At 70.1% G+C, this 57362-nt stretch carries 54 protein-coding genes and 2 pseudogenes (2 of these 56 running past the window's edge); 39 read left to right on the top strand and 17 right to left on the bottom strand.

Annotation, left to right across the window (positions count from 1 at the left end; genetic code table 11):
* On the top strand, nt 1–694 hold the 3' portion of the coding sequence (locus tag OG714_RS47080) for a glycoside hydrolase family 75 protein (RefSeq protein WP_406130513.1). Its footprint begins 29 nt before the window's first position; the window shows 694 of its 723 coding nt (coding positions 30–723); its start codon lies off the left edge, out of view; its stop codon occupies nt 692–694.
* A gap of 42 nt (nt 695–736) precedes the next feature.
* Here the strand turns inward: OG714_RS47080 and OG714_RS47085 are convergent, their stop codons facing one another.
* Nucleotides 737–1498, bottom strand: a complete 762-nt coding sequence (locus tag OG714_RS47085) for an SDR family NAD(P)-dependent oxidoreductase (RefSeq protein WP_406130514.1) — start codon at nt 1496–1498, stop codon at nt 737–739.
* Nucleotides 1499–1631: 133 nt separating this feature from the next.
* Between OG714_RS47085 and OG714_RS47090 the strand changes: the two genes are divergently transcribed.
* On the top strand, nt 1632–2288 hold the full coding sequence (locus OG714_RS47090; RefSeq protein WP_406130516.1) for a TetR/AcrR family transcriptional regulator: 657 nt from the start codon (nt 1632–1634) through the stop codon (nt 2286–2288).
* A 368-nt stretch (nt 2289–2656) separates the two neighbouring features.
* On the opposite strand, the gene OG714_RS47095 is transcribed toward OG714_RS47090, so the two are convergent.
* From OG714_RS47095 to dhaK, 3 genes are read right to left on the bottom strand one after another with little or no spacing between them, the layout of a single operon-like run.
* Nucleotides 2657–3067, bottom strand: coding sequence for a PTS-dependent dihydroxyacetone kinase phosphotransferase subunit DhaM (locus OG714_RS47095; protein ID WP_406130518.1), 411 nt, complete (start codon nt 3065–3067; stop codon nt 2657–2659).
* Nucleotides 3060–3674, bottom strand: coding sequence for a dihydroxyacetone kinase subunit DhaL (gene dhaL / locus OG714_RS47100; protein ID WP_406130520.1), 615 nt, complete (start codon nt 3672–3674; stop codon nt 3060–3062). The genes OG714_RS47095 and dhaL overlap by 8 nt, the downstream gene beginning before the upstream one ends.
* A 46-nt stretch (nt 3675–3720) precedes the next feature.
* Entirely contained in the window at nt 3721–4713 is a 993-nt protein-coding gene (dhaK, locus tag OG714_RS47105; RefSeq protein WP_406130521.1) for a dihydroxyacetone kinase subunit DhaK, read from the bottom strand.
* An 845-nt stretch (nt 4714–5558) separates the two neighbouring features.
* Here dhaK and OG714_RS47110 point away from each other — a divergent pair.
* From OG714_RS47110 to OG714_RS47120, 3 genes are all read left to right on the top strand, one after another.
* Nucleotides 5559–6743, top strand: a complete 1185-nt coding sequence (locus OG714_RS47110; RefSeq protein ID WP_406130523.1) for an ice-binding family protein — start codon at nt 5559–5561, stop codon at nt 6741–6743.
* Nucleotides 6744–6871: 128 nt separating this feature from the next.
* The gene (locus OG714_RS47115) at nt 6872–7615 is read left to right on the top strand and encodes a DUF5819 family protein (protein WP_406130525.1); all 744 of its coding nucleotides are present in this window, start codon (nt 6872–6874) and stop codon (nt 7613–7615) included.
* Nucleotides 7605–8744, top strand: coding sequence for an HTTM domain-containing protein (locus OG714_RS47120; protein WP_406130526.1), 1140 nt, complete (start codon nt 7605–7607; stop codon nt 8742–8744). The genes OG714_RS47115 and OG714_RS47120 overlap by 11 nt, the downstream gene beginning before the upstream one ends.
* A 79-nt stretch (nt 8745–8823) precedes the next feature.
* Here the strand turns inward: OG714_RS47120 and OG714_RS47125 are convergent, their stop codons facing one another.
* The 3 genes from OG714_RS47125 to OG714_RS47135 all read right to left on the bottom strand — a co-directional run bounded on the left by OG714_RS47125 (nt 8824) and on the right by OG714_RS47135 (nt 9565).
* Nucleotides 8824–8997: a CsbD family protein gene (locus OG714_RS47125; RefSeq protein WP_406130528.1), complete on the bottom strand. Its 174-nt coding sequence runs from the start codon at nt 8995–8997 to the stop codon at nt 8824–8826.
* 61 nt (nt 8998–9058) lie between these two features.
* The gene (locus OG714_RS47130) at nt 9059–9241 is read right to left on the bottom strand and encodes a hydrophobic protein (protein ID WP_406130529.1); all 183 of its coding nucleotides are present in this window, start codon (nt 9239–9241) and stop codon (nt 9059–9061) included.
* 117 nt (nt 9242–9358) lie between these two features.
* Nucleotides 9359–9565, bottom strand: a complete 207-nt coding sequence (locus tag OG714_RS47135; protein ID WP_406130531.1) for a hypothetical protein — start codon at nt 9563–9565, stop codon at nt 9359–9361.
* A 380-nt stretch (nt 9566–9945) separates the two neighbouring features.
* Between OG714_RS47135 and OG714_RS47140 the strand changes: the two genes are divergently transcribed.
* The 3 genes from OG714_RS47140 (at nt 9946) to OG714_RS47150 (ending at nt 11189) form a co-directional block, all read left to right on the top strand.
* On the top strand, nt 9946–10221 hold the full coding sequence (locus OG714_RS47140; protein WP_406130533.1) for a hypothetical protein: 276 nt from the start codon (nt 9946–9948) through the stop codon (nt 10219–10221).
* Between the two features lie 81 nt (nt 10222–10302).
* On the top strand, nt 10303–10683 hold the full coding sequence (locus tag OG714_RS47145; protein WP_406130534.1) for an ANTAR domain-containing protein: 381 nt from the start codon (nt 10303–10305) through the stop codon (nt 10681–10683).
* A 146-nt stretch (nt 10684–10829) separates the two neighbouring features.
* Nucleotides 10830–11189, top strand: coding sequence for an ANTAR domain-containing protein (locus OG714_RS47150; protein ID WP_406130536.1), 360 nt, complete (start codon nt 10830–10832; stop codon nt 11187–11189).
* Nucleotides 11190–11332: 143 nt separating this feature from the next.
* Here OG714_RS47150 and OG714_RS47155 read toward each other — a convergent pair whose 3' ends face one another.
* Entirely contained in the window at nt 11333–12712 is a 1380-nt protein-coding gene (locus OG714_RS47155) for a diacylglycerol/lipid kinase family protein (RefSeq protein ID WP_406130538.1), read from the bottom strand.
* A gap of 314 nt (nt 12713–13026) precedes the next feature.
* Between OG714_RS47155 and OG714_RS47160 the strand changes: the two genes are divergently transcribed.
* Complete coding sequence (locus tag OG714_RS47160; protein WP_406130539.1) at nt 13027–13845, top strand: SigB/SigF/SigG family RNA polymerase sigma factor; 819 nt, start codon at nt 13027–13029, stop codon at nt 13843–13845.
* Nucleotides 13842–14108 (top strand): hypothetical protein, encoded by a 267-nt coding sequence (locus tag OG714_RS47165; RefSeq protein ID WP_406130541.1) that lies wholly within the window; start codon nt 13842–13844, stop codon nt 14106–14108. The genes OG714_RS47160 and OG714_RS47165 overlap by 4 nt, the downstream gene beginning before the upstream one ends.
* Before the next feature lie 65 nt (nt 14109–14173).
* Here OG714_RS47165 and OG714_RS47170 read toward each other — a convergent pair whose 3' ends face one another.
* Nucleotides 14174–14722, bottom strand: a complete 549-nt coding sequence (locus OG714_RS47170) for a hypothetical protein (RefSeq protein ID WP_406132183.1) — start codon at nt 14720–14722, stop codon at nt 14174–14176.
* 70 nt (nt 14723–14792) lie between these two features.
* Here OG714_RS47170 and OG714_RS47175 point away from each other — a divergent pair, with 70 nt between their 5' ends.
* From OG714_RS47175 to OG714_RS47185, 3 genes and pseudogenes are all read left to right on the top strand, one after another.
* Nucleotides 14793–15038, top strand: coding sequence for a hypothetical protein (locus tag OG714_RS47175; RefSeq protein WP_406130542.1), 246 nt, complete (start codon nt 14793–14795; stop codon nt 15036–15038).
* A 39-nt stretch (nt 15039–15077) separates the two neighbouring features.
* Nucleotides 15078–15539 (top strand): annotated as a pseudogene (locus OG714_RS47180) (transposase); the annotation flags it as partial.
* A pseudogene (locus tag OG714_RS47185) lies at nt 15476–16108 on the top strand (IS701 family transposase); the annotation flags it as partial. The pseudogenes OG714_RS47180 and OG714_RS47185, both read left to right, overlap by 64 nt.
* Nucleotides 16109–16371: 263 nt before the next feature.
* Here the strand turns inward: OG714_RS47185 and OG714_RS47190 are convergent.
* Nucleotides 16372–16863 (bottom strand): tyrosine-type recombinase/integrase, encoded by a 492-nt coding sequence (locus tag OG714_RS47190; RefSeq protein WP_406130544.1) that lies wholly within the window; start codon nt 16861–16863, stop codon nt 16372–16374.
* 56 nt (nt 16864–16919) lie between these two features.
* On the opposite strand from OG714_RS47190, the gene OG714_RS47195 reads away from it, so the two are divergent.
* The 14 genes from OG714_RS47195 (at nt 16920) to OG714_RS47260 (ending at nt 37854) form a co-directional block, all read left to right on the top strand.
* The gene (locus OG714_RS47195) at nt 16920–17231 is read left to right on the top strand and encodes a hypothetical protein (RefSeq protein ID WP_406130546.1); all 312 of its coding nucleotides are present in this window, start codon (nt 16920–16922) and stop codon (nt 17229–17231) included.
* A gap of 819 nt (nt 17232–18050) precedes the next feature.
* Entirely contained in the window at nt 18051–19682 is a 1632-nt protein-coding gene (locus tag OG714_RS47200) for an acyl-CoA carboxylase subunit beta (RefSeq protein ID WP_406130547.1), read from the top strand.
* A gap of 66 nt (nt 19683–19748) precedes the next feature.
* Entirely contained in the window at nt 19749–21551 is a 1803-nt protein-coding gene (locus OG714_RS47205) for a fatty acyl-AMP ligase (protein WP_406130549.1), read from the top strand.
* Nucleotides 21548–25624: a beta-ketoacyl synthase N-terminal-like domain-containing protein gene (locus OG714_RS47210; RefSeq protein ID WP_406130551.1), complete on the top strand. Its 4077-nt coding sequence runs from the start codon at nt 21548–21550 to the stop codon at nt 25622–25624. The genes OG714_RS47205 and OG714_RS47210 overlap by 4 nt, the downstream gene beginning before the upstream one ends.
* A 42-nt stretch (nt 25625–25666) precedes the next feature.
* On the top strand, nt 25667–26668 hold the full coding sequence (locus tag OG714_RS47215) for an alpha/beta hydrolase (protein WP_406130552.1): 1002 nt from the start codon (nt 25667–25669) through the stop codon (nt 26666–26668).
* Nucleotides 26669–26799: 131 nt separating this feature from the next.
* Nucleotides 26800–28038: a PucR family transcriptional regulator gene (locus OG714_RS47220; RefSeq protein WP_406130553.1), complete on the top strand. Its 1239-nt coding sequence runs from the start codon at nt 26800–26802 to the stop codon at nt 28036–28038.
* A gap of 508 nt (nt 28039–28546) precedes the next feature.
* Nucleotides 28547–30676, top strand: a complete 2130-nt coding sequence (locus tag OG714_RS47225) for a hypothetical protein (RefSeq protein ID WP_406130555.1) — start codon at nt 28547–28549, stop codon at nt 30674–30676.
* A gap of 89 nt (nt 30677–30765) precedes the next feature.
* Complete coding sequence (pelF, locus tag OG714_RS47230; RefSeq protein ID WP_406130557.1) at nt 30766–32268, top strand: GT4 family glycosyltransferase PelF; 1503 nt, start codon at nt 30766–30768, stop codon at nt 32266–32268.
* Nucleotides 32265–33683, top strand: a complete 1419-nt coding sequence (locus OG714_RS47235) for a hypothetical protein (protein ID WP_406130558.1) — start codon at nt 32265–32267, stop codon at nt 33681–33683. The genes pelF and OG714_RS47235 overlap by 4 nt, the downstream gene beginning before the upstream one ends.
* A 63-nt stretch (nt 33684–33746) precedes the next feature.
* Nucleotides 33747–34748 carry a GDP-mannose 4,6-dehydratase gene (locus tag OG714_RS47240; protein ID WP_406130560.1) on the top strand — a complete coding sequence of 334 codons (1002 nt, stop codon included), beginning with the start codon at nt 33747–33749 and terminating at the stop codon, nt 34746–34748.
* A 53-nt stretch (nt 34749–34801) separates the two neighbouring features.
* Entirely contained in the window at nt 34802–35515 is a 714-nt protein-coding gene (locus OG714_RS47245) for a sugar phosphate nucleotidyltransferase (protein WP_317888327.1), read from the top strand.
* A gap of 7 nt (nt 35516–35522) precedes the next feature.
* Nucleotides 35523–36422, top strand: coding sequence for an NAD-dependent epimerase/dehydratase family protein (locus tag OG714_RS47250; RefSeq protein ID WP_406130561.1), 900 nt, complete (start codon nt 35523–35525; stop codon nt 36420–36422).
* Nucleotides 36419–37081, top strand: coding sequence for a spherulation-specific family 4 protein (locus tag OG714_RS47255; protein WP_406130563.1), 663 nt, complete (start codon nt 36419–36421; stop codon nt 37079–37081). Before OG714_RS47250 ends, OG714_RS47255 begins: the two co-directional genes overlap by 4 nt.
* Nucleotides 37078–37854 carry an endo alpha-1,4 polygalactosaminidase gene (locus OG714_RS47260; protein WP_406130565.1) on the top strand — a complete coding sequence of 259 codons (777 nt, stop codon included), beginning with the start codon at nt 37078–37080 and terminating at the stop codon, nt 37852–37854. The genes OG714_RS47255 and OG714_RS47260 overlap by 4 nt, the downstream gene beginning before the upstream one ends.
* Before the next feature lie 31 nt (nt 37855–37885).
* Here the strand turns inward: OG714_RS47260 and OG714_RS47265 are convergent, their stop codons facing one another.
* A complete protein-coding gene (locus tag OG714_RS47265) occupies nt 37886–38587 on the bottom strand; it encodes a TetR/AcrR family transcriptional regulator (RefSeq protein WP_406130567.1) in 702 nt (233 codons plus the stop codon).
* A 302-nt stretch (nt 38588–38889) separates the two neighbouring features.
* Here OG714_RS47265 and OG714_RS47270 point away from each other — a divergent pair, with 302 nt between their 5' ends.
* From OG714_RS47270 to OG714_RS47310, 9 genes are all read left to right on the top strand, one after another.
* Nucleotides 38890–39552: a Tat pathway signal sequence domain protein gene (locus tag OG714_RS47270; RefSeq protein ID WP_406130569.1), complete on the top strand. Its 663-nt coding sequence runs from the start codon at nt 38890–38892 to the stop codon at nt 39550–39552.
* Nucleotides 39553–39599: 47 nt separating this feature from the next.
* Entirely contained in the window at nt 39600–40442 is an 843-nt protein-coding gene (locus tag OG714_RS47275) for a dienelactone hydrolase family protein (protein WP_406132184.1), read from the top strand.
* A 341-nt stretch (nt 40443–40783) separates the two neighbouring features.
* Nucleotides 40784–41812: a LacI family DNA-binding transcriptional regulator gene (locus OG714_RS47280; protein ID WP_406130571.1), complete on the top strand. Its 1029-nt coding sequence runs from the start codon at nt 40784–40786 to the stop codon at nt 41810–41812.
* A 160-nt stretch (nt 41813–41972) separates the two neighbouring features.
* Nucleotides 41973–43220, top strand: coding sequence for an extracellular solute-binding protein (locus tag OG714_RS47285; protein WP_406130573.1), 1248 nt, complete (start codon nt 41973–41975; stop codon nt 43218–43220).
* 20 nt (nt 43221–43240) lie between these two features.
* Nucleotides 43241–44212: a carbohydrate ABC transporter permease gene (locus tag OG714_RS47290; protein ID WP_406130574.1), complete on the top strand. Its 972-nt coding sequence runs from the start codon at nt 43241–43243 to the stop codon at nt 44210–44212.
* Nucleotides 44209–45048 carry a carbohydrate ABC transporter permease gene (locus tag OG714_RS47295; RefSeq protein ID WP_406130576.1) on the top strand — a complete coding sequence of 280 codons (840 nt, stop codon included), beginning with the start codon at nt 44209–44211 and terminating at the stop codon, nt 45046–45048. Before OG714_RS47290 ends, OG714_RS47295 begins: the two co-directional genes overlap by 4 nt.
* Before the next feature lie 85 nt (nt 45049–45133).
* Nucleotides 45134–46891 (top strand): amylo-alpha-1,6-glucosidase, encoded by a 1758-nt coding sequence (locus OG714_RS47300; protein WP_406130578.1) that lies wholly within the window; start codon nt 45134–45136, stop codon nt 46889–46891.
* A gap of 54 nt (nt 46892–46945) precedes the next feature.
* Nucleotides 46946–48802 carry an RICIN domain-containing protein gene (locus OG714_RS47305; protein ID WP_406130579.1) on the top strand — a complete coding sequence of 619 codons (1857 nt, stop codon included), beginning with the start codon at nt 46946–46948 and terminating at the stop codon, nt 48800–48802.
* A gap of 139 nt (nt 48803–48941) precedes the next feature.
* A complete protein-coding gene (locus OG714_RS47310; RefSeq protein ID WP_406130581.1) occupies nt 48942–49580 on the top strand; it encodes a DUF6518 family protein in 639 nt (212 codons plus the stop codon).
* A 42-nt stretch (nt 49581–49622) separates the two neighbouring features.
* On the opposite strand, the gene OG714_RS47315 is transcribed toward OG714_RS47310, so the two are convergent.
* From OG714_RS47315 to OG714_RS47330, 4 genes are all read right to left on the bottom strand, one after another.
* Nucleotides 49623–51059: a CocE/NonD family hydrolase gene (locus OG714_RS47315; protein WP_406132185.1), complete on the bottom strand. Its 1437-nt coding sequence runs from the start codon at nt 51057–51059 to the stop codon at nt 49623–49625.
* Between the two features lie 198 nt (nt 51060–51257).
* Entirely contained in the window at nt 51258–51941 is a 684-nt protein-coding gene (locus OG714_RS47320) for a PaaI family thioesterase (protein WP_406130583.1), read from the bottom strand.
* Nucleotides 51942–51984: 43 nt separating this feature from the next.
* Entirely contained in the window at nt 51985–52995 is a 1011-nt protein-coding gene (locus OG714_RS47325) for a zinc-binding dehydrogenase (protein WP_406130584.1), read from the bottom strand.
* Nucleotides 52988–53419, bottom strand: a complete 432-nt coding sequence (locus OG714_RS47330; protein ID WP_406130586.1) for a 4-oxalocrotonate tautomerase family protein — start codon at nt 53417–53419, stop codon at nt 52988–52990. Before OG714_RS47330 ends, OG714_RS47325 begins: the two co-directional genes overlap by 8 nt.
* Before the next feature lie 113 nt (nt 53420–53532).
* Between OG714_RS47330 and OG714_RS47335 the strand changes: the two genes are divergently transcribed.
* Entirely contained in the window at nt 53533–54117 is a 585-nt protein-coding gene (locus tag OG714_RS47335) for a TetR/AcrR family transcriptional regulator (protein ID WP_406130588.1), read from the top strand.
* Between the two features lie 62 nt (nt 54118–54179).
* Here the strand turns inward: OG714_RS47335 and OG714_RS47340 are convergent, their stop codons facing one another.
* Nucleotides 54180–54656 carry a 4-oxalocrotonate tautomerase family protein gene (locus OG714_RS47340; RefSeq protein WP_406130589.1) on the bottom strand — a complete coding sequence of 159 codons (477 nt, stop codon included), beginning with the start codon at nt 54654–54656 and terminating at the stop codon, nt 54180–54182.
* Nucleotides 54657–55006: 350 nt separating this feature from the next.
* Between OG714_RS47340 and OG714_RS47345 the strand changes: the two genes are divergently transcribed.
* Together OG714_RS47345 and OG714_RS47350 are read left to right on the top strand one after the other, a co-directional pair.
* Nucleotides 55007–56209 carry a DUF6973 domain-containing protein gene (locus OG714_RS47345; protein WP_406130591.1) on the top strand — a complete coding sequence of 401 codons (1203 nt, stop codon included), beginning with the start codon at nt 55007–55009 and terminating at the stop codon, nt 56207–56209.
* Nucleotides 56206–56640 (top strand): hypothetical protein, encoded by a 435-nt coding sequence (locus tag OG714_RS47350; RefSeq protein ID WP_406130593.1) that lies wholly within the window; start codon nt 56206–56208, stop codon nt 56638–56640. The genes OG714_RS47345 and OG714_RS47350 overlap by 4 nt, the downstream gene beginning before the upstream one ends.
* Before the next feature lie 176 nt (nt 56641–56816).
* Here the strand turns inward: OG714_RS47350 and OG714_RS47355 are convergent, their stop codons facing one another.
* On the bottom strand, nt 56817–57362 hold the 3' portion of the coding sequence (locus OG714_RS47355; protein WP_406130594.1) for a trypsin-like peptidase domain-containing protein. The gene runs 4425 nt beyond the window's last position; the window shows 546 of its 4971 coding nt (coding positions 4426–4971); its start codon lies beyond the right edge, outside the window — the gene reads right to left on this strand; the stop codon is at nt 56817–56819.

Genomic DNA, 57362 nt, shown 5'->3' on the forward strand with positions numbered 1-57362 from the left:
GGCCGGCGCCGCCCTGCTCGCCCCGACCACGCTGCCCGCCGCGCCCGTCGCCCTCGCCCGCCCCCTGGCGGGGCCGGCGGCGCTGCGTGAAGGTGACGTCCGCGCCGCCGACCTGCTGGCCAAGGTGCGTGACTGCGCACCCGTCTCGCGCGGCCGGTACCGCAGCGACGACGGGGAGCGCGCGACGATCCCGGTCTGTGGCACCAAGGAGGCCGTGTACTGGAAGGCCGACCTGGACATCGACTGCGACGGCCGGGCCGGCGCGCACTGCAACGCGCGCACCGACCCGCTCTTCTCCTCCATGACGGCGTATCAGCAGTCCGACGGCCGCTATCTGGACGCCGAACGGCTCCCGTACATCGTGGTCCCCGCCGCGAGCGCCCTCTGGAACCACCGCGACCACGGCATCGGCGGCGGCTCGGTCGCCGCCGTCGTCTACCGGGACCGGGTGCAGTACGCCGTCGTAGGAGACGTCGGACCGCACGACATCATCGGCGAGGCGTCGTATGCCACGGCCAAGGGGCTGGGCATCCGCACCGACCCGCGCGGCGGCGGGACGGACACCGGGGTCACCTACATCGTGTTCAAGGACTCGCAGGTGAAGCCCATCGAGGATCATGCGGCGGCCGTAGAGACGGGGCAGCGGCTGGCGCGGCTCTTCGTGCAGGGCGCTGCCGAGCGTCCAGGGTCGTAGGGCGCGGCCTGTCGACCTTGCCGAGCACTCCGGGGCGGGTCGTCAGACCGCCGACCAGCCGTCGTCGACCGGCAGGATCACGCCGTTGATGTTGCTCGCCGCGTCCGAGGCGAGGAACACGATGGCGGCGGCCTGCTCCTCGGGCTGCGCCAGGCGGCCGACATTGACGAAGTGCGGGCCGAGCGCCGCCGGGCCGAGGGCCTCCCGGTCGGCCTCCACGGAGATGTTGGTCGCCGTGCCGCCCGGGGCGATGGCGTTGGCCCGGATGCCCTGCTTGCGGTACATGACGGCGAGGCTCTTGGTCAGGCCCACCACCCCGTGCTTCGAGGCCGTGTAGGCGGCGCCGGCCGCACCGCCTCGCAGGCCCGCCTCGGAGGCGGTGTTCACGATCGCGCCCCGGCCCGCCGCCAGCATGTGCGGCAGCACGGCCCGGGTGAGCAGGAAGGGCGCGGTCAGGTTGACCCGCATGACCCGCTCCCACTCGGCGTCGGCCACGTCCGCCAGTGCCGACATGCGGTCCATGATCCCCGCGTTGTTCACCAGGACGTCGACCCCGCCGAACCGCTCCACGGCGGTCGCGACCACCTCGTCCACCACCGCCTGCTCGCTCAGGTCACCCGTGACCGCGACGGCGACACCGCCCGCCTGCTCGATCTCCTTGACGACCGCCCCGGCGCCGTCGACGTTCAGATCGGCCACCACGAGCTTGGCACCCTCCGCGGCGAAGGCCAGGGCGGCGGCACGTCCGATGCCCGAGCCCGCTCCGGTGACGATGACGCTGCGTCCGTCGAGTCCAGTGGCCATGAGGTGCTCCTGTCCTTGTGCGAGGGCTCTGCGCCGCCCGGGTTCCTCTCACCATACGACTTAATGTCTTCGAGTGACATAAAGTCATGGGGGAGAATTCCGGGAGGTCACGACCGCAGCCGGAGGGGAACTGATGACCGCACCCAGCGGACGCACGGGACGACCGCCTCTGACCGAGGCACGCAAGACCGAAATCCGCCTGGAGATCGCCCGGGCCGCGGTGGAACTGTTCGTCGCCCAGGGCGTCGCGGCGACCACCGGCGAACAGATCGGCCTGGCGGTCGGCGTCTCCGCGCGCACCGTGTGGCGTTACTTCCCGAGCAAGGAGAGCTGCGTACGACCACTCTTCTCGGCCGGCATCGACGTGATCGCCGCCCGCCTGCGGGAGTGGCGCCCCGGCCACCCCCTCGCGGAACTCTTCGACCCGGCCCTCGCGACCGGCCTCCTCGCAGCCACCGGCCCCGACGGCGCCACCGGCAGCGCCCTGGTACGCCTCACCCGCACGGAACCGGGCCTCCGCGCGATCTGGCTCCAGACGTACGACGAGGCGGAGCCCGCGTTCGCCCGAGCGCTGGCCGACCGGGCGGGGCTACCGGCCGACGACCTCCGCCCCATGATCCAGGCGGCGATGCTCAACGCCGCGTTGCGGGCGGCGGTGGAACGGTTCGCGTGGAGTGCGGGTGGGGGCGAGGCCGTGGCGGATACGGCGACGGATGCGGTGGTGGGGGAGGCCGAGGTGGCGGAGACGTTGCGCTCGGCGCTGACGATCGCGGCGGAAGGGGTCTCTTAGGTGGCGTAGGGGGGTGCGCCTTCGGGGCGGGGCGGAGGCGGGTGCGTCTGCGTCTGCGTCTTGGCCGGGGGGCATGGCGTGCTCGGGCGGCCGGAGTTGCCGGGTGGCGCGCGGCCGGGCGGCTTGGGCTGAGGACTGGGGGGTGAGGGGCTGGGTAGGGCGGCTCGGTCCGATGGCTCGGGCTGGCGGGTTTCGCCGGAGGCGACTGGCCCAAGGCTTCTGCCGACTGCCGACTGCCGACTGCCGACTGCCGACTGCCGACTGCCGACTGCCGACTGCCGCACCGCTCCATCGCCGCGCCGCACGCCCCGCGCTCCCCACCTTCCGCTACGGCCCCCGCCTCACGAACCCTTCGCTACGCCCCCGCCTCACACCTTCCGATAGGTGTACGCGTCCGCAGCCGCCGCCTCCACCGCGTCCAGGTCCGCTCCTGTCGACGCCGTGACGACCGCGGCCACCGCTCCCTCGACGAACGGGGCGTCCACCAGGCGGGTACCGGCCGGGAGTTCGTCGCCTTCGGCGAGCAGGGCCTTCACGGTGAGTACGGCGCTGCCCAGATCGGTGAGGACGGCGACCCCGGCGCCACGGTCGACGGACGCGGCCGCCGCGGCGATGAGTTCGGAACTGGTGCCGAGCCCGCCGCCCTCGGTGCCGCCGGCGGCGGCGAGCGGTACCGAGGTGCCCGAACCGGACAGCCCGCGTGCCAACTCGGCCACGGAGACGGCGACTTCGGCGCTGTGTGACACCAGCACGATGCCCACGAGCTTCTCGTCACTCACCGGTGGCCTCCGAGGTCGCGGCTTCCTGGAGTGCGGCGATCAACAGGGACGAGGACGTGGCGCCGGGGTCCTGATGCCCGATGCTCCGCTCGCCGAGGTAGCTCGCCCGGCCCTTGTGGGCCTGCAAGGGTGTGGTGGCCAGGGCGCCCTCCTCGGCGGCGGTGCGTGCCGCGGCGAAGCCGTTCGGGAGCGCGTCGACCGCCGGGACGAGGGCGTCGATCATGGTCTTGTCGCCGGGCGCGGCACCGCCGAGGGTCATGACCGCGTCGACTCCGGTGCGCAGCGCGACGGCGAACTCCTCCTCGCTCACCTCGGCGGCGTCCCCGAGCGCCTTGCCGGTGCGGCGCAGCAGCGTGCCGTAGAGCGGGCCCGACGCGCCGCCGACCGTCGAGATGAGCGTGCGTCCGGTGAGCATGAGGACGGCGCCCGGGGTGTCCGGCGCCTCCTTCTCCAGGGCGGCTGTCACGGCGGTGAACCCGCGTTGCAGGTTCGCGCCGTGGTCGGCGTCGCCGATGGGGGAGTCGAGGTCGGTGAGCCGCCCGGCCTCGCGGGCGACGGAGGCGGCGGTCGCCGTCATCCAACGGCGGAAGAAGTCGGCGTCGAGCACGGAATCTCCTTGCGTGGTAGGTGAGTTGACCGGGTGCGCCGCCGGGTCACATGCCCCAGCGCAGTCCCGGCGTCTTCACCGGCGCGTCCCACAGCCGCAGCAGTTCCTCGTCGATCTGGCACAGGGTGACCGAGGCACCGGCCATGTCGAGGGACGTGACGTAGTTGCCGACCAGTGTGCGGGCGACGGCGACGCCGCGCTCGGCGAGCACGCGGTGCACCTCGGCGTTGAAGCCGTAGAGCTCCAGGAGCGGGGTCGCGCCCATGCCGTTCACCAGGACCAGGACCGGGTTGCGCGGCGTGATGTCCTCGAGGATCGCGTGGACGGAGAAGTCGGCGATCTCGCCGGAGGTCATCATCGCCCGCCGTTCCCGGCCCGGCTCGCCGTGGATACCGACGCCCAACTCCAGCTCGCCCGGCGGCAGATCGAAGGTGGGGCTGCCCTTGGCCGGGGTGGTGCAGGCGCTGAGCGCGACACCGAAACTGCGCGAGTTCTCGTTGACCTGCCGGGCGATCGCCGCCACCCGGTCCAACGGCTGCCCCTCGGCCGCGGCGGCCCCGGCGATCTTCTCCACGAACAGCGTCGCACCGGTGCCGCGCCGCCCCGCGGTGTACAGGCTGTCGGTGACGGCCACATCGTCATTGACCAGCACCTTGGCTGTCTGGATGCCCTCGTCCTCGGCGAGCTCGGCCGCCATGTCGAAGTTGAGGACGTCCCCCGTGTAGTTCTTCACGATGAACAGCACCCCGGCCCCACTGTCCACAGCGGCCGCGGCCCGCACCATCTGATCGGGCACCGGCGACGTGAACACCTCACCAGGACAGGCCGCCGACAGCATCCCCGGTCCCACGAATCCGCCGTGCAACGGTTCGTGCCCCGATCCCCCACCGGAAATCAGCGCCACCTGCCCGGCCACGGGAGCGTCCCGCCGTACGATCACCCGGTTCTCGATGTCCACGGTCAACTCGGGGTGGGCGGCGGCCATGCCTCGCAGCGCATCCGTGACCACGGTTTCCGCGACGTTGATGAGCATCCTCATCGGTACCTCCTGGCAACGCTAGCAGATGTGCTCTGACCTGCACCTTTGCTGGTCAGAGAGGGGTTGCATCGGTCATCGATCTTGGCAGTTCATGGCGGTCGGACGCGGGTTCTGGCGGGGCTGATGCTGACTTAATGCTGACTTTGATGACGGGGTGTCAGGTCTCTGGAGTTGGTCGGACGGGAGTGGCTGCGGTGCCCCTGCGGCAAGTATCGACCTTGCGGCAGCGAAGGTCACGGGCTGGGACGGTCATGGGGTGCCTGGCTGCCTGGAGCCGCTTACCTCCCTTCGCCGCGCTCCGGGTCGCGCCGGCGTTGGGTCGTGTGGACTCGGTGTGGCAGGGGCGGAAGGGTCTCTGTCGTGGGCTCGACCTGTCGTGAGTCAGCAGTTGTGACTTCTTGCTGATCTGCGAGCTCTATTCGAGAGGAGGGTGCTGAAATCTCCCGCGCCCGTGAGAGTGAACCAGTCCGCAATAAATATTACTCCGGTCCGCGCCGCTCGTTCGTTGAATGTCCCGGGGCGCTCGGACATATCGTCAGATCATGCCTGCGTGATCTTCTCGCCGCACGGTCACGGTTTGCTGGCCGCGTCCGCCTGCATCCGTCAGGGAGAACTGCTATTTGGTGATTTTACGCCTCGCTCGCTCGGGTAATGGATGGGCGCCATTCGGTCTATTAAGTATTTCTGTGTATTTCGCGAATTGCTCGCCAATTCCGGTGAAGTTGCTTGAATTAATCGCAATCCGATCCATGCGTGCGTAATATGCCAGTGACAGATAGCAGGAGATTCCCCGCGACCGAGAACCACCAAACAGGCACCATCCCCTGATAGGAATTGGCCCCTCGATGACGCTGAATATCCCTGACGCTCCACTACGGCGCACCATGTCGGTCTGGCTCGCGGCGCTGACGGCCGTGGTGATCGCCGCCGTCGTGCTCGCGATGACACCGACACGCGCAAGTGCAGTTGCCACACCCGTACCTCTCGGTACGGCGACCAGCTTCGCCGTACTGGCCGGTTCGCAAGTCACCAACACCGGCCCCTCGTCGATCACCGGTGATCTCGGAGTGTCGCCGGGAACGGCCATCACCGGATTCCCGCCCGGCACCGTGATCGGGGCCCAGCACTCCGCGGACGCGGTGGCGCTCCAGGCCAAGAGCGATCTGGTCACGGGGTACAACAATGCCGCCGGACAGGCGCCGGACGTCACCTACCCCACCGCTCCCGACCCCGTGGAGCTCGGTGGCAGGATGCTGGATCCGGGCGTCTACAAGGCACCCATCTCCGCGGGTATCACCGGCACGCTCACGCTCGACGCACACGGTGACCCCAATGCCGTATGGGTCTTCCAGATCGGCTCGACCCTGACGACGGCGTCCGGCAGCAACGTGTCGCTCGTCAACGGCGCCTCGCCGTGCAACGTGTACTGGCAGATCGGCAGTTCGGCCACGCTCGGCACCAACTCCACGTTCGTGGGCACGATCATGGCCCAGGAGTCGATCACCGTCACGACGGGAACGACCATCGCGGGCCGAGCGCTGGCTCGTACCGGTGCCGTGACGCTGGACAACAGCACGATCAACCGCGGTACGTGTGCCTCCGGCGGAACCACCGGTGGTCTGATCACGGGTGGTGTGGTGGCCGGTGCCACGTCGGGCGGCGCCACGGCGGGCACGACGGGAAGCACCACGGTCGGCGTCATCGGCGGCGTGCCGACGGGTGGCGGAACCGGCGGCCTTCTCGGCGGTGTCCTGACATCGGGCGGAACCACCGGCGGCGTGCTGGGCGGTGTCATCGCGGGCGCCACCACCAGCGGTACCACGGGCGCTACTACGGCCGGTACGAACGGTGGTGCGACAGGCGGCTCGACCGGTGGAAACGGCCATCACGATCACGGCCACAAGCCCGGCGGCCACGACCACGGCGGCAAGCCCGAAGAGCACGGCGGCTACGGCCAGGATCACGGCAAGCCCGCCAAGCCCGAGGGCTACGGCAACGATCACGAAGGTCACCACAAGAAGTCTGCCTAGCTCCAGCCCCCCTTGAGCGGGCAGGACGAGCGGCGCGCGACGGATCGCTGTCGATTCCGTCGCGCGCCGTTGGCGCAATCTCAGGAGAGACAGTGAGAGAAGCCAGGACGGGAAGGCCGGATGGGGCCGTGCCGAGCGGCATCGAAAAGGTGGACGTCGACGAACCGGACGGGATCGGCGCCGAGTCGACAGGGCGGACAGGGCAGACAGGTCGGGGCGGGACCACCCTTCCCCGCCAAGGGAGTTCGAAGCCTCCGCCCCTCCCGCTGAGGGCGGGGACGAACGCCGCCGTGGCCCTGTGCCTGGCGACGGCCCTGGTCCATGTACTCCTCGTGTTTCTGCACGTGGCGCCCCCGAACCCCCTCTCCCGGCAGTACAGTCGGCAGGTCAACGCATGGGTCTTCCCCCTGTTCGAGCAGAACTGGCGGCTCTTCGCGCCGGATCCGGAGTCGGTCAACCGGCAGATCTCGGCACGGACCATGCACACCGCCCCGGACGGCAGGGTGCGCGTGAGCGGCTGGTTCGATCTGAGCGGCGTCGACAACTCGGCGGTGAGGCACGACGTCTTCCCGAGCCACACCGCGCAGAACATGCTGCGGCGGGCCTGGAGTTCGTACCTCGAAACACATGGTGGAGACGACCGGCCCCGCTCGGAGCGGGCGCTGATGATGCAGAAGTACCTGACCGACATCGCGGCGGACCGCATCACCGACCACCACGGCGGCGCCTTCGAGTCCGTCCAGTTGAGGGTGATCACCATCCCCATCGCCGCGCCGGCCGAGGGTCCAGGCCCCGGCTCGTCCGCTGCCGCGCCGAAGTCCGTCGAAACGCGCTATCTGCCCTGGTGGAAGGCGACCTCCCATGGAAACTGAGCAGGCACTCGCTCCGCATCGAGGTGTCCCCCGTATCCCCGACGGGGCGGACGCGGGCCCGCCGCGCCGCGGACCGGAGCGGGTCGGTGCGTTCCTCACCGTCCTGACCGAGCGGCCGGTCTCCCTCTACGCCGCGGCCGTTCTGCGCATCGGCTACGGCCTCCTCTACCTCGTCTTCCTGCTGCGCGAGTTTCCGCACCGCGACGAGATCTGGGGGCCCGGGTCACCGTGGACGCCCGAGCTGGCCAGGCAGCTGTTCGACCAGACCCGGTGGGCCAGCATCCTCACCCTGTCCGACAGCCGGCCCTACTTCGAGACGTGCTACGCGCTGGCCCTCGTCACGTCCGCGCTGTTCCTGCTGGGCTGGCGGACCCGGGTGGTGTCCGTGGTGTTCGCGGTCGTGGTGGCGTCGTTCCACGCCAGGGCGATCTTCATGACCGACGGAGGAGACAACCTCATCCTCCTCATGGCGATCTACCTCGTCTTCACGGCATGCGGCCGACGCTGGTCCCTGGATGCGCGCAGAACCCGTCGCCGAGCCTCCGCGAGGAAGGGAGAGAGCGGCTCGACGGACTCGGGAGCAGACGATCTCCGGCATCAACTGGCCATGTCCCGCCGGACCTTGACGGCAGTACTCCACAACTGCGGCATGTTCGTCATCGCGGCCCAGGTCTGCTTCCTCTACGGATCCGCGGGCCTCTACAAGGTGCAGGGCGGCTCCTGGGGCAACGGCACCGCCCTCCACTACGTCCTGAACCTCGACCTGTTCCGGCCCTGGCCCGAACTCTCCCTCCTGGCGGACGAGCACGACGTGCTGATCGCCGTCGCCTGCTACGTGACCGTGCTGGTGCAGGTCGCCTTCCCGTTCGTCCTGTTCGGACGGCTCAAGTACCCGGTCCTGACCATGCTGTTGGGCATGCACCTGGGTATCGCCGTCTTCATGGGCCTGCCGCTCTTCTCCGGTGCGATGATCATCGCGGACGCCGCGTTCCTGCCGGACCGCTTCTACCGCGCACTGGGACAACTGTTGCGTCCCGTCGACGGTAGGGCACATGTCGGGGAGGGGGAGGTTTCGGCCCGCGGAGGGGCGGCACTCGTGCCGCCGCAGCCGACACCGTCGCGCCGATGAAGGTCCTGCTGTCTGCGCGGTGACGGTCGGCCCACTGAGCTTTCGTGGCCGATGACGGCGCCGCCCGGGGCAGTGCCGGTCAGTGCTTGAAGGCGTTCTTGGCCTTGTCGCCGACCTGCTTCAGGTTTCCGGAGATCCGGACGGTCCTGCCGTGCCGCTGCAGTCGCCTGTTGCGGGTGGTGCGGCCGATGCGTTCGGTGACCCGGCCCTTGAACGCCTGGGTCCGGTGCTTGATGGTCTGTCCGATGCTCATGACTGTCCTCTGCTCATGTACTGGATGGGCTCCCGCGGGCGGAAGAGCGCGCCGGTGTGGACTACCCGCGGCTGCGGCTGTACCGGCGGCCACCGCGACGTCTGCCTCCGCCGCGCCCGCGCCTCGCGAAGCCGAAGATCCAGACGACCAGGAGTACGGCGGCGACCCACCACAGGGCCTGTGTGGTGAAGCCGAGCCCGAACACCACCAGGATCAGCAGAAAGAGAAGGATCCACAGGATCATTGCCGGGCCTCCGGGTCGCGGGGAAGTTCCTGAGTTCCGCGGGGGCCGGGCGAAGCGGGGGAGGTGGGATGCCGCCCGAACGATCCGGAGCGGCACGGTCCTGCACCGTACCGTCAGTCAACGCCCGGCGGCTTCCCGTGTCAACGCGGTCTCGATACGGGGGAGTTCAGGGAGCTGGGCAGGGGCCGCCGGGGCCAACAGATCCTCGATGAGGGCTTCGACCGGCTCTGGTGTCGGCAGGATGCGGTCCTCCCACCAGGACAGGCCCAGCACGGTGGCGAGGAGGACGAAGGGGGTCGATGCCGGAAGGATCAGGGCGTACATGTGTGCCGCCTGCGGTGGTGTGCGTGCGAGGCGGCGGACAACGGAGAGGTGCCCGCCCGGGGCGCATCGATGCCGCGCCGGGATCCGGTGGCGACGGCGGGTGCGGGAGCGGCCCGTGGGGGCGGGACGGGTCCCGGCACCGATGCGCGAGATACGCCCCCGAAGGGGCGCGAGACGTGAGCGACGCTGCCGGGGGCTCGGGCCGTAGCACGCACGGTAGCCCCTCGCCGCACTCCCGCGACAGGCGTCAAGTGGCCATTCGTTCCGGGTGGCAGACCGTTACACGGGTCGCTGTCCGCAACCTCTGGGCAGAGCTACGCTGTTGAGACAGGCCCCGGTCCCCGGCAGTGACGCGTTGTTCCACCCCGGGGAGGCCCGCCGTGTTCGTTCTGCTTCTCACCCTCATCGTGGTCGTGTTCGGCCTCGGCTTCCTCAATCCCCTTTGGTGGGTGGCCGCGGCCGTGTTGGTCTTCGCCGCCACCCGGCATGGCCGCGGTGGCGGCGGCTGGATCCGTCGTGACGGTTCCGATCTCGGGGAGTACCGGGATTACGAGAACCGCCGGGATCGGCAGGACCGCTGGGACCGCCGCTACAGCCGTCGGCACCGGGCCCGCTGGAGGCGCGAGGACCGCAGGGACCGTGAACGCCGTGGGTGAGCGATGAACGGCCCGACATCCAGAGGTTCCGGGACGGCTTTCGCCCACCGGACGCGCGGAAACCGTGGAGAGGCAGATGCCATGCACCGCACAGCCTTCCTTCCGAAGGACTGGTGGAGTCCGAGGGCCGAAACCTCAGTGGAGGAGGGCCCGGCGGGCCAGGATGTCGTGGCGCTGCGTGCCGAGAACGATCAGCTCCGTCGCGTGCTGGCCCGCCGGGCGGTCGTCGACCAGGCGTGCGGCATGGTGATGGTCCTGGCCCCCTGTCGCCGCGGGCCGGCCAGGAGCCTGCTGGTGGACGTCGCGCGGCAGTGCAATGCCCAACTTCCGGACGTGGCAGCCGCCGTGGTCGCTGCCTGGGAGGGGGAGCCGCTCTCGCGGCTGATGCGGCGCGCGCTGCGGCACGCGTTGCGGCGGCTCTACGCGGAAGACCGAGGGTGCGACGCACCAACCGTCGGATGAGCCGGCCGAGGCGACGGTACGGACCGGACTGCCCCGCCGGCCCGGTGCGGCCGGCGAACGGCAACTGGCCCGCCGCTGACCGTTCATGGGCACGACTCATGGGCACGACGACTGCGTTGTGAGGACTGCGTTGTGAGGTACGCGCCATGCGCCAAGTGACCACGCCCCGCGAAGAACAGCCTCTGCCGACGGCTGTGACGTCGACGGAGGGCGAGGCGCTGGCCATCGAGGTCCTCCAACTACGAGCCAGGAATGAGCAGTTGGAGCGGGCGCTGGTAAGCCGTGCGGTGATCGACCAGGCGCGCGGCATGGTGATGGCCCTGGCGCCGTGTTCTAGTCACAGGGCCTGGGGCCTGCTGGTGGAGGTGTCGCAGCACTGCAACGTCAAACTCCGGGACGTGGCCGCGGTGCTGGTCGCCACGACGAACGACGAGACGCTCCCGGCACCCATACAACAGGAACTGCGCCGGGCGCTGCGGCGCCTTCGTACGGAAGTCCGGCGGTGAAGGGTCTGTGTCCCCAGTAGGCGGGCGGCACCGGGAGCTGTGAGCTCAACTCACCGGTGCCTTCGTCCAGCACGGCCGTTGGACGCCTCTGTTGGGTAGCCCACCTCATGGAACTCAAACACCGGCCCGGCCCCTCCCCCGAGTCACCGCGGTGGTGGCAGGTAGACCGTGAGCGCATGCGTCACTTTGGAGAGGTGGAGGGTGTCGGAGGCCGGGCTCACCTCGCCGTCACGGGTGTAGTCCTCGTCGTCGCCCATTCCGTCGATGCGCAGCCGGGTGACCATGGTGGCCCGGTAGACGCGGGAGCGGGCGAGGGTGCCGGTGAGGAAGGCGGCGACGAGACGGGTGCGGGCGAAGGGGTGGCTGCCGTCCACGGTGCGGATGTCGAGGAGGCCGTCGTTGAGACTGCGGCGGTAGGAGGGCGCGAAGCCGGGCGGGTCGTAACGGCTGTTGCCGGCGAAGAGCAGCCACAGCTGCCGACGTCGCCCGTCGATGACGACTTTGCGGGGCGCGCCGTCGGCGAGCACCCGGAGCAGGCCGACGCACAGGGCGGGCCACTTGCCCAGGCGCCTCTCGCGGGCTTCCCGGGCGCGGACGAGCTCGGGGTAGACGCCGATGCTGAAGGTGTTGAGGAAGTACGTGGCGGTCCCGTCCGAGGAGGTGACCCGGCCGAGGTCGACGGCTCCGCCGCGACCCGCTTCCACGGCGTCGGCGGTGGACTGCAGAGTCGCGAGTCCCAGGTCGGCGGCGAAGTGGTTGAGGGTGCCGGTGGGGAACACGGCCAGAGGCAGTCCGCTCTCGGTGGCCCGGACGGCTGCCGCGTTGACCGTCCCGTCGCCACCGGCGACGCCGAGTGCGCCACCGTGGGCGAGTACGTCCTTGGCGGCCTGGTCGAGCACCAGGTGCAGGTCGACGCCACTCGCGCAGAGCCGTAGGTCCGCCATGGGCAGGAGGATCCGTAGCTCGGCCTCGGCCGGGGTGTCACCGCCGGCATCGCTGTTGACGACCGCGATCAGCCCCAGTCCCGCGGGAAGCGCGGGGACGGAGATGTTCGGCCGGGCGGTGTCCGCGGGCTCGTCCACATGGACCGGCCACCAACGGCAGGTCGCCGCCGCGACACCGACCCCGAGCGCGGCACCGGCGAGCATCTCACCGGGCGCGCGTATGCCGTGCCGGGCGCGAAGGACGGCGGCTGTCGCGGTGAGGGGGATGAGTGCCGCCCCCAGCCAGGGCGACTCCAGCGTGACGGCAGTGGCGAACGCGGCAACGGCGGCCGTATGCCCGGACGGCAACGTCGCGGCGGCGGGCCGAGGCAGAAACCGTTGGCCGGCGGCCGACTTGGCGGCGATGCCGACCGCGGCGGAGGCCAGAGCCAGCGAGCCGGTACCGCGCAGGGCGGCACGGCGCGCGCCGCGGTTGCCGGACAGGCCCATGACGGCCGCGCCGGCCAGCCAAGGAAGCAGGGGGTGGGCCGAGGCGACGCGCGCGAAGGGCCGTGCGTCGATACCGCGGAGGTGTTTCATTCCGACTGCGTACCCGCAGAGGTAACGACCACGCGATTGCCCGCCCACAGGAATCAACCAACGCCCCACTCCGTATTGCCCGTTGACGATGGGGGTCCCCGCGGTCCCCGGCAGCGCGGGGCTTTCGGCAGAAGCCACGCGGGCTCCACCGGGCGTCCGCCGCCGCCTGTTTGAGAGCGGGCTGTGCGGGAAGCCGTCCGGTGTGCTTCGGACCGGAGGCACGCCCGTGGGAGCAGTTCTCGCTGCTTCCCCGCGTGCTGAGGTCTGCCGACTCCCACGGTGAGCGACTCCACCGATCAGGGAGACACGCGCCCATGCCGTACCCCCGCACGCAGAGCCGCCGCAGCGCACGCACCTACGACGACGCCCCGGACACCGACGCCGCGTTCCGCCGTATCGCCACCCTCCCGGACGGTCCGGAGAGGTCCGCGCTGCGCCAGGAGGTGGTGTGCGCCTGGATGCCGATGGCCGTACGGCTGGCCCGGCGCTTCCGTCATCGCGGCGAGACCTTCGACGACCTCAAACAGGTCGCCCAACTGGGCCTGGTCAAAGCCGTGTTCCGGTTCGACCCGAGTCGCGGCACCGCCTTCCCGAGCTATGCCATACCGACGATCCTCGGCGAGGTGAGACGGCACTTCCGCGACAGCCTCTGGATCGTGCACGTGCCGCGACACGTACAGGACCTACGCATCCAGGTCCGCTTCGCCGCCCAGGAGTGCGGTGCGCCGGGAGGCCGCGAACCCTCCGTCCCGGAGATCGCCGCGCACACCGGCCTGACCGAGGCGGAGGTACGGCTGGGCCAGGGCGCGCCGGCGAGCTTCGCCGCCCTGGCCCTGGACACCGTGCCCGGCCGCACCGAGCACAGCCACCCGCTGACCGAGACCCTCGGCGACATGGAGCCCGGCTTCGACCGGATCGTCAACCGCGAGGCACTCCGCCCCCTGCTGCGGGCCCTGCCCGAACGCGAACGGCACATCCTCTACATGAGGTTCTTCTGCGAGATGACACAGAGCCGCATCGCCCTGCAACTCGGCATCTCCCAGATGTACGTCTCCCGACTGATCATCCGCACCTGCGCCCGCCTGCGCCACCAGATGATGGCCGACACCCACGAGCAGAGGACGGCACCGTGACAACGTCCAGAGTCCGCGGGCGAAGCCGGGCGGGCTTTGCCGCGCGAGGCGTGGTGTACGTGCTCATCGGCGCACTGGCCCAGGTCGCGGCGCGGCCCTTGGGGAAAACGGTGCTGTGGGCGCTGGTCGTCGGCTTCGGCCGTATGGCGCTGTGGCGGGGCTCCCGAGCGACCCTGGCCCGTTCACGGCCCACCCCCGCGCTCGAACTACTGCGTCTCGGAGTTGGACGTGTTGTGAGAGCGCTGGTCACAGCCAGTCGTTGATAGCTACGACCAGCACGGCAGCTTCCTAGTACTCCAGCTGTAGATCGCTCTTGAACTGCTGGTGCCTATGCTTTTCGTGGCTTACGCCGCTTGCCCCAGCTGCCTTGCGGCCGGTTCCGGTCGTGGGCCATCATCGCCGCGTCGAACTGGGCTTTGCTGGTCACTGCTCGTGGTTCAGGTACGAGCGTGGTCGCAGTCGATCGCCACGGGACGGCCGAGGCCCAGCCGACCAAGGGCATGGTCTCGTCGTAGTGCGGAGCGAACTGCGCGACGGCGATGGTGGGCATCCGGTAGTTCAGGCTGCGGACGTGTTCGATGAACGCGCCGGGCAGCGAAACATGGTGCGTTTCCACGTAGTGCGGGAAGTCCTGGCGCCACAACCAGGTGCCGTCGGTCACCAGTGACGAGCATCCCGGAGAGTGTCGGTGGGTGCTGCCGATGATGACGTCGTGGCCCGCTTCCATGACTTCGATCAGGACGTGGCCGGCGTCCAGGTAGGCCACCAGGTCCGCCTCGTCCGGCTCGCCGACGGACCGGACGGCGTCGCGGATCGATCCGTTCGGCTGGCCGGAGGGGGTGTCGAGTTCGTCGTAGAAGCCCAGCAATCCCAGCACTGTGTCTCCTTCGACGAGCCGTGCCTCCCTGCTGGCGCTGGCAGGTGCGGCCACCGTTGATCATCGGTGTGTGAAGACAAACGATCACGCGGTGGCCGCAGGTCACAGCGTAGACGCTGCCCCCTGGCAGGAAGCGTTCGAGGGTCTGATGGACCGCATCGCGGGCCGGTTCGCCCGGGTCGAACCCCGACGGCGAATACGGCACCTGGTCCTGGGACTGCTCGCGGACCTGCCTCGGAAGAATTGCTGGACCATCGCCGAATGGGCCGGCGAGGCGACTCCCGACGCCATGCAGCACCTGCTGAGCCGTGCCTAGTGGGACGCCGATGCCGTCCGTGACGACCTGCGTGACTACGTGGTTGAGCACCTGCACGATGACCGGGCGGTGCTCGTGGTCGACGAGACCGGCGACGTGAAGAAGGGCAGCCACACCGTCGGCGTCCAGCGCCAGTACACCGGCACCGCGGGCAGAATCGAAAACGCCCGAGTCGCCGTCTACCTCGCCTACGCAGGTCGGCGCGGACATGCCGCACTGGACCGCGAGCTGCACATCCCGCGCTCGTGGACCGACCAACCCGACTGCTGTCGGGCCACCGGACTCGACCCGGACACCGCGTTCGCCACCAAGCCCGAATTGGCCGCCCGCATGATCACGCGATTCCTGGACTCCGGCCACCAGAAACCCTGGGTGGCAGGGGACGAGGTCTACGGCGGCAACCCCACACTGCGTGCCGCCCTGGAGGACGCGCTACCGGATACGTGCTCGCGGTCGCCCGCACCCACGAGGTCACCACCGGGGCCGGGAAGTTCCGCGCGGACATCCTGGCCAAGGAGCTCCCCAAGAGGGCCTGGCAGAAGCTGTCCGCCGGAGCCGGAGCCAAAGGACACCGCTTCTACGACTGGGCCCACATCGACCTGCCCAGCACCACGCCAGGCCACCGCCACCTGCTGATCCGCCGCAACCGCACCACTAGCGAACTCGCCTGCTACCGCTGCTACTCACCCGGGCCGGTACCCCTGACCGTCCTGGTGCGGGTCGCGGGATCCAGGTGGAGGGTCGAGGAGACGTTCCAGTCGGGAAAGGGTCTGGCCGGACTGGACGAGCACCGGCTCCGCCGCTACACGTCCTGGTCCCGCTGGGTCACCCTCGCCATGCTCGCCCACGCCTTCCTGGCCGTCGTCCGCGCCGACGAGCACCGTCTCCGCCCCAGCCCCGTCGACCTGATCCCGTTGACCTGCAACGAAATCCAGAGACTCTTCATCACCCTGGTTGGCCGGCCTGTTCACGAGGCAGACCACTGGCTCCGCTGGTCCCACTGGCGACGGCGTCATCAAGCCCGTTCCCGGGCCAGCCACTACAGCCGTCAAGCCGCGAGCAGAAGATGATCGTTATCTACAGCTGGAGTCCTAGAAAACCCCATCATCGCAGGTCGCAAGGCACTTCTTCGTTTCTGGGTGAACCATCCACCGGCATCAAGCCGGTGGATCCGGGCTGACCGTTGGATGTATCGAAGAGCCCCAACGCAATGGCATTCCGCGGAACTACTTCGGCGGTAAGTTGAAGTTCAAGATCACGGATCTTGAGCTATGGGCGCGACAACAGAAGGTGGCGTGAAGGACCGGGCGATTCACGCGGCCCTTTTTTTGCCTTATGGACCCTCGTTGAGAAGTCGCGCAGTTCGACCGACCGACGCCGGCATGAGGTGGCGGTAGATCTTGAAGGTCATGTTGATATTCCTGTGTCCCATCCACTCCGCCACGTCCGTGATGGGTATCCCATTGGACAGGCAGTTGGACGCGAAGAAGTGACGCAAGGAGTAAGGAGTGAGCCGCTTCGTGATGCCCGCCCTCTTCTTCGCCACCTCCCACTGGTAGTTGAGCGTCGTGTGTGCCCAGTGATCCGCACGCTGCGTCCGGAGAAGTATCCGTTCGCGCCAACGCCGTGGCTCCTCTCGAATCGGAGGACCGACTCGCGGACGGTCCAGGGCATCGGGGATTCGCGGAATTCGCCGGGCTTGCGATGCTTCAGACGTGCTGGCTGCCGTGTCCGTCCGTCGATCTGCTCGGTGATCCGATAGACGTCGTCCGCGACCATCCGATCGGGATGGGTGACATAGGCCTCTCCGTTCCGGAGTCCGCAACCGGACATCTGGCCGATCAGGAGGACCAGTTCGTCACTTCCGGCAGCCTTGCGGGCGTGGGTCTCGTCCAGCGTCGGGATGGTGATCTTGCGAGGGATGTACTCGGGTGGGATGACCCCGCCCAGAGGGTTCTCGGTGATTCCGTCACGACGATAGGCATCGAGAAGGATCTTTTTGAGGGTGTCGAAGGCGTTCTGCTGTGTGGCCAGTCCGACGGAACGTTCCTCCATCGACATGATGAAGTCTTCGATCACGGTCGATGCGAACGTGTTCATCCGGCGGGATTCCAGGACCGGGAGGACCTGGCAGTGGAGGACCTGGTTGACCGAGCGGACGCTGCCCGGGACGTAGTGACGCTGCTGGGGTAGCCAAGTGGAGGCGTACTCGCCGAAGCGTTGTTTCCCGATCTCGCGCTTGAGGTCAGCCTTGTGGCGCGGGGTGTTGCGTTTTTCGTCGTAGACCTTGTTCAGCCGGTCGAGTGCGGCTGTCTGGTTCGCGTATCCCGTTTCCTCGCACTGACGGCCTGTTGCGTCGCGATAGCGAATGGCGTACGGGTGGGGGCATCGGCTCTGGCGGGAGCACTCGAAGTTCTTGAAGAAGCGTTTGCTGACCAACGGCCCCTTAGCGTGGCCCTGACCTGCGGCCGCACCAAACTACAAGACGTTGATGAGCATCTTCATGGGTACCTCCTGGCGAGACTGGCAGATACCTTTCCGACCGATGTCTTTGCTGGTCAGAGAGGAATATGTCGGATATCGATCTCGGTAGTCCGTGGCGGTCGCAAGCGGGTTCCGGCGGGGGCACCCCTGTGGAAAGTATCGACCTTGTGGGAGCGAAGGTCACGAGCTGGGACGCTCATGGGCGTGCCTGGCTGCCCGGGGGCTGCTCTGCGCCCCTGCGCCCCTGCGGTCTGCGGTCTGCGGTCCGGCGAGGCTGAGCACAGTAGAAGGCCGGGTCGGCCGCCACCTGACCAATTCACCGAAGACACGGTCCTGTCCACGGAACTCACCGCAGGGCCTTACCACGAGATCACCGAATTGTCGTCGGCGTACCACTCCCGCGGACGCGATCACCGCCGTCCGCTTGTAGTCCACCTATGAACGCGAGCCCCAGGCCACTCAACAACTTCACATTGCCAGCGGAAAGGCAGACCGCGCCCCGCTCAACTGCCATGCTCACAAGCCCCGATGGAGGTGGCTGTGACCTCGACTGCGGAAACCCTGGGAGTGCCTGCGTCTGAGCCTGCGCCCGCTGCACGAAGCACGGCGGCACGGCTCGCGGATCTCTCCGTCCGGCATCGGCAGGCCCTGGCGGGTGGCTCCGCGTCGGCCGTCGCACGGCAGACGGCCCGTGGCCGGCTCACGGCCCGTGAACGCGTCGCGCGGTTGCTGGACCAGGGTTCCTTCGTCGAGACCGGCGCGTTGGTACGCGCCCGCAGCGGTACCGACGACGCGGCGTACGGCGACGGCGTGGTCACCGGCTCCGGCACCGTCGGCGGGCGTCAGGTGTGTGTCTTCGCGCAGGACGCGACCGTGTACGGCGGCAGCATGGGCGAGGCGTGCGGGGAGAAGGTCGTCGCCACGATGGACCTCGCTCTGAAGATCGGCTGCCCGGTCATCGGCCTCAACGACTCCGGCGGCGCCCGCATCCAGGAGGGCGTCTCCTCGCTCGCCCGCTACGCCGAACTGGCCCACCGCAACGTCCAGGCCTCGGGTGTCATCCCGCAGATCTCCGTGATCATGGGCCCGTGCGCGGGCGGTGCCGCCTATTCGCCGGCCATGACCGACTTCACCGTGATGGTCGACGGCACCTCACACATGTTCGTCACCGGGCCGGACGTCATCGAGGCCGTTACGGGGGAGCGTACGACGGCCGAGGAACTGGGCGGCGCCCGCGCCAGCAACTCCGGGAACGGCAACGCCCATTTCCTCGCCGAGGACGAGGACGACGCCCTGGACCTCGTCCGGGTCCTGCTCGGCTACCTGCCGGCGAACAACCGCGACAGCCCGCCCGAGTACGCCTTCACACCCCGCACCCTCGACCCCACCCCCGACGACCTGCGCCTGGACGGTCTCATCCCCGACCGGCCCGAGACGGCGTACGACATGCGCGAGATCCTGCGCACGGTCGTCGACGACGGTGAACTGCTCCAGGTGCACGAGCTGTTCGCGCCCAACATCCTCTGCGCGCTGGCCCGGATCGAGGGCCGTTCCGTCGGTGTCGTCGCCAATCAGCCCATGCACAGCGCCGGTGCGCTCGACATCGACGCCTCCGAGAAGGCCGCGCGTTTCGTGCGGTTCTGCGACGCGTTCGGTATCCCGTTGCTGACCTTCGCCGACGTGCCCGGCTACCTCTCGGGCACCCAGCAGGAGCAGACCGGGATCATCCGGCGCGGCGCCAAACTGCTGTACGCCTACGCCGAGGCCACCGTGCCGAAGGTCACCGTCGTGGTCCGCAAGGCCTACGGCGGCGGATACGCCGTCATGGGCTCCAAACACCTGGGCGCCGACGTCAACCTCGCCTGGCCCACCGCCAGGATCGCCGTGATGGGGTCCGAGGGCGCGGTCACCGTCCTGCACCGGCGTGAACTCGCCGCGGCGGCCGCGGTCGGCGAGCGGACCGCGGCGGACCTGAGGGCGAAGCTCGTAGCGGAGTACGACACCGCCTGGGCCACCCCCTACGCGGCCGCCGCACGTGGCTACATCGACGCCGTCATCGCGCCGAGCGCCACCCGGGCGCACATCACCCGGGCCCTGCACACACTGCGCACCAAACGAGCCGCCGTCCCCGACCGGCGGCACGGCAACATCCCGCTGTGAGTGAAGCGAAGTCCTGACCGCATCACTCCGGACGCGGACCCCACCTGTGACGTGAGGAGTTCCCCCATGCCCGCGCGCGCCCTTCCGCACGCCCCCGGCACAACCTCGGCAGCACCGGACCGCCCGACCACGCTCCCCGCCTATCTCGCACACTGGGCCCAACACGCCCCCATCCGGCCCGCGTTCACCTTCGTCGACCACGCCTCCTCCGGGTTACGGGGCAGCCACCGCACCCTCACCTGGCAGCGCGTCGACGTACGGACCCGGGCGGTCGCCGCCCGGCTCGCGGACACCGTGGCTCCCGGGGAGCGCGTCGCCGTTCTCTGTCCCCAGGGCACCGAATACGTCATCGGCTTCCTCGCCGCGCTGACCGCCGGCGCCGTCGCAGTGCCCATGTTCACCCCCGACCTGCCCGGACACGGCGACCGTCTGGCCGGAGTCCTGGACGACGCGCAGCCCTCGGCCGTCCTCACCACCAGCGCCGCGGCCGAGACCGTAGGCACGTTCCTGGACGCGCACGGCCTGCGCCATCGTCTGATCGTCACCGACTTCGTGTCCGACGACCAGGCCGACGCATGGCAACCGCCCGCTCTGGACGAGCAGTCGACCGCCTATCTCCAGTACAGCTCCGGATCGACCCGGTTCCCCACCGGCGTTGAGATCTCGCACGCGAACGTCGTCGCCAACGCCTGCCAGGCGCTCACCGCGTACGGCGCCGACGACCGCCGCCTCACCATGGTCGGCTGGCTGCCGCTGTACCACGACATGGGACTGGTGCTCAGCGTCGCCGCTCCCGTCGTACGCGGACTGCTGTCCGTCCTGATGGATCCCCTCGCCTTCCTCCAACGGCCCGCCCGCTGGCTGCACTTGCTGTCCGAGCACCCCAACGTCCTCAGCGCCGCACCGAACTTCGCGTACGACTACTGCGCGGCCGTCGTCGCCGAGAAGGACAAGGCCGGGCTCCGGCTGGACCGGGTCGCCGCGCTCGTCAACGGCAGCGAACCGGTACGCCCCGAGACCGCCGACCGCTTCGGCGACGCCTTCGCCGGGCACGGACTTCCGGCCGACGTGCACTGCCCGTCCTACGGGCTCGCCGAAGCCACCGTCTTCGTCAGCGCCCATCGGCCCGGACAGCCGTTGCGCCGATACGCCCTGGACCGCGAGGCGCTGGCGGCCGGCAAGGCCCTGCCCGTCCCGCCCGGTGATCCCGCCGCCGTTCTGCTCGCCGCTTGCGGTGAACCCGTCGGGCAGGCGGTGCGCATCGTCGACCCCGCCACCGCCACCGTCCTGCCCGCGGGGGAGGTGGGCGAGATCTGGGTGCAGGGACCCAACATCGCGCGTGGCTACCTGGAGCACGGACCGCAGACCCGCAGGACCTTCCAAGCCCGACTCGCGCACACCCCCGGCCACTGGCTGCGCACCGGCGACCTCGGCACGGTGCTCGACGGTCAACTCCTGGTCACCGGGCGCCTGAAGGACCTGATCATCGTCGACGGACGCAACCACTACCCGCAGGACATCGAGAACACCGCACAGGCCGCCCACCTGGCGATACGCCCCGACCGCCTGGCCGCCTTCGCGGTGCCCGCCGGGCACGTCCCCGGCGCCGGGGCCACCATCGCGGCGGAGGGCGCCGTGATCGTCGCGGAGCATGTTCGCGGTCTGGACCCACCCGCCCGCGACCACAAGGAAGTCGCCGCCGCCGTGCGCGCCGCCGTCTCCGCCCGGCACGGCCTGCGACTGGCCGACGTGCTGCTCCTCCCACCCGGCACAGTGCCCCGCACGACCAGCGGCAAGATCTCCCGCACACTGACCCGCGCGCAGTACCTCGACGGCTCCTACGACCGCCCCGAGCGAGGCGCGGAATGAGCCCGGCCCCGGCCGACTCCGCCGACCTGCGACGCCTGGTCGTGGAACGGATCGCCCACTGGTCCGGGGTACCCGGCGCCGACATCGCCGCCGACCGGCCGCTGGCGGAGCTCGGGATGTCCTCCCGCGACGCGGTCGCGATCGCCGCGGAACTCTCCCGCGCGCTCGGCCGGGAACTGCCCGCGACCCTGCTGTGGGAGACGTCGACCGTCGACGGTCTGGTCGCTCTGCTCGGCGGGAGCCTGGAACCCGTTCCGGAGAGCGCGTTCGTCCCCCGGGAGATCGCCGTCGACGACGACGAACCGGTCGCCGTGGTCGGCGTCGGCTGCCGCCTCCCCGGCGGGGTGCGCGGACCCGGTGACTACTGGCGGCTCCTCGTCGAGGGCACCGACGCCATCGGCCGGGTGCCCGAGGGACGGTGGCGGGACTTCGTCACCGAGGCCCCGGCGGACGCCAACCCGTGGGGCGGATACCTCGACGATGCGACCCTCACCGGGTTCGACTCCACCTTCTTCCGCATCTCCCCGCGCGAGGCCGACGCGATGGACCCGCAGCAGCGCATGCTGCTGGAGGTCGCCCAGGAGGCCCTCGACCACGCGGCCATCCCCGCCGCCTCCCTGGCCGGGACCGCCACCGGCGTCTTCGTCGGCATCTCGGCCCACGACTACGGTCACCTCACCGCCGCCGACCCGGCGACCGTCGACCCCTGGGCGACCACCGGAGCAGCCACCTCGGTCGCGGCGGGCAGGCTCAGTTACGTGTACGACCTGCGCGGCCCGAGCGTCGCCGTCGACACCGCCTGCTCGTCCTCCCTCGTCGCCGTCCACCAGGCCTGCACCGCCTTGCGCGGCGGCGAGTGCGACACGGCGCTCGCCGCCGGTGCCAACATGCTGCTCTCGCCGGCCGTCACCGTCGCGTTCGGGCGTGCCGGGGCCCTGGCGCCCGACGGCCGGTGCAAACCGTTCTCCCAGTCCGCCGACGGCATCGGCCGCGCCGAGGGCTGCGCGGTGGTGGTGCTCAAGAGGTTCAGCGACGCGCTGCGCGACGGCGACCGGGTCCTCGCCGTCATCACGGCCACCACCGTCAACTCCGACGGCCGCTCCAACGGCCTCATGGCACCCAGCCCGGCAGCCCAACGCGCCCTCCTGGAAACGGCCTACGCGCGAGCGGGCCTCGATCCGGCAACCGTCGACTACGTCGAGGCGCACGGCACCGGCACGCCCCTCGGCGACCCCATCGAAGCGGGCGCGCTCGCCGACGTCCTGGGCCGCGAACGCCACCCGGACCAGCCGCTGCTACTCGGCTCGGTCAAGAGCAACCTCGGCCACCTGGAGGCAGCAGCCGGTGTCGCGGGCCTGGTCAAAGCCGTCCTCGCACTCCACCACGGCATCATCCCCGGCTCACTGCACTGCGCCCGGCCCGCCCTGGACGACGAGCGGCTGCGGGTGGTCACCGAACCCGAACCCTGGCCCCGCTACGGCGGAACCGCGACCGCCGGGGTATCCGCCTTCGGCTTCGGCGGCACCAACGCGCACGCCGTACTGGAGGAGTGGCAGCCCAGCCGTTCCGCCGAACGCGCCCTCAACACCTCTGTGTCCGCTGGCCTGTTGCAACTCGGCGACGCGGACCCGGCCCGCGTCCGGCACACCGCCGCCGAACTCGCCGACTGGCTCGACACCCCTGCCGGGAGCGCCGTCCGGATCCACGACATCGGCCGCACACTCGCCGGACGCACCGGCCGCGGCCCCGCCCGCGCGGCCGTCGTCGCCCACGACCGCGACGGCCTCACCACCGCACTCCGTGCCCTGGCCGCCGGCCACCCCCACCCCCGCGTCAGCACCGGCGACCGGAACCGCCTCGGCCCCGGCCCGGTCTGGGTCTTCTCCGGCTACGGCACCCAGTGGGCCGCGATGGGCCGCCAACTCCTGGGCTGCGAGCCCGCGTTCGCCGCCGCGGTGGAGAAACTGGAGCCGGTGCTCGCGGCAGGCTGCGGCATCTCCCTGTACGACCTGCTCGACGACTGCACGGACGACGACCTACGACATGTGGAGATCGCCCAACCCCTCCTCTACGGAACCCAGTTGGCGCTCGCCGAACTCTGGCGCTCCTACGGCGTGGAACCTGCCGCCGTCATCGGGCACTCCATGGGCGAGGTAGCGGCGGCCGTCGTCGCCGGGGCACTCGACCCGGCCGACGGCGCGCGCGTCATCGCCGTACGGTCCCGGCTGCTCGCCACGTTGCGCGGTGGGTCGATGGCCGTCGTGGACCTGACCGACGACGAACTCGGCGACCTGGAGCGGGACTTCCCGGGTGTGTACCTCGCCGTGGACTCCTCGCCCGGGCAGAAGACCGTCACCGGTGAGGCAGCCGCCGTCGCGCGGTTCGTCGAGTACCTCACCGCGCAGGGGCGAACGGCCCGTGCCATGCCCGTCCGGGGCGCCGGACACTCACCCCAGGTCGAACCGCTGCTGCCCGAACTGACCAGCGCCCTCGGCGGGATCGGGGGCCGGACCGGCGGCACCGTCCGCGCCTACTCCACCGTCCACGACGACCCCGGCCACCCCTGCACCTTCGACGCAGGGCACTGGGCGGAGAACCTGCGCCGCCCGGTCCGGCTCGCCCGTGCGCTGGCCGCCGCCGCGGCGGACGGGCACACCGCCTTCATCGAGATCTCCCCGCACCCCGTGCTCCTGCACGCCCTCACCGAGACCCTGCCCGACGCCCTCCACCTGCCGACCCTGCGCCGAGGCAACGACCCCGCCCTCACCTTCCGCCTCCAACTGGCCGCCCTGTACACCGCGGGCCACTCCCTCCCGGCCGACCTCCTCCATCCGCACGGCGAGGTGGTCGACGTTCCCTTCCCGGCCTGGCGGCACACCCGCCACTGGTGGACGACCGAGCAGACCGTCGTGGGCGGTGGCGGGCGCAGACGTCCCGAACCGCCCGCCATGACACTCTCGTTGGCCGGCGATGGGACTGTCACCGAGCGGCTCATCCGTCATATCGCCGCCGTAGCGGGCCACTTGCCGGAGCGGATCACCCCCGACACCCCGCTCACCGACCTCGGCCTCGACTCGCTCATGGCCGTCCGCCTGCGCGCGGCCGTGGAGCGCGAGTTCGGCGCCGCGCCCTCGACAGGGGACCTGATGCGGGCGGACACCGTCCAGGCCGCCGCCGACGCGATCACCCGCGTCGCCCAACACGACTGGCAGCACGGCCTGTTGGAGTCCCCGGTCACTCCGATCGTCGCCAGCCCGGCCGACCGGCGCATGCCGTACCCCCTGCGTGCCCTGCGCCCGGGCGGCGACCGCCCGCCACTGATCCTGGCCCACGCGGCCGGCGGCACCCCGGACGTCTACCGGCCGCTCGCCGGGCTGCTGGCCCCAGGGGTGCCGGTGTACGGACTGGACCGGGTGGAGGAGGCGGACACCGTCGCCGCGAAAGCGCGGCTGTGCGCGGAGGCGATCCGCAAGGCGTGGCCCGACGGCGGTTACTGCATCGGCGGTTGGTCGTTCGGCGGTTTCGTGGCTCAGGAGACCGCCCGACTGCTGGCCGCCGAGTTCGGGCCCCCGGACGCGGTGGTGCTCATCGACGCCGTACGCCCGCTGCCCCGCCCGCCCGGACGGACCGCGTGGGACGTGGCGCGGGAGCACTTCGAGGGATTCGCCGCGTACGCCTCCCGCACCTACGGCGCACAACTGGACCTGCCCTACTCGGAGTTGGCCGGGCTCGACGACCGGGCCCGCATCAACCTGGTACTGGAGACCCTGAACGCGGTCGCCGACGTCCCGCCCGCCGCCCTGCGCCACCAGCGCGACTCGTACCTCGACCTGCGGACCGGCGAGGCGCACACCCCGCGTCCCTACGACGGCCGGGTGATCCTCTACCGCGCCACCGAACCCGCACCGCACACCGTGCGCGATCCGGCGTACGAGCGCACGGACGAGGCCCTCGGCTGGGACGAGTTGTGCCCGGACCTGGAGATCGTGCGCATCCCCGGACACCACCTGTCGCTCCTCGACCCGCCGCACGCCCAGGCCATCGCCGACCACCTGAACGGGGTCCTCGGCTGAACACCCCACTCCCCGCCGCCACTTCACAAGGAGCCGCCCGCCATGTCCGACCACCCGTCCGTTCCCCGCCGCGGTCCGTCCCGTCGCACCGTCGCCAAGGCCGCCGTCCTCGGTGTCGCGGGCCTGCTCGCCGGCGCCGGGAGAGCCTCGGCCGCCGACGTCACCGTCACCCAACTGGGGCCCCGCACCTACGACTTGGGCATCCCCTCGGCCGCACTGGGCCGCACCGCACCCGTACGGATCATCCTGCCGACCTCCTACGCCGCGTTCCCCGGCCGCACTTGGCCGGTGCTCCACCTCCTGCACGGCGCGCACGACGACTACAACTCGTGGACCCGCGAGACCGACATCGAGGCGTTCACCGCGAACCGGGACCTGATCGTCGCCATGCCGGACGGCGGGCCCACCGGCATCCCCACCCGCTGGCAGACCGGCCTCGACTACGAGACCTTCCAGCTCCAGGAGGTCCCGGCGGTCCTGCGCGCCGGATACCGGGCCTCCACCGTCCAGGCCGTCGCAGGCGTCTCGACCGGCGGATACGGAGCCATGGCGCACGCCGCCCGGCACCCGGGAACGTTCGTGGCGGCGGCGTCGTACAGCGGAATCCCCGACACCACCGTGACGAACATGCCGACGATCATCCAGGGGATCGTAAGACGGGAGAACCTCGATCCCCTGACGCTGTGGGGCGATCCGACGACGAACGCCGCCACCTGGCAGGACTTCAACCCCCGGGCCCGCGCCGCCGCCTTGAGGGGTACCGCGCTCTACGTCTCCGTCGGCAGCGGCAGCCTCGACGGCGGAGTCGGCAGCATCCTCGCGCTGCTGCAGATCATCGTCAGTGGCACCGCGAATGTGCTGCCCGGAGTTCTGGAGAGCCTGGTCGCACCCTCCACACAGGCCTTCGTCACCGCACTCGGACAACTGGGCGTCCCGGCCACCCAGCACCTGTATCAGGGCGGCGGGCACCAATGGAGCGACTGGAAGCGGGAGTTCGCCAACTCGTGGCCGGTTCTCGCCGGTGCGCTCGGTCTGTCGACCTGACCCGTACGGATTTGTCGCGCACGGACAAAATCAAAGCTCCGCCTTATAGTCCACGGACAGTCCGACGGGGTCCTGAGGGAGATATCGTCAGCGTCCGGACCGCCTTGACCGAGCGGTTAGGAGCAAGCCGTATGGACCCGTTCGCCGTCGTCCCTCACCGACTGGCAGACTTTTTACGCCCCCATCTCGACGACATAGCCGCGGAGGTGGCGCGCGAGGTACAGCTTCAGGTACCCGAGTACGCGAGACCGGCCGACGACGCCTACGTGCGGACGATAAGAGCCGGCGTCAGGCAGGCCCTGACCCTGTTCGTGGACCGCATCGCCGACACCGGCCGGGAGGGGGGACACGTCGTCCACACCTACCAGGCGATCGGGCGGGGCGAAGTCGGTGAAGGGCGCGGCCTCGAAGTGCTCCAGGCCGCGCTCCGGCTCGGCGGGCGGGCCGCCTGGCGGCGCATGATGAAGGCCGCCGAAGAACTGGAGCTGGACTCCAGCGAGGTGGCCGCGCTGGCGGACGCGGGCTTCACGCACATGCACGAGATCATGCAGGCGGCCACCGAAGGCCACACCGAGGCGCAGCTGCGCAGCACGGGCGAGTTGCAACGGCGCCGTATGCGGCTGCTGGACCTGCTGTTCGCCGATCCGCCGGCCTCCCCGGAGACGGTCGCCGAACTCGCCCGCGCCGCGGCCTGGCCCCTGCCACAGCGGGTCGCCGTCATCGTGGTGGGCGGCACCGAGCAGCAGCAGGGTGACGAACTCCTGTTGCCCACCGCGGTGTTGGCCGACATGACCGCCCGCCCGGCACGTCTGGTCATCCCGGACCCGGACCTGCCCGGATCCTCGCGCGCCCACGCGCTCGCGTCGGCGCTGCGGGGCAGGCCGGCGGCGGTCGGGCCGACGGTCCCGTTATCGCAGACCGCGGACTCGTTACGCCTGGCCGCCCGAGCCCTCTCGCTCATGCGGCGCGGTGTCCTGCCCGGCGAGGGCGTGCTCCGGTGCGCCGACCACCTCACGACGCTGATCCTCCACGCGGACGAGCCGCTGGTCCGGGCGCTGTCGCACCGGGCCCTCGCACCACTGGCCGGAATCCCGGCGCCACAGCGTGACCGGCTGGCGGAGACGCTGCTGGCGTGGTTGCAATGCGAGAGCAGTGTCAACAGCACCGCTCTGCGTCTGCATATCCATCCGCAGACGGTGCGTTACCGCATGCGGCAGTTGGAGAAACTGTTCGGCGAGAGTCTTCAGGATTCAGAGACCCGTTTCGAACTGGAACTGGCCCTGCGGGCGAACTCCGCCTTCGCATCGGAATCAGCTCGCCCGTTACTTACAGGAGAACAAAAACCGGGCTCGACTTTGTCACGCCACTGACTAACGCACATGTTGCTTGCCGGTCTAGTTATTTGGCAACTCGCTCCTCACTCCTGCGTTCCCTCGTGACGGCCCTTCGGTTCATCCGACGGGCCGTTTCTGCTGTTCAGGGGCCATGCAGTGAAAGCACGAGGCCAATATGAAGCCGGTTCTGGACACTCTTTTGCGGTATGGACCTTTGGTATTCGGTGCGCGTGGCTGGCGGGCTTACCGACCCATGTAACAGCGCGCTGACCAGCATTCGAACCACTCGCGCCCGCCCCGCCCAAGCGGCGCCCCTGACGCGAAAACATCCGAATTGTTTTCTGGCCAATCCGTCGAGCACCGGCGATTTTTCGCCATGGTTCACAGAATGGACACAAGGGCCGCACAAGCTCTCCACTACATTGACGCACCAGAAAGCGGTTGCGACTGGCCCCCGAGCGGGATGTCGGCGTTCCGCGAGGGAGTACGTCCGCTCCCCGAGAGCCGTACTCACCCCCCATGCCCGGAGAGGGAACTTCACCGCATGAAGCGGACCACACGCACTGCCGTACTGACGGCGGGTGCGCTCATCGCCGCGCTCGGCCTCCCCGCCGGTACGGCGAACGCCGCCCCCACGCCCCGAGTGGACCTGCGGGTCCTCGTGGTGAGTGACGGAGGGCCGGCGATCGACGCCATCACGGCGGAACTCGACACCGCCGGCACGCCCTACACCGAGATAGACCTCGGCGCGGCCGGCCGGCCGGCCATCAACGCGGCCTTCCTCGCGGACACCGTGCTCGGCGTACCGCGCGCCAAGTTCCAGGCCGTCGTCCTGCCCAACGACAACCCGTTCGCGGCCGGTTCGGCCGAGATGGCGGCGCTCGCCGCCTACGAGCAGACGTACGCGATCCCCCAGGTCGACGCGTACACCTACGCGCGCCCGGCGGCCGGGCTGCAGGACGCCGCCCAGGGCGGCTACTCCGGCACCGTCGACGGCGTACAGGCCGCGGTGACCACCGCGGGCAAGGCGAGCCCCTTCAGCTACCTCGACGGCCCGGTCCCCTTCGAGAACAACGACCCGGCGGTGAACGAGAGTTACGCCTACCTGTCGACCCCCGCGGCGGGCGCCGACTTCACGCCGTACGTGGACGCCCCGATCCCAGGGAAGTCGACGCGTGGCTCGCTGGTGGGGGAGTACCGGCACGACGGACGGCGCGAACTGGTCGTCACCTTCGTCTACAACCAGTACCAGCAGCAGTTCCGGCTGCTGGCCCGCGGCATCGTGGAGTGGATGACCGGAGGGGTCCATCTCGGCGCCACCCGCAACTACTTCGCCGTGCACGTGGACGACGTGTTCGCGTCCGACGACCGCTGGAACAGCACCCTCAACTGCACGCCCGGCGACGTCGACTGCACCGACCCGAACGCCACCCCCGACCCGATCCGCATGGCCCCCGCGGACGTCACCTACGCCACCGACTGGGAGACCAGGCAGGGCTTCACCCTGGACCTGGCCTACAACGCGGTCGGCACCGTCGACCAGCGCGCCGACAACAACGGCGCGGACCCGCTGGCCGACGCCCTCCTCGCCAGGAAGACCCAGTTCCGCTGGATCAACCACACCTACACCCACGCCTTCCTGGGCTGTGTGCAGAACATCACCGTGGTGCCGTGGAAGTGCGACACCAACGCCAACGGCACCACCAAGTGGGTCAGTACGGCCGACATCTCCACCGAGATCGCCAACAACCGCGCCTGGGGCCAGACCAACGGACTGCCGCTGAACACCAAGGAGTTGGTCACCGGCGAGCACTCCGGCATGAAGGTGCTGCCGCAGCAGCCCGTCGACAACCCCAACCTGGCCCTCGCCCTCAGCCTGAACGGCATCACCTCGCTCGGCTCGGACAACTCCCGTGAGCCCGCCCAGCGTCAGCTCGGCCCCGCCATCACCGTCCCGCGCTACCCGGTCAACGTCTTCTACAACGCGGGCCGCGCCGCCGAGCAGGTCGACGAGTACAACTGGATCTACACCAAGCGCGCCCAGGGCGGCAGCGGCATCTGCGAGGACAACCCCGCCACCACCACCTGCCTGCCGGCCCCGCTGAACACGGCCACCGGCTACGCCGACCGCATCGTGCCGCTGGAGACCCGCGCCGCGCTCGGGCACGTGCTCTCGGGCGACCCCAAGCCTCACTTCATCCACCAGTCGAACCTCACCGAGGACCGCCTCGCCTACCCGGTCCTCGACGGAGTCCTCAACGGCTACCGCGCCCTGTTCGCGGACAACACCCCCGTGGTGAACCTGCGGATGGAGGACATCGGCATCGAACTCCAGCGCAGGGCCGCCTGGCAGAAAGCCCTCCAGGCCGGCCAGGTGACCGCCTACCGCATCGGCAACCAGGTCACCGTCCAGGCGCCGTTCGGGCTGGCGGTCACCGGCTCCGTGCCGATCGGGACCACCATGGGCGGCGTCGCCTTCGGAACGCCGTACGCGGGCAGGCTTTCCGGCTGGAACATCTCCAACGGCCTCCCGGTCACGCTCACTCTCCCGGCCTCCGCCACGGCCACGGCCGCCGCCTCCTCCTCCGGAAGTCTCGCGGCGACGAAGCCCGCCCCGGCCGCCCGCGTCCCCGCGGCCGTGACCGAGCAGGCTGCGGACACCGCGGCCAACTGAACGGCGCACAGGACCGACCGGTGCGCCGCCTCCACCTGGGGGCGCACCGGTCGGGAAACACCCCCACACCTCGGCCGTGGAGCCCATCGATGTACGTTCCCTACGACGCGCGACGCCCCAGCAGCGGGGTACGCGTCACCCTGCTCACCGAAGGCACCTACCCGCACAGCCATGGCGGTGTGAGCGTCTGGTGCGACCAACTCGTCCAGGGCATGCCCGAGATCGACTTCGACGTCATCGCCGTCACCGGCACCGGACGCGAACCGCTCGTCTGGGAGCTGCCCACGCATGTCTCGCAGGTCCTGTCCGTCCCCATGTGGGGCGACCCGCCCGCGGGCCGTGAGCCCCGGTGGAGTGCCCGCGCCCAACTGGGCGACGCCTACGAGGAGTTCCTCACCGCGCTGCTCGACCCGCGCGCCGAGGCCCGCTTCCCGCGCGCCCTCTATGCGCTGGCGCGGGCGGCGGCGGGCCGGACACTCAGTTCCTTCCTGCGCGGAGACAAGGCGATCGCGATCCTCACCTCGGTGTGGAACCGGCCGGGCCTGGCCGTCCGCGAGGCCGCCCCGAGCCTGCACGACGCGCTCACCGCGACCTCCCTGCTGGAACACGCCCTGCGCCCGCTGGCCGTACCGCTCCCACGCACCGGTATCACGCACGCGGTCAGCGGAGGCATCGCCACCCTGCCGGGCCTCGCGGCACTCGATCAGCACGGCGTGCCCCTGCTGCTGACCGAGCACGGCGTCTATCTGCGCGAGCGCTACCTCGGTTACCGCATCGCGCCGTACCGCTGGCCAGTGAAGGCGGTCCTGCTCGGTTTCTTCCGGCTGCTGGCGCAGGAGAGCTACCGGCGGGCCGCCCTGATCACTCCCGGCAACCGGTACAACCGGGTGTGGGAGGAACAGGGCGGCGCGGCACCGGAGTCGATCCGCACGGTCTACAACGGCGTCGACCCCACGGCCTTTCCCCCCGCCGGCCCCGAGCCGCAGGGGTTCACCCTCAGCTGGGCCGGCCGGGTCGACCCGATCAAGGACCTGGAGACCCTCATCCGTGCCTTCGCGCTGGTGCGAGCCCAACTCCCGTACGCCCGGCTGCGGTTGTTCGGTGGCACACCGCGCGGCGGCGAGGCGTACCGGGAGCGCTGCGAGGCGCTGGCCGCCACGCTCGGGCACGCCGACGCCGTCACCTTCGAGGGCCGCGTCGACGACATCCGGGACGCCTACGCGGCCGGCAACGTGGTGATGCTGTCCAGCATCAGCGAGGGCTTCCCGTTCACCCTGATCGAGGCCATGTCCTGCGGGCGGGCGACCGTCTCCACCGACGTGGGCGGAGTGCGGGAGGCCGTCGGCGACACCGGATTCGTGGTGCCGCCGCGTGACCCCGCGTCGATGGCCGCGGCGGCGCTGGAACTGCTGGGCGACCCGGAGCGGCGCCGGGCGATGGGCGAGGCGGCGCGGCTACGGGTGATCGACCGGTTCACGCTGCGGCACACCATCGACACCTTTCGGGCCATCTATCGCGAACTGCCCACACTGCAAAGGGAGTCCGAGCGCATATCGGTCCCGGCGGAGCACTTCGCCGCGGTCGCCGGATGAGCGGGCCGATGTCCCTGGAACCGAGCGGTTCCCAGCAGGACACGCTGATGCTGCGGCTCTCGGACATCCATCCGCCACGCCGCCGGCCGCGCTGGGCCGTCGACGACTCCACGCTCACCATCCGACTGCCCTGGCACGGCCCCGACCAGGAGGCGGTCAGCTGGCTCGCCGCCGAACTCGCCGACCGGATCGGACCCGCCGTCCACCCGTACGAGGTGGCCGCTCTCCTGGAGGCGGAGGGCCTGACGGCGCCGATGGTCAGGGAACGGTACGGCCATCCCAGCCTGTTCTCGCTCGCCGCCGCACTGTACGAGCAGGTACCGCGGACCTTCCCGGAACCGGCCCCGGCGGCCGACCCGTGGCGTCCGGACACCGTGCGCTGTCTGCTGCGGGGAGTGCTGTTCGCCCTGCCGGGCCTCGCGTACCTGCTCACCGCGCCGCTGTGGAACCCGAAGGAGCACGCCTCCGCGCTGATCGTGGCCGGGCTGATCTCCTGGGCCTGGGGCCAGGCGCTCGGGCACCGCGCCCACCTGCGGATGGCGACCGGACGGCGGGAGGGAGCCCGTACCCTCTCGGCCGGTGCGCCCCTCGGAGCACTGGTCGCCACCGCGGCGGCCGCACCGCTCGCCCACAGCGGGGCGCTGCTCCTCGCGACGGCAGCGCAGTCGCTGTATCTGGCGGCGGCCGGGGTGCTGCTGGTACTGGCCCGCGAGCGGCTGCTGCTGGCCGCGCTCTCCCCGCTGATCGCCGGGGCCGCCGTCCTGCCCTGGTGGGAGCCGGGCGACCTCGCGAGGGCCGAGCTGCCGATGCTGGCCGTGGTGGCCACGTTCTTCGCGGCCGTCTGGGCGCTCAGGGAACCCCTCGCGGCGCCCGCCGTGCCCGGTGCGGCCCGGCCGCGCCTGCTGTCCTCCCTGCCGTACGGCCTGTTCGGGCTGGCGGCCGGGGTGCTGGTACTGCTGGAGGCACGCCAGGAGCCGTACGCGGTGATCGTGCTGACCGTCAGCATGGGGCCCGCGGAGTGGCTGCTGTACCGCTACCGGGGTCTGTCGGTGGCCGCGCTGCGTGCCAGTGCGACACCGGCGGGGTTCCTGCTCCGCACGGCCGACAACCTCTCGCTCTGTCTGTTCGCCTACCTGCTCCCGCTGTGGCCGGCGGCCCTGCTCATCGGCGTGGCACCGGTCGCGCTGCTCGCGCTCGCGGCGACTCTCTGGGCCGCCCTGCTCCTCCAGGCGTTCGGGGCGGCCTGGCCCTCGGCGGTCGTCTGTGTCACCGCGGCGGGAGGCGCCGGGGCGGTGACATTCCTCCACCTGCCGCCGGGCCCGGTCGCGGCGCTCACCCTGTGCGGCGGCGCCGCCGCGCTGTGTCTGTCGGTGTCCGTGCTGTGGCTGCTCGGCCGTCCCGCGCCCCACGCGTAGACGGCCCGCCCACCCGCGTCCACCCTTCACCCCCCATCTCAACTCCTCGGAAGGACAACAGAGTTGACCTCCGCACCACTCGCCGCCGTCACCGGAGCCGAGGGGTTCATCGGCTCCCATCTCACCGAGGCACTGGTCGCCTCCGGGCACCGGGTACGAGCCATGGCCCAGTACAACTCCTTCTCCTCCTACGGCTGGCTGGAGACCCTGCACCCGGACGTCCTCGACCAGGTGGATATCGTCCTCGGCGACGTCCGCGACCCGGGCTCGGTCCGCGGCCTGTTCGAAGGGGCCGACACCGCCTACCACTTGGCCGCGCTGATCGCGATCCCGTACTCCTACCAGGCGCCGCACAGTTACGTGGACACCAACGTCACCGGCACCCTCAACGTGCTGGAGGCGGTACGCGCGTTGGGCACGCCACGGCTGGTGCACACCTCCACCAGTGAGACGTACGGCACCGCCCAGACGGTGCCGATCACCGAGGACCACCCCATCAACACCCAGTCCCCGTACGCCGCTTCGAAGGCGGGCGGCGACCGGCTGGCCGACAGCTACCACGCGAGCTTCGCGACGCCCGTGGTGACACTGCGCCCCTTCAACACCTTCGGGCCGCGCCAGTCGATGCGGGCCGTCATCCCGACCGTCATCGGCCAAGTGGCCGCCGGGGAACGGACGATCACCCTCGGCGACCTGCGCCCCACCCGGGACTTCACCTACGTCAAGGACACCGCGCAGGCGTTCCAGGCCGTCGGTACCGCGCCCGCAGAGCAGGTGGTGGGCCGCACCTTCAACGCCGGTACCGGCGGGGAGATCCCGGTCGGCGACCTGGTCGCGCTGATCGGCAAGGTGATGGACACCGCGCTCGACATGCGCGAGGACACCGCGCGCATCCGGCCCGCCAGTTCCGAGGTGATGCGGCTGGTCGCGGACGCGAGCCGGCTCACCGCCGCGACCGGCTGGCAGCCCGCGCACACCCTGGAGGAAGGGCTCGCGCACACCGTGGAGTTCTTCCGCGACCCGGCCAACCTCGCCCGGTACAAGACCGGCATCTACAACATCTGAACCGTCGGGCACCGCCCTCACGAACCCCACCAATCTCACGAAGGAGGAGTCCCATGCATGCGGTGATCCTGGCGGGAGGCAAGGGTGTCCGGCTGCGGCCCTACACCACGGCGCTGCCCAAGCCGCTCGTCCCCATCGGCGACCAGCACGCCATCCTGGAGATCGTGCTGCGTCAGTTGGCCACGGCCGGCTTCACTCACGTCACCATCGCCATCGGCCACCTCGGCGAGATCATCCGCGCCTACGTCGGCGACGGCACCCAGTGGGGCATGGAGATCGACTACGCCACCGAGGAGAGCCCGTTGGGCACCCTGGGCCCGCTGCTCACCCTGCGCGAGAAGCTGCCCGAGACCTTCCTGGTGATGAACGGCGACGTCCTGACGGACCTCGACTACGCGGACATGCTGCACACGCACGAGGAATCGGGGGCGCCGCTGACCATCGCCACGTACGCCCGCAAGGTGCACATCGACTTCGGGGTGCTGACCACCGACCTGTCGAAGGTGGTCGCCTTCACCGAGAAGCCGAGCATCGACTACCGCGTCTCCATGGGCGTCTACGGCGTCTCCCGCGACACCCTGGACGGCTACACGCCCGGGCTGCCGCTGGGCTTCGACGAGCTGGTCCTGGATCTGATACGGGATCAGAACCAGCCGCACGCCTACGACTTCGGGGGCTACTGGCTCGACATCGGACGCCCCGACGACTACGACCGGGCCAACGCCGAGTTCACCTCCCGCAAGTCCCATCTCCTCAAGGGGGCCTGAGCACCCCATGCGCATCCTCGTCCTGGGTTCCACCGGCTATCTCGGAACCCATGTCGCCGAACGCCTGCGCACCCTGCGCGGTGCGCGGGTCCTCCGGGCCGGCCGCTCACCCGACGCGGACCACCAGGTCGACCTCGCCTCCGTCCGTCCGGAGGAGCTGGCCAAGACCCTGGCCTCGGTCGCGCCCGACGCGGTGGTCAACTGCGCGGGCGCGACCGGCGGCGACGCGGTGACCCTCGCCGAGCTCAACACCCGCGGTCCGGCGGTACTGTGCGCCGCGCTGCGGGACGCGGCCCCGGCGGCCCGGCTGGTGCACCTCGGCTCGGCCGCCGAGTACGGGCCGGGCGAGCCGGACAACCCGGTGACGGAGTCCGCCGCGACCCGCCCGGTCGGCCCGTACGGGGCGACCAAACTGGCGGGCACGGCCGTGGTCACCTCGTCCGGCCTCGACTCGGTGGTGCTGCGGGTCGGCAACCCCGTCGGCCCCGGAGCACCGCCCGCCGGGCTGCCGGGCCGGATGACCGCGCTGCTCCGGCAGGCCGACCGCGGCCCCGACGCGGTACTGCGGCTCGGTGACCTCTCCACCCACCGCGACTTCGTGGACGTACGCGATGTGGCGTGGGCGGTCGAGTTCGCGGTCACCGCGCCCAAACCGCTGTTACCGCTACTGAACATCGGCTCCGGCCGGGCCGTCCCGGTGCGCGAACTCGTGCACGGCCTGGCGGAGTTGGCCGGTTTCCGGGGCCGTATCGAAGAGAACGCGGGGAGCGGAGGCTCGGCCCGCTCGGGCGAGGTGTCGTGGCAGTGCTCGGCGATCGGCGCCGCGGAGGAGGCGCTGGGCTGGCGCCCTCTCCACACCCTCGACGAGGCGCTCGCCGCCCTGTGGGAAGCCGACGGCTCACCGTGAGCCTGCTCGTCCCGCTGTATGTGCACCCCGCCGAAGACCCGGGCGCCTGGCACCAGTTGATCCAGGCGGCCGGGCGCACGTACGGCGTGATCCTCAACCCCGCGAACGGGCCCGGCGAGCGGCCCGACCCCGCGTTCACCGCGGCGGCCGCGGCGCTCAGGGGGGCAGGCGCGCGGCTGCTCGGCTACGTCGACACCGACTACGGGCTGCGCGCACAGGCCGAGGTCGCCGTGGACCTGCGCCGGCACCAGGAGTGGTACGAGGTCGACGGCTGCTTCCTCGACCGGGTGACGGCGACGCGGCACGCGCTGCCCCGCTGCAGGCGACTGGTGCGGACGCTGCGCAAACTGGGCGCGGGGACGGTGGTCCTCAACCCCGGGATGTATCCGGCGCGCGGCTACGCCCGCCTGGCCGACCTGACCGTCACCTTCGAGGGCCACTGGTCGACGTACGTCTCGGTGTTCACCCGCCCGTCATGGTCCATGCGCCTGCCGCCCGAGCGGCTGTGCCATCTCGTCTACGGCGTCCCCGAGGTGCTGGTGCCGCTCGCGGTGCGCACCGCGCGTGAGCGGGGCGCCGGGGTCAGCGGCCCCGTGACCGGCGAACTACCCAACCCCTGGGCCGAGTTGACGCCCGCACTGACCGGAACGGAACAATGAGGAACACGGCACGAGTGATCCTGCCGGCGCTGACCCTGGCACTGGCGGGCTGTTCCGGCACCGAGCCGGAGGAGAGCCGCTGGCAGCCCCACCCCGGGCTGGCCTGGCAGTGGCAACTCGACACCAGGGTGGACCCGTCGGTGGACGTGCCCGTCTACGACATCGACGGGTTCGAGAACACGGTGGCGGACGTGGCCCGGCTGCACCGCGACGGCCGCAAGGTCATCTGCTACATCAACGTCGGCGCGTGGGAGAACTTCCGCCCCGACAAGGCCGACTTCCCCCGCCCGCTGCTCGGCGAGCAGAACGGCTGGGCGGGCGAACGCTGGCTGGACATCCGCGAGTTGACCGTACTGCGGCCGATCATGGAGCGGCGCTTCGACATGTGCCGCGACAAGGGCTTCGACGCGGTGGAGCCGGACCTGGTGGAGGGCTACGGCAACGACACCGGCTTCCCGCTCACCCCGCGCGACCAGCTCCGTTACAACCGCATGATCGCCTCGATCGCGCACGAACGCGGGCTGTCCGTGGGCCTGAAGAACGACCTCCCGCAGATCCCCCAACTCCTGCCCGACTTCGACTTCGCGGTCAACGAGGAGTGCGCCCAGTACGACGAGTGCGCGCGCCTGTCGCCCTTCATCGCGTCCGGCAAGGCGGTCTTCCACGTGGAGTACGCGGAACCGACGAGCCGCTTCTGCGCCGAGTCCCGGAAGCTGAAGCTGTCGTCGATGCAGAAGAGACTGGAGCTGGGGGTGTGGCGCAAGCCGTGCTGAAGCGGGTGCGAACGCGAACAGGTTCCTCGGATCAGGCGTCCGGGGTCAGGCAGGCGGCGGCGCGTTCCGGGCCGAGGAACGGGGCCAGCACGGAGTAGGTCAGACCGGGCAGCAGGCCCGGCAACTCCGCGGTCCGGTCCGCGGCGATCCGGCGGTAGATCGCGGAGTACACCCCGCCGACCACCGTGTCGATCAACTCCTCTGTGGGGATGGGCATTTCCGTCTTCGGCAGGTCGGTGAAGAAGTCCCGGAAGCGGGCCAGCAGTGCCTCGCGCGCCTCCCACCCGGCCGGTCCGACCGCGTCGATCTCCACGATCGCCATCACCGCGAACGCGGGCGCGTCGGCGAGTATGCCGAGCAGTGCGCCGAGCCCGGCGCGGACCGCGCTCGGCCAGTCCGGTGCCTTGGCGTGGGCCTCCTCCATGGCACCGATGACCATGGTCGTGCCGTACCGGTGCGCGGCGAGGAAGGCGTCCTCCTTGCCCTTGAAGAGGTCGTAGAAGACGGGCCTGGTCACGCCCGCCGCCTGGCAGATGTCGCTGACGCGGGTGTGGGCGTAGCCGACCTGGGCGACCGTGCGGACGAAGCCGTCGAGGAGCCGGTCGCGCTGGTTGGCGGCGACCAGCTCGGGGGAGGTGCGGCGGGGCCCTCGGCGCAGTGAGCGCTCCGGGTCGCGGGCCATGCGGGTACCGGGCAGCACGAGCGCAGGCGGCACCGACGGGCCAGTTGCCATTCCGCGTCCTTCCTCGGGAACTTGCGCGCACTGTATTGACTTGAATACCCGTCAGGTTTACAACTCTCACAGGTTTTCTTCTTGCGCGGACCTGCGGCGGGACGCCGTCGGCGCCGTCAGTGTCACGCACCCGCAAGGCCGCCAACAAGTGTCCTCGCGTCCCTGACCCAGGGTCGGAGACGTGCACCGGTCCGGCAGTTCCCGCTGTCCCGGGAGCCGCCCTGCGCGGATCGCAGCGTTCACCCCCGAGCCGGGGGCAGCGACCCGTCCTCGTCACCAACTCCCTTGTCAGAGGACCCCGCATGCGCAGATACACCGTCCCCGCCCTCGCCGTCACGGCCGCCCTGACGGCCCTGACCCTCCTCCCCGCCACCGCCGCCTCGGCGGACAGCGCGGTGCTCACCCACGGCAGCGCCGCCGGTAGCGCGGTCTCCGTCGGCGACGTACTCACCGCCTCGCTGGCGAGCGGTACCAAGGCCGCCCTCGCCACCAGCAGCGGTGGCAGCTCCGGCATCACCTGCACCGGTTCGACGCTCTCCGCCACGGTGACCGCGAACCCCGCCGCCCCGGGCACCGCCACCGAGTCCGCGACCTCCCAGACCTTCAGCGGCTGCACCAGCAACGTCTTCGGCGTCACCGGGGTGCAGAGCATCACCGTCAACGGCCTGCCCTACAGCACCGCCGCCGCCTCCGACGGCACCGTCACGGTGACCCCCGCCTCGGGCGGCACGATCCAGACCACGGTGGTGCTCTCCACCCTGCTGGGCTCCGTCACCTGCGTCTACCGGGCGCCCAGCCTCGCCGCGATGAGCTCCAACAGCACCACCAGCCTGACCTTCACCAACCAGGCGTTCACCAAGTTCTCCGGCTCGGTGCTGTGCGCGGGCAACGGCTACTTCTCGGCCACCTACGCCCCCGTGACCGACAGCAGTGTCAGCGGTGCCCCCGCCGTCTACACCAACTGACAGCGTCCGAGAGGAATCCCGTGAAACTGCTCCGCCCCCGAGCGCTCATGGCGATCCTCGCGATCGTCACCTCGATCGCCCTCGCCCTCATCGCCCCCGCCCAGGCCGCCGCCGGCAACCCCTACCAGCGCGGCCCGGCCCCGACCGAGGCGAGCGTCACCGCCGAGACCGGTCCGTTCACCGTCGCCCAGGTCAACGTGCCGTCCGGCAGCGGCCAGGGCTTCAACAACGGCACCATCTATTTCCCCACCGACACCAGCCAGGGCACCTTCGGCGCCGTCGTCATCATGCCGGGCTTCGTCGCCCCGCAGGCGGAGATCGCCTGGTACGGACCCCGGCTGGCCTCCCAGGGCTTCGTGGTGATGACCCTCGACAGCAACGCGCTGTGGGACTTCCCGACCGACCGCAGCAACCAACAACTCGCCGCGCTCAGCTACTTGACGACCAAGAGCGCGGTGAAGAACGAGATCGACCCCACCCGGACGGCCGTGATGGGCTGGTCGATGGGCGGCGGCGGCACGCTGGAGAGCGCGGCGAGCACCCCGTCGCTCAAGGCGGCCATCGCGCTGGCGCCCTGGGACATCGTCAACGTCGGTGACCAGATCACGGTGCCCACCATGATCTACGGCGCAGACGGTGACACCGTCGCCCCCGTCTCCACCTTCACCCTGCCCGCCTACAACGCCCTGACGAACGACCGCGACAAGGCGTTCATCGAACTCAGGAACGCCGACCACTTCACCTTCGCCAGCGCCAACACCACGGTCGCGAAATACAGCATCAGCTGGCTCAAGCGCTTCGTGGACAACGACACCCGCTACGACCAGTTCCTGTGCCCGACCCCGAACGACCCCGACACCGTCGCCTTCCAGAACACCTGCCCGATGTAGCCCCCTCCAGGAAGCGCGGCAGGCACGGGCCCTGACGGCCGCCCGTGCCTGCCGCGTTCTGTATGCGGGCCACGCGCGACCCCGGTCCGGTCGAACCGGTTCGACGGAACCTAGCAGCGCGGAAATCCACCGGCAATACCTCCGGCGGAGGCGGTTGCGGCACCTTCCTTTGCAGCTCCCTCCACAGTTCCCCTGAGATTCCGGGGATGTTACGAGAAGTGTCGCGCGAGGTGTTGACAGCGGCTGGGGTTGTTCCTACCTTCACTTCACGCGAACCGGTTCGACGACTGGTTCCGAGTCTCGGAGTCATCGAACCGGTTCGACCCAGCCAAGGAGTGCCCGTGAACATCGGTGAGATCGCCCGGCGGGCCGGTGTCTCGCGGAGCACTGTGTCCGTCGCGCTGAGCGGTAAGCGCCCGGTGTCGGAGGACACCCGCCGGAAGATCCAGCGCGTCATCGACGAGCTGGGCTACCGGCCCAACGCCAGCGCCCGTGCCCTGGCCAACGGCCGGACCAACACGATCGGCCTGGTCTTCCCGCCGGCAGGCAACCACTACACCGGTATGCAACTCGACTTCATCGGCAGCGTGGTGGAGGCGGCCGCCGCCCAGGACTACGACGTACTGCTGTCTCCCAGCGGTGTCGACAGCGACCGTTCCTTCCAGCGGATGCTGGGGGAGCGGCGGGTCGACGGCGCGATCCTGATGGAGATCAGGCTGGAGGACGACCGGGTCGATCACCTGGCCGCCCTCGACTTCCCGTCCGTGGCCATCGGCCGGACCGCCCATCCCGAGGGCACCTGGTGGGTCGGCCTGGACCACACCGCGCTGGCGGCGGCGTGCGTCCATCACCTCGCGGACCTCGGCCACCGCCGGGTCGCCTTCGTCAACCGTCCCGAACAACTGCTGCGGGCCGGATACGAGTCAGCCCACCACGGGCTCGACGGCTTCACCAAGGCCGCGGCCGAACGCGGGCTCACCGTCCGGACGTACTGCTGCGGGGACGACGCCGCCTCCGGCCAGGCCTGCCTGGAACAGATCCTGCACGACGACCCGGCCACCACTGCCCTGGTCACCCTCAACGAGGCCGCGCTCGGCGGCCTGTACCGCGGGCTGTCCCAGGCCGGCCGTCACGTACCGCGCGACTTCTCCGTCACCGGCGTCGTGGCGGGCCGGTGGGCGGAGACGGTGACCCCGCAGCTCACCGCGGCGGACGTACCGGCGGAGGAGATGGGCCGACACGCCGTCGACCTCCTCGTCGAGCGGCTCGACCACCCCGACGCACCGCCCCGCCACCACCTGCTTGCCCCGCCCATCTCACTGCGCGCGAGCACAGGGCCCGGCACGCCGTCGCCCACCGAGGCCCGCTGACCCAGCCCCGCTGACCCAGGCCCACCCCGCACCACCTCCTCACCACGGATCACGGGCACCGCCGTCCCCTCATCGCCGCCGTGGCTGTCCGGCATGCCCGCTTCCCCCCGTTCGTCACCCTCCCTCGGCACACCCGTGCCCGAAATCGAAGGAACGCGCCATGCACAGCTCCCTCAGACGGCTCCGCCTCACCGCCGCGACCGTGACCGTCCTCGCCGTCGCCGGCACCGCCACCGCCTGTTCCTCCGGTTCGGGCAGCACCGGCACCAAGGCCGCGGACAACGGCACTTACACCATCTGGGACCCGTACCCGCAGTTCGACAAGAACTCCGCGTGGGCCAAGCTGCTCGACGCCTGCGGCACCAAGGCCGGGGTGAAGATCAAGCGGACCGCGTTCGACACCAGCGACCTGGCGAACAAGGCGCTGCTCGCCGCCCAGCAGGACAACTCCGCCGACGTCCTCATCGTCGACAACCCGGTGGTGTCGACCCTCGCCGAGGCCGGCGTCCTCACCACGACCGCGGACAACAAGCTGGACACCTCGAAGACGGACGCCAACCTCCTCGCCGCCGGACAGTCGGGCGGCAAGACGTACGGCACCCCGATCGGCGCCAACACCCTCGCCCTCTACTACAACAAGAAGGTCCTGAAGCAGGCCGGGGTGGACATCGCCACCGTCAAGGACTGGACGTCGCTGACCGCCGCGCTCGCGAAGGTCAAGAAGGCCGGAAAGAAGGGCATCACGTTCTCCGCGATCGGCACGGAGGAGGGCACCTTCCAGTTCCTGCCCTGGTACTGGGGATCGGGCGCCCAACTGACCGCGCTCGACTCGGACAAGGCCGTCTCCGCGCTGACGCTGTGGAAGGACTGGCTGAAGGACGGCTACGCCCCCAACTCGGTCCTCAACAACACCCAGACGACCAGCTGGCAGGAGTTCGCGACCGGCGACTACGCGTTCAGCGAGAACGGCACCTGGCAGCTCGCCAACGCCAAGAAGGCCGGCTTCGACTACGGGGTGGTCCCCGTCCCCGCCGCCGACGGCGGCAACGCGTCCGCCCCGACCGGCGGCGAGTTCGTCACCATTCCGGTCCAGGGCAAGACCGACCGCTACGCCACATCCCAGAAGATCGTGACCTGCCTGACCAGCACCGACAACCTCCTCAACACCGACACCACGCTGTCCTACGTGGCACCCACCACCGAGGTCCAGGACAAACAGGTCGCCGCGAACGCCGAGTTGAAGCCCTGGGTCGCCGCGGTCAAGGCCGCCAAGGGACGCACCAGCGACGACCTTGGCACCAAGTACCCCAAGATCTCCGAGCAGTTGTGGAAGGCGGTCCAGTCCGCCCTCAGCGGTGCGCAGTCGCCGAAGGACGCGCTGGCCGCAGCGCAGTCCGCCGTCAAGTAGCCGGGAACCAGAGCCTGTTGATGAGCCATATGACGAAAGTGCCGCACCGGCGGCCCGTGCGCCGGGCCAGTGGTGCGGCCCCCACCGCACCGCCCCGGGCCCGGCGCCGCCCCACCTCCCAGCAGTGGGCCGCCTGGGGATTCCTCACCCCGGTGACCCTCTACCTCGTCCTCTTCTACGCCTATCCCCTCTACCGCAACATCGACCTGAGCCTGCGCAACTACACGGTCCGGTCCTTCGTCCAGGGCGACGCACCCTTCACGGGTCTGGCCAACTACCGCACCGTCCTTGACGATCCGACCTTCGCCCCGGCCCTGCTGCACACCGTGGTCTTCACCTTCGTGTGCCTGTTCTTCCAGTACGCCATCGGCCTGGCCCTCGCGGTCTTCTTCAACCAGCGCTTCCGGCTCTCCGCGACCCTGCGGGCGCTCTTCCTCGTCCCCTGGCTGCTGCCGCTGATCGTCTCCGCGTCCACCTGGTCGTGGATGCTCAACAGCGACTCCGGTGTCGTCAACGCCGCCCTGCACGCCGTCGGCATCGGACCGGTCAACTGGCTGACCACACCGGGCTGGTCGCTCGCCTCGGTGATCATCGCGAACATCTGGATCGGCGTCCCGTTCAACCTGGTGGTCCTGCACAGCGGCCTCCAGTCCATCCCCGCGAGCCTCTACGAGGCCGCGGCTCTGGACGGGGCGAACTCCTGGCAACGCTTCTGGCGCATCACCTTCCCGCTGCTGCGCCCGGTGTCCGCGATCACCCTCCTCCTCGGCCTCGTCTACACGCTCAAGGTCTTCGACATCATCTGGATCATGACCAAGGGCGGCCCGGCCGATTCCTCCACCACCTTCGCCACCTGGTCCTACCAGCTCGGCTTCGGCAACCTGCTGCCGGCCTTCGGCCCCGGAGCGGCCGTAGGAAACCTGCTCGTGGTCGCCGCCCTGGTGTTCGGACTGGTCTACGTCAGGGTCCAGCGGAAGCAGGCACTGTCATGAACGGCACTGTCACGAACCGACGCACCAACCGCACGTGGTGGCAGACGGCCATCGGCGTCCTGCTCACCGCGGTGATGCTCTTCCCGGTCTACTGGATGCTCAACGTGTCCTTCACCCGCGACCAGGACATGCGCAAGAGCCCGCCGGACCTGATCCCCGTGCACGGCACCCTGGAGGGCTACCGAGCCGTCCTGGACCAGCAGTTGCCCTACCTCGGCACCAGCCTCGTCATCGGCCTGGGCACCGTGGTCCTCACCGTGGCACTGGCAGCGCCCGCGGGCTACGCACTCGCCAAACTGCGCCCGCGCGGCGGCGGCGTCCTCAGCTTCCTCTTCCTGGTCGCCCAGATGATCCCCGGCATCATCATGGCGATGGGCTTCTACGCCATCTACCTCAGCCTCGGCCTGCTCCAGTCGGTGCCCGGCCTGATCGTCGCGGACTCCACGCTGGCCGTGCCGTTCGCCGTGCTGATCTTCACCGCGTTCATGTCCGGCATCCCCGGCGAACTCCTCCAGGCCGCGAAGACGGACGGCGCCGGGCCGGTGCGCACCTTCTGGTCGATCGTGCTGCCGATGAGCCGCAACTCCATCGTCACGGTGTCGCTCTTCGCGTTCCTGTGGTCCTGGTCCGACTTCGTCTTCGCCAGCACTCTTGCCAACGGCGGCGCCCACGAGCCGATCACCCTCGGCATCTACCACTACATCGGCAACAACAACCAGCAGTGGAACGCCATCATGGCCACCGCCGTCGTGGCCTCACTGCCCGCCACGGTGATCCTGGTCCTCGCCCAGCGCTACGTCGCCGCCGGCGTGACCGCAGGCGCCGTCAAGGACTGACGTCCCCCTGATTCCCGCTCGCCCGTGCGCCGATCACCCCTGCCCACGTGCCGATCACCCCTGCTCCAGAAACGAGTCACGCTGCATGACCGCCGCCCCGTCCAGCCCGGCCTTCTCCGTCCACGACATCCCGTTCAGCACGCGCGGGTCATGGTTCGGCATCTCACCCGTGGTGGCGGAGAAGACGTACGCCGAAGACCTGCACCTCGTCTCGCACCAGAACGGCATGCATGCCGTGCTGCGCCTCGTCCCGCTCGACCCGGCCACCGGCGACCGCACCGCCACCAACCCGCACGCGACACCCAGTTTGCTCAGCTGGACCGGCACCGAAGGCCGCATCGACCTCGCCTACGAGTCGCCGGACACCGTACGGCTGCGCGGTGCGGGGCTCGGCCTGCGCGTCGGCGCGGCGGCGGCCGTTCTGACCCCGTTCAGCGGTACCTACTTCTACCGCGAACCCGGCACCGGCGCCTACGTGTTCACCTCGTACGAGACCGGCCGGCGCTACCGCGTCACCGTGCTCTCGGGAACCGTGACCGAGGCCTCCGGCGCACAGAGCCTGGGCAGCGCGGCGCGAGGTGTCACGATCGGCGCCGGGGGTGGTGCGGCCTGGGAGGTCGCGGTCGAGGAGTACGAGACCGCGCGCCGCCCCTACACGTTCTCGGCATCCTTCGACCAGGTCGTGGACACCGCGCGGAACGCGTTCGAGGCCTTCGCCGATTCGGTCGCGCCCTGGCGTACGTCCGAGACGCCCGCCGCGGAACTCGCCGCCTACGTGCTGTGGTCCGCGACCGTCCGCCCGCTGGGCTTCGTCACCCGGCCCGCGGTGCTGATGTCGAAGCACTGGATGGACAAGGTGTGGAGCTGGGACCACTGCTTCAACTCCCTTGCCCTGGCGTCGGGTTCGCCCGAACTTGCCCTGGACCAGTTCTCGCTGCCCTTCGACCACCAGGACGAGTCCGGCGCGCTGCCCGACTCGGTGACCCACTCGGAGATCCTCCACAACTTCGTCAAGCCCCCCATCCACGGCTGGGCCCTGCGCCACCTGCGCAGACGACTGCAAGAGCCCCTCGGCAAGGCCGAGTTGACCGAGGTCTACGACCGGCTGGCCCGATGGACGGAGTTCTGGCTCACGATGCGGCGCGCACCCGGAGCCGCTCTCCCGCACTACCAGCACGGCAACGACAGCGGCTGGGACAACGCCACCACCTTCGACCCCGAGCGCGTGATCGTCAGTGCCGACCTCGCCGCGTTTCTCGTCCTCCAACTACGCGAACTTGCCGAACTGGCAGGCGAGTTGGGATTGCCGGACGACACACGCAAGTGGACGCGGACGGCCGACGCGACGCAGGCGGCGCTGCTCGACGAACTGTGGACAGGCGACCGGTTCGTCGCCCGCTCGGCGGACAGCGGGGCCACCTGGAGCAGCTCCAGCCTGCTCGACCTGATGCCCGTCGTGCTCGGCGAGCACCTGCCCGAGAGCATCGGCGACGCGCTGGCCGAGCGCATCGAGGCCCACCTCACCGCATACGGCCTGGCCACCGAACTGCCCACCTCACCGCACTACTTGGACGACGGCTACTGGCGCGGCCCCATCTGGGCCCCGTCCACCGTCCTGATCGAGGACGGCCTGCGCCGCGCAGGCCACGAGCGCCTCGCGGACGAGATCAGCGCCCGTTTCCGCGCCCTCTGTGAGACCTCGGGTTTCGCCGAGAACTTCGACGCCCTCACCGGCGCGGGACTGCGCGACCGCGCCTACACCTGGACCGCCAGCAGCTACCTCCTCCTCGCCGAGGCCCACGAGTTCCGGCGCACCGAGACCGCCGAGGCCGTCGGCGGTTGACAGACCACCTGGGCGGTCCGCGCCCAGGCAGCACCCCCTCAACCAGGAGCCGCCATGCACACCACACCGCCACCCCGAACAGCACGCAGACACCGCCCCGGACGGCGAGCGGCCTCGGCTCTCGTCACCCTGTTCGCCGCACTCGCCGGGACCCTCCTGCCCGCCGCCCCCTCCCAGGCCGCGGACACCTCCGTCACCGTCGACTTCTCCACCGCCGGCGGCGCCCCCACCTACCACGCCTCCGGCATGATCTACGGGATGACCCCGGACGGCTCGCTGCCCCAGGACCACTTCTTCACCGACATCAAGTGGCACTTCATGCGAGCCGGGGGCGCCCAGCTCAACAGCGGCGGCTACGCCACCAGCCTCGCCGACTACCAGACCCGCTGGGCCTCAACTCTCGCCCAGTACAAGCGGACCGCAGCCCTCGGCGGCACCTTCGTCCTCCTGCCGCACGACCTGTGGGGCGCCGACGGCACCACCAGCCAGGGCTGGCCCGGCGACAACGGTGACTGGACCCAGTTCGACGCCTTCGTCACCCAGCTCATCAGTGACGTCAAGGCCAACAACATGACGGTCCAGTGGGACCTGTGGAACGAGCCCGACGGCAGCGGCTTCTGGGGCGCGTCCCAGACGCAGTACCTCCAGATGTGGTCGCGCTTCTACGCAAAGGTGCGCGCCGCCTTCCCTGCCCAGCTCATCGTCGGCCCGAGCATCGCGGGCCAGCCCAACTCCTCCAACAGCTGGTGGACGACGTATCTGACGTACATCAAGGCGAACAACGTCGCGCCCGACATCTACAGCTGGCACGACGAACCGGGTGACCCCGCCACCGACGTCGGCCGCGCCAACTCCACGCTCGCAGCTGCCGGGTTGACCAACACCCGCGCCTACCAGATCAACGAGTACGCCACCCTGTCCATGCAGTCCCCGGGCGGCGGCGCCTGGTTCATCGGCCGCCTGGAGCGGGCCGGCGCCGACGGTCTGCGCGGCAACTGGGCCTCCGGCACCGCGCTGCACGACAACGAGGCCAACCTGCTCACCAAGAACAGCGCGGGCCAGTACCTGCCGCTCGGCGAGTGGTTCATGTACCGCTACTACGGCTCCCAGACCGGCAACATCGTCAAGCTCACGCCTGGCACCGGCACCGACGGTCTGGCCACCAAGGACAACTCGGCAGGAAACGCCAAGGTGTTGCTCGGCAGCAGCGGCAACACCGGCACCGTCACCGTCAACCTGACGGGGCTCAACACCACGTCCGTCGTCGAGAACAGCCAGGTGCGTGCCGTCGTCCAGCGCGTCCCGTACAACAGCGGGGCCGCCGTGACCGGCCCGGAGACCATCGCCGACACCACTCTCACGGTCAGCGGCAACGCCGCCTCGGTGAGCCTGCCGTGGACGAACGCCAAGGACGGCTACACCGTCACGCTGCTGCCCCCGTCCAACGCCACGGTGTCCACGGTCGCCGTGAGCCAGAACAGCGGCCAGTGCCTGGACGACACGAACCTCTCCACCGCCAACGGCACGCAGTACCAGCAGTACTACTGCGAGGGCGGCTACCAGCAGATGCTCGACCTCAAGCCGGTCACCGGCAAGACCAACACCTACACCGTGGTCAACGAGTTGAGCGGCAAGTGCCTGGACGTCTCCGGCGCCTCCACCACCGATGGTGCCGCCGTCATCCAGTACACCTGCAACGGCGCCACCAACCAGCAGTTCACCCTCAACCCCGTCACCGCGCTCGGCAACACCCACGACTACCAACTGGTCGCCGTCCACAGCGGCAAGTGCGTCGACGTCACCGGCGTCTCGACCACGGCCGGCGCGCTGATCCACCAGTGGACCTGTGACGCGGCGAGCGTACTGAGCACCAAGAAGAACCAGATCTGGCGGCTGTCCGGCAAGAGCTGACGGCTGTCGCGTATGACGATGTGGAGGGGCGGCTCAGATGCCCTGCCCCTCCACATCGTTCGACCGGAACGGACCTCGATTCGCTCTGGACCCGGCGACTATGAACTGAACGTATACGCTATGTGTATAGTGATCGGCCATGACGACCACAACCGCGTCCCGTTACGACGCCCCCGTCACCGTCCTCGCCGCGACCGTGGCCTTCGGGTTGCTGCTCGGCTGGGCGACGTATGGCCTGCACGGGGTGTCACCCTTGTTGGAGCGGGCTACCAACTCGGCGTCCACCTGGATCATCTGGACCGCCGTGGCCGGTGCACTGATCCGCACCCGGCAACTCGCCCTGTGGGGCGGCGCGTTGATGATGCTCGGAACCTGCGTCGGCTACTACTCGGCGTCCACACTCGGGGACACCTTCGGGACCGGAGGGCTCGGAACCGCCGCGGTGTGGTCTGTGGCGGGGCTGGCCGGAGGACCGCTGTTGGGCTGGGCAGGATGGACGGTACGGCGCGGGCGAGGTGACGTACGGGCCGTGGCCGGGGCGGTCATCGCGATGGTGGTGCTGGGGGAGGGGCTCTGGCTGGGATGGACGCTCCATTACTGGGGAGAGGCGGCCGTCTTCCTGGGCGTCGGCGCGCTGCTCACCCTTCTCCTGACCGTCTATCTGGCGCGCGCCGGAGTGCACCGCTACTGGCTGTGCGCCGTGCTCGCTCCCCTGAGTGGTCTCGCCTTCTACCTCGCCGAGGAGGGCATCCTCAACGGCCTGCTCGGCTCGCTGTGAGTCCGGCGGACGGCCACCGGATTCACAGCGAGCCGAGCTTCTTCAGGAGACCTGCCGGACCGGCAGCACGATCGCGGAAGGATGCTCCGGGTCGTGGAAGACCTGCTGAGTGGCGGCCCGGAGCGTGACGGCGGTGGCCCGGGGTTCGCCCGTGCCGGGATTGCGGTTGAAGCGGAGGAACGCACCGCTGGAGACCTGCACCCGGATGCGGTGACCGCGCTTGAAACGGTAGGCGGTCGGCCAGAGTTGGACCTTCGCGCACGTCGTCTCGTCGGCGTCGGCGAGGCTGATCAGGCCGTCGCAGACGTTCGTCGAGCGCCCCTTCTCGTCCACGTCACACAGGCGCACGAACACGTCGGCGTACGGCAGGCTGGAGCGGAAGAAGATCTCGGCGCTCACCTCGCCAACGACCTCGACATCCTTGTCCAGGGCGGGAGTTGAGTAGGTGAGGACGTCGGGGCGGGCCTCCAGCTTGGCGTTGTTCACGCGGCCGTACTTCTGAAGGGTCCACATGCGGACGCCGCCGACCGCGGGGGTGGGGTCGGCCGGGTCGTACTGGTAGTCGTCCGGGGTCGAGTCGGCGGGCAGGTCGGTGGCCAGGTCGGTGGCCAGGGTGCCGCCGGGCTGGAGGTGGAAGCGCTGGGGCTCGTATCCCGGAGGCGGCCAGGCGGGGAAGTCGCGCCACCTGTCCTCGCCCATGACGAACAGGCGTACCGGAGCGCGCTCCGGAGGTGCTTCGCCCTTGGCGACGGCAAGGCCCCACTCCAGTGCCTCGCGGGTGGCCAGTCCGTCCATCGCCATCGCCCAGTGCGCCCAAGGTCCGATGGTGACGCGGTGCGGGGTGTCCGGTGCGGTCCGGCGCAGGGTCTGGAAGTCGCGCAGTTGGTTGGGCAGGAACAGGTGGTACCAGCCGCCGACGAGGCTCGCCGGGACGGTGATGTCGGCGACCTTGTCGACGTGGTCGGCCGCCTGCCAGAACGGGCCGTCGCCGTCGTGGTCGAGGACGTTCTGGAAGTAGCTGTTGCGATGGCCCAGGAGGCCGACGTCGGCCTGGCCCAGTGGCAGGGTGCGCATGGCCTGGAGGATCTCCCGCTCGTCCAGCGCGTTGCGCACGTTGGCGAACTTGCGTTCCTGCCGTTCGACCTGGACCACCCAGGTGAACGGGGTCTCCAGGGCGAAGCCGCCCTCGCGGTTGAACGCCATGGCGAAGGTCGCGTTGGACACCACCGGAACCATCGCCTTGACCTGCGGCGGCACGGCGTCCACCACGGACCACTGCGTGTAGCCGACGTAACTGGCGCCGACGAGCACGATCGACTCACCGGCCCACGGCTGCTTCACCACCCAGTCCAGGACGTCCAGGCCGTCCTCGCGCTCGCACAGGAACGGGTTGAACGGGCCGTCGGAACCGAAGGTGGCGCGTGCGCTCACGATCACCGCCTGGAACCCGCGCTCGACCAGCGGCTTGGCCGCGCCCAGCGCGAGCGTGCCCGCTCGGCCGTACGGGGTACGGGGTACGGATCAGTGGTATCGGCAGGCCGTCACCGCCGGACTCCGGGCTCCATCGGTCGGCCAGGAGGACGGCCCCGTCCCGCATGGGCACCGGCAGATCGCGCTCGACAGCCAGGTCGCTCCCCAGGTCGGATGCCGGCCAGTGGTCCGTGTCATGGGCGGCGCTCAACGCAGGTCAGGGAACAGGGCGCGGGTGCGGTCGGGGTCGGGCGTGACGAAGACGCCGTCCGCGGTGACCACGACGGCTGACGGGTCGTCCTCGGTGCTGATCGAGCCGTCCACGAAGACCTTGCGGCCCTCGGTTCCCGTGACGCGGGCGTGGACCCAGAGGGGCGTCTCCAGGGGGACGGGTCGGCGGTAACGCACCTGGAGGGAGACCGTCATGCCGGGCAGGCCGGCGGCGATGCAGGCCCGGCCCATGAGTTCGTCCAGCAGCATGGCGCTCATGCCGCCGTGCCCGTAGCCGGGCGGTCCTTCGTGGGCGATACCGAGGGTGCAGCGACCGACGGCGCCTCCGCTGTCCGCGGTCACTTGCATGGGCGGAGCGAGAGGGCTCCCGGCTCCCGTCACGGGGCTGTACATCCGTATCTCCCCGGGGAACTCGTCGACGGCCGGGATCTCCGCCCGGGTACGTCGCCGACCGGTCAACTGCCCTCTGAGAAGGCGGACTTCGTCCGTGATCCGGTGCAGGACCTCGGTCGGGGCCGCAGTGCGTACGGTCGCGTCCACGAGGGCCCGCAGTTCGTAGCCGAGAGCGGTAATGGCCTCCCGTTGGAGGTCCAGTTCCGCTCCTGTCGTGCCTGCTGTGTCGTGGGTCGTCGCCGGGGATTCGGTCGGTATTGCGTTCATCAAGTTTCTCGGTCGGGGTGTTGTGGTCGTGGTTAGGGCGCGGTCAGCCGTCGGCGCGGACGAAGACGGGCTTGAGGCGCCTCTCGGGCAGTTCGTCGGGGAGCTGATCCCAGTCGAGGACGTGGGAGACGACCCGTGCCGGGTCGACCTTGCCCGAGGCGGCCAGTTCGAGGGCGTCGGGGATGTGGTTGCGGACGTTGTCGCGGGCGATGCGCAGGGTGACGCCGGTGAGGTACATGTCGAGCAGGGGCAGTTCACCGGGGCGGAAGTGGTTGCCGGCGGATTCGCAAATGCCTTCCGGGGCAAGGGACTTGACGGCCAGGGCGAGCTGCTCGACGCGGCCGGTCGCCTCTACGGCGATGTCGAAGCCGTGCCGGACCGGCTCCAGCGTCTCGGCGGTGGCGGCGCCGTAACTGCGGGCCAGTTCGCGGTGTTCGGGGTCCGGGTCGACGTAGAGGACGTCGGAGGCGCCGAGCGCGCGGGCGATGTCGCACACGTACAGACCGATGCTGCCGCGGGCGACGACCAGGACGCGGGCGCCGGGCTTGTTCTTGAGGTGGGGTGCCACCAGGCGCCAGGACAGGGACCAGTTGTCGCTGGCCGAGGCCATCGCGACCGGATTGAGGCCCTCGGGCAGGGGCACCAACATGGCGTCCGCGTACGGCACTCGGACCAGGTCGGAGAAGAGGCCGCCCCAACTGCCGCCGATCGGCGCGCCGTACATCGCCATGTGCGGTACGGCCGTGCAATGGGCCGTGAGTCCGGCGCGGCAGTGGTCGCAGGTACCGCAGTTGATGGACCAGGGGACCACGACCAGATCGCCGGGGGACACGGCCGTGACCGCGTCGCCGATGTCGACGACCCGGGCCACGCACTCGTGGCCGAGGGCGAAGGGCGGGTCGATGAAGCCGTGCCCGGCCAGGATCGCGGAGTCGACGTCGCACGAGGTGGCGGCGACCGGGGTGACGATCGCCTCCTGGTCCGACTGGAGTTTCGGGTCGGGCGCCTCGCGCCACTCGACGGTGCGCTTCGCTACGTAGGTCAGTTCACGCATCGGCGCGCTGCCCCTTCGCCAGTGCCACCAGGTCGGCGTAGCGGATGACCGAGCCGCCCGCGCCCCAGGTGCCCTCGGCCTGCTCGTGCACCAGCACCCACACGCGCAGAGCGTCGTCCTGGGACAAGCCGGCGGCGCCCAGCACCGTCTTCGTCGCGTCCTCGACCAGGCCCGCCTTCCGACGCTCCGACAGCGCGCCCTGCGGGACGGTGACGTCCACGAGGAAGCGGGGCTCCTCGTCCTCGGCGGTGATTTGCGCGCCTTCGGGGAGTTCGACGAGGTAACTCCACGCCTGGGCGCGGAAGAACGCGGTGTCGGGCGCTCCCTCCCAGCGGAGCAGGACGGCGGCCAGGTCGCGCTGGACGGTCTTGCGGCCCTCTTCGGTCAGGGAACCGGGCGGGACGGTGAGGCGGATCATCGGCATGTCGAAATCTCCCTTTGCGCTGCACACGCGGTCTATGACAGTCGTTATATCCGGGGCTCACGCTAGACTATGACGAGCGTTATATCCAGAGACATCCAGTGAGGGGCATCGCCGTGGCCGGATCCAGTGCGCCGTCGCGTGACCGCATCGTGGCCGGTGCGGCCGACATGATCAGCAGGCGCGGCCTGAACGCCACGAGCATCCGGGACCTGGCCAAACACGCCAAGGCTCCGCTCGGCTCGACGTACCACTACTTCCCGGAGGGGAAGCGGCAGTTGGCCACGGAGGCGGTGCAGTACGCGGGTACGGCCGTCGCCCGTCTCCTGCGCAAGGAACTGGACGCGGGACCGGTCGCCGGGTTGCGCGCCTTTCTCGCCCTGTGGCGCGGCATCGTCGTCGAGAGCGACTTCCGCGCCGGCTGTCCCGTGCTGGCCGTCTCCGTCGAGGAGCCCCCGGCCGACGAGATCCCGCCGGCGCTCGCAGCGGCGGCCGAGGCGTTCGAGGACTGGGAGCGGCTGCTCACCGAGGCGCTACGGGAACACGGCGCTGACCACGACCGGGCCCCGGGGCTGGCGGCCCTGATCGTGGCGTCCGTCGAGGGTGCCATCGCCATGAGCCGGGCCAAGCGCAGCATGAAGCCGCTGGACCAGGTGGCGCAGCAGCTCGAAGCGCTGATCGACGACGCGCTCGCCCGCTGAGCCTGAGGCTCCTCGGGGCGCGGGGCGCGGGGCGCGGGGCGCGGGGCGCGGGGCGTTCGGGCTCAGGCGTCTAGCGCCGTGCGGATCGCCTTGATCTTCTCCTCGGTGAACACGCCGCTGTCGAGAAGGGAGAGGACGGAGAGAACTCCGCCGCTGGAGCCCCAACTGCCCTCGTCGATGACCCGGAAGTTGACCCACCAGGCCGGTGAAGGCGCCGCCAGCCCGCAGGCCTCGGCCATCGCGGCCAGGACGCGCTCGATGACCTCGGCCCGGACCTCCCGACGCCAGTCCCCGTCCATGACCGCCACGTCGATCACCATGACGTCGAGCCCCGGGTCGGTGTCCGCAAGCAGACGGCCGCCGATCGCCATCATGTCCGGCTCGCGCTCGACGAAGTGCACCTGGAACCCGACCCGCGCGGCCGGCGCGAACTGACCGACCTCCGGTACGAGTACCGCGTCCGTCAACGTCCCGGCCAGCGTCCGGCGTTCCTCAAGGCTCAGACGGCCCTTCGGGGTGTTCACGGTGATGACGGTCACGAGTGCCTCCTATGACGATCGTTATAAGGTGACTCTACATCAGATATATAACGAGTGTCATATGTGCGATCCGGGCGGTTGTTGCCCCGGTCGCCGCTGCGCATGCGGCGCAGCGGCGCACTGACTTGTGCGGACGTGGCGGCCGCCAGACGGCGGGCGTCAGTGGCCCGCTGTGAGTCGGTGAGATCCGGTCGGCGAAGGTCGGAGCGGACCGAGCAAGCCCATACCGGGAGTTCGGGGTGCGGGCGCCGAGGTTCTCGACGGGGGCGTCGAGGGCGCGGGTCAAGTAAGGGAGCGGGTCGGGCTCGGCGCAGACGACGACCCTGGCCTCGGGCAAGTCGACGCTCACGTTGACGCCCACGACGCGCGGCACGCACACGTTGACCGCGCGGGTCAGGAACGCCGCCGGCGTCTGGTCGGACTGGGCCGAGTACACCTTCCGGGCCGGCAACATCGCCGGAACTCTGGCCGTCCCCTTCGCCAACGAGATCGCCGAGACCCACTTCGCGGACCTTCTGCATCCCGCCGACGGGCTGGAGGAGACCGACGAGCTGGACGAGGAGATCGCGGACGAGGACGACACCCCGGCCGGCTACGTCGAGCAGGAGGATCCGGAGAAGACGGAGACCGAGGACTCCGCGGTCGAGACGGCCACGACGGAGCTGCCGTCGTCCTCCGTCGGCACACTGACGGGCAACAGCGCCGACGGAGCGGCCCAGACGCTGATCGACCTCCCGGTGGCCTCCTCGGCGACCGCCGAGCTGAGCGAGACAGGTCTGGTGATCTACGCAGGCACCCAGACGGACGCCGACACCGTCGCCGTCCGTGGCAGTGCCAGCCAGGTCGAACTCTTCCACCTGCTGCGCAGCGCCAACGCGCCGAAGACCTTCGTCTACAAGGTCGACCTGCGGCCGGGCCAGGAGATCTCGGCCGTCGCCGACAACACACTGATGATCGCCGACGCGAACAGCGACCTGGTCACGTTCCTCAGCGCGCCGGTAGCCGTCGACGCCAAGGGCGCCACAGTGCCCGTATCGATGAAGGCGACCGGATCGGACATAGAGGTCTCCCTCGCCCCGGCGGCCGGCCAGACCCTCGCGTACCCGGTGCTGCTCGACCCGAGCGGCTCCAGCTACACGGTGACGCCGGCCGAGCGCAGCTACTGCTTCTGGAATCCGTACGACTGCGCCAAGGCACGGGAGATGGCGGGCACCGCCCTCAGGTACGCCCAGGACCTCTACCCGGACAGGACCCTCTTCCAGGGGACCGGCGACGCCTTCCGGCACTGCTACTGGAACGCGTTGATGGAAGTCTTCGTCGACCATGAGACGGCCTACGAGGTGGCCACCCGCCACGAATCCCAGTCCAAGGGCGTGGACAAGGAGATGGACCTCAAGAACAACAAGAAGGGCCGTGAGATCGGCCGATACTACAAAGCGCGCTACTCGAAGGCCGAGGCGTGGAAGAAGACCCGGAGCTCGTGCAAGAGCCATGTCTCGAAGGGCAAGTTGTGGATCATCAAGAGTGGCCGTCTCGTGAAGAGCAACGCATGACGACCATGTTCCACCGGCGGGTCGTACCTGTGCTCCTGCTCGCTCAGGTCGCGTATGTGGCCCTGCTCGAGTTCGCGTTCACCTTCCTGGCGCTCGACACCGCGGAAATCGACCACACGGATCCCGATACCTCCGGCAACGCGCTGTACGCGGTGCTGGTCGTTGTCGCCGTCCTGGCGATGACGGGCGGGGCCGCCCTGCTCGGCTCGGCGCGGGTCAGGGAGAGGGCGCCTCGCGCACTGCGCGTCGGCTGGCTCGCCCTGCTCGGACTCGGTGAGGTCGCCGTCGCCGTGATGTTCCTGAGAACGGTCGCCACCGGGGCCTCCGGCCCGGACACACTGATCGGCGTGCTGGCGAGCGTGGCGAGCTGCGCGGTCGCACTGTCGTGCCTGACCGAGACGAGCACCGTGCTGCGAGGCACTCCAGCCTGAGGCGCGTCGGGCGGAGCCGGCACCGGCTCCGCCCGACCTGCTTGCTCGTGGCGAACGACGGGCGGCACTGGTCCTGACCGAACGGGACGGCCGCACGTCGAATCCGACGTCGGGCGAATCGAGAGTCCCGCCGAAGTCCAACAGCGCCTGGGCGCCGCGCGTCGCCGCCCGCGCCGTCAGCCTTCGTTGCGGGTCAGGTCCGTGAAGAGGTCGGGCCAGCCGCCCTCCGAGGAGTTCCGCTTGTGCTGGTCCAGGAGTTGGTGCACGGTTCGTTGGAGGCGGGCGCCGAGGTCCGGGCGGCTTGTCACCTCTCTGAGTGCGGTGCGCAGTTCGGGTGTGCGGTTCACCGGGACGCACTGGAGCAGATCCGCGGCGAACACATCGTCCAGGTGGGGTAGTTCGCGGACGATCCGCAACTGTGTGTCCGTACTGCCGTCCGGGACGAAGGACCACATGGGCGCCCGCCACGCCTGGGCGATGTCCTTGCGCCGTGCCGAGCCCAGGGTGCTTGCCCGCACGCGTCGGCCGACGTCGAGCAGGAGGTCGGTGCGTTCCTCCTCGGTGAGCGGGGCCTTCCGCCGGTCCGTGAAGACGTAGTTGCACAGCTTGATGACGGCGCGGGCGTCGACGGGTTCGTGGAACGTCAGCCGGAGTGCTTCGGGAACATCCGAGACCGTGCCGTGGACGCTGTACCACCACACGCACCACAGGCGGGCCTTGCG

It is taken from the genome of Streptomyces sp. NBC_00989, from assembly GCF_045162655.1.
Lineage (GTDB): Bacteria > Actinomycetota > Actinomycetes > Streptomycetales > Streptomycetaceae > Streptomyces.

Bases quoted from the DNA above. Each gene is read 5' to 3' on its own strand.
- OG714_RS47085 (WP_406130514.1), bottom strand. From the start codon at position 1,498: ATGGCCACTGGACTCGACGGACGCAGCGTCATCGTCACCGGAGCGGGC.
- OG714_RS47090 (WP_406130516.1), top strand. From the start codon at position 1,632: ATGACCGCACCCAGCGGACGCACGGGACGACCGCCTCTGACCGAGGCA.
- dhaK (WP_406130521.1), bottom strand. From the start codon at position 4,713: ATGAGGATGCTCATCAACGTCGCGGAAACCGTGGTCACGGATGCGCTG.
- OG714_RS47110 (WP_406130523.1), top strand. From the start codon at position 5,559: ATGACGCTGAATATCCCTGACGCTCCACTACGGCGCACCATGTCGGTC.
- OG714_RS47120 (WP_406130526.1), top strand. From the start codon at position 7,605: ATGGAAACTGAGCAGGCACTCGCTCCGCATCGAGGTGTCCCCCGTATC.
- OG714_RS47125 (WP_406130528.1), bottom strand. From the start codon at position 8,997: ATGAGCATCGGACAGACCATCAAGCACCGGACCCAGGCGTTCAAGGGC.
- OG714_RS47130 (WP_406130529.1), bottom strand. From the start codon at position 9,241: ATGATCCTGTGGATCCTTCTCTTTCTGCTGATCCTGGTGGTGTTCGGG.
- OG714_RS47135 (WP_406130531.1), bottom strand. From the start codon at position 9,565: ATGTACGCCCTGATCCTTCCGGCATCGACCCCCTTCGTCCTCCTCGCC.
- OG714_RS47145 (WP_406130534.1), top strand. From the start codon at position 10,303: ATGCACCGCACAGCCTTCCTTCCGAAGGACTGGTGGAGTCCGAGGGCC.
- OG714_RS47150 (WP_406130536.1), top strand. From the start codon at position 10,830: ATGCGCCAAGTGACCACGCCCCGCGAAGAACAGCCTCTGCCGACGGCT.
- OG714_RS47155 (WP_406130538.1), bottom strand. From the start codon at position 12,712: ATGAAACACCTCCGCGGTATCGACGCACGGCCCTTCGCGCGCGTCGCC.
- OG714_RS47160 (WP_406130539.1), top strand. From the start codon at position 13,027: ATGCCGTACCCCCGCACGCAGAGCCGCCGCAGCGCACGCACCTACGAC.
- OG714_RS47200 (WP_406130547.1), top strand. From the start codon at position 18,051: ATGGAGGTGGCTGTGACCTCGACTGCGGAAACCCTGGGAGTGCCTGCG.
- OG714_RS47205 (WP_406130549.1), top strand. From the start codon at position 19,749: ATGCCCGCGCGCGCCCTTCCGCACGCCCCCGGCACAACCTCGGCAGCA.
- OG714_RS47210 (WP_406130551.1), top strand. From the start codon at position 21,548: ATGAGCCCGGCCCCGGCCGACTCCGCCGACCTGCGACGCCTGGTCGTG.
- OG714_RS47215 (WP_406130552.1), top strand. From the start codon at position 25,667: ATGTCCGACCACCCGTCCGTTCCCCGCCGCGGTCCGTCCCGTCGCACC.
- OG714_RS47220 (WP_406130553.1), top strand. From the start codon at position 26,800: ATGGACCCGTTCGCCGTCGTCCCTCACCGACTGGCAGACTTTTTACGC.
- OG714_RS47225 (WP_406130555.1), top strand. From the start codon at position 28,547: ATGAAGCGGACCACACGCACTGCCGTACTGACGGCGGGTGCGCTCATC.
- pelF (WP_406130557.1), top strand. From the start codon at position 30,766: ATGTACGTTCCCTACGACGCGCGACGCCCCAGCAGCGGGGTACGCGTC.
- OG714_RS47235 (WP_406130558.1), top strand. From the start codon at position 32,265: ATGAGCGGGCCGATGTCCCTGGAACCGAGCGGTTCCCAGCAGGACACG.
- OG714_RS47245 (WP_317888327.1), top strand. From the start codon at position 34,802: ATGCATGCGGTGATCCTGGCGGGAGGCAAGGGTGTCCGGCTGCGGCCC.
- OG714_RS47250 (WP_406130561.1), top strand. From the start codon at position 35,523: ATGCGCATCCTCGTCCTGGGTTCCACCGGCTATCTCGGAACCCATGTC.
- OG714_RS47260 (WP_406130565.1), top strand. From the start codon at position 37,078: ATGAGGAACACGGCACGAGTGATCCTGCCGGCGCTGACCCTGGCACTG.
- OG714_RS47265 (WP_406130567.1), bottom strand. From the start codon at position 38,587: ATGGCAACTGGCCCGTCGGTGCCGCCTGCGCTCGTGCTGCCCGGTACC.
- OG714_RS47270 (WP_406130569.1), top strand. From the start codon at position 38,890: ATGCGCAGATACACCGTCCCCGCCCTCGCCGTCACGGCCGCCCTGACG.
- OG714_RS47275 (WP_406132184.1), top strand. From the start codon at position 39,600: ATGGCGATCCTCGCGATCGTCACCTCGATCGCCCTCGCCCTCATCGCC.
- OG714_RS47285 (WP_406130573.1), top strand. From the start codon at position 41,973: ATGCACAGCTCCCTCAGACGGCTCCGCCTCACCGCCGCGACCGTGACC.
- OG714_RS47290 (WP_406130574.1), top strand. From the start codon at position 43,241: ATGAGCCATATGACGAAAGTGCCGCACCGGCGGCCCGTGCGCCGGGCC.
- OG714_RS47295 (WP_406130576.1), top strand. From the start codon at position 44,209: ATGAACGGCACTGTCACGAACCGACGCACCAACCGCACGTGGTGGCAG.
- OG714_RS47300 (WP_406130578.1), top strand. From the start codon at position 45,134: ATGACCGCCGCCCCGTCCAGCCCGGCCTTCTCCGTCCACGACATCCCG.
- OG714_RS47305 (WP_406130579.1), top strand. From the start codon at position 46,946: ATGCACACCACACCGCCACCCCGAACAGCACGCAGACACCGCCCCGGA.
- OG714_RS47310 (WP_406130581.1), top strand. From the start codon at position 48,942: ATGACGACCACAACCGCGTCCCGTTACGACGCCCCCGTCACCGTCCTC.
- OG714_RS47320 (WP_406130583.1), bottom strand. From the start codon at position 51,941: ATGAACGCAATACCGACCGAATCCCCGGCGACGACCCACGACACAGCA.
- OG714_RS47325 (WP_406130584.1), bottom strand. From the start codon at position 52,995: ATGCGTGAACTGACCTACGTAGCGAAGCGCACCGTCGAGTGGCGCGAG.
- OG714_RS47330 (WP_406130586.1), bottom strand. From the start codon at position 53,419: ATGCCGATGATCCGCCTCACCGTCCCGCCCGGTTCCCTGACCGAAGAG.
- OG714_RS47350 (WP_406130593.1), top strand. From the start codon at position 56,206: ATGACGACCATGTTCCACCGGCGGGTCGTACCTGTGCTCCTGCTCGCT.